Raw genomic sequence first — 57,671 nt, 5'->3', positions numbered from 1 at the left:
TGTGATGGGTGCTGATTATCATTCCACAAGAAAATTGGTGGCGCAAGCTGCTGAGAAATATGGTCCTGTCTATCTTCGTTTTACACGAGATACGATGCCATTCATTTACGATGAGAATGAAGAGTTTATTATCGGCAAAGCGAAGCGATTAAAGGAAGGCCATGATATCGCCATTATTGCAAATGGAGATACTGTCTATCTTGCCTTGGAAGCGGCGAAGCAATTAGAAAGTAAAGGTATCTCTGTGAAACTGCTGGATATGCATACGATTAAGCCATTAGACAGAGACGCAGTTGTAGAGTGTGTGAATATCGGCAAAATCATCACTGTAGAGGATCACAATATTATCAATGGATTAGGCAGCGCTGTATGTGAGGTCGTTGCAGAAGAAGGAAGAGGGAAAGTGCGCAGAATCGGTGTTCAAGACCAGTTTGGGCAATCTGCTCCATATGAAAAATTATTAGAGCTGAACGGCATAACAATAGAAAATATCGTAAACACAGCGCAAGAATTGCTTCAATAATACTATTAAAGGGAGAGAATACTATGTTTAAATTAGATAATAGAGTTGCGATTGTAACAGGAAGCGGTTCGAAAAAGGGAATTGGACGAACGATTGCTTTAACACTTGCGAAACAAGGTGCCATTGTCGTAGTTGCTGATTTAAATGAAGAAGGAATCGAAGACACAGTTAATGCCATTAAAACACAAGGTGGAGAGGCATTTGGTGTGCTGTTGAATGTTACCAGCCAAGAATCCAATGATACGATGGTTCAAAAAGTCTTAGATAAGTATGGCCGCATAGATATCTTAATTAACAATGCTGGAATCTCTCAAAAAGTAACAGTTGAAGACATGACAATTGAGGATATTACAAAAGTATTTAACGTAAATATGTTTGGATTATTCTTATGTACACAAGCAGTCCTAGACACAATGAAAAAACAAAATTTCGGCAGAATCATCAGTCTGTCTTCCGTGTCAGCAAAACGAGGCGGCGGTGTGTTCGGGGGAGCTCATTACTCTGCATCAAAAGCGGCTGTTCTAGGATTTTCGAAAAACTTAGCTCGTGAAGTGGCACAGCACGGAATCACAGTCAACTGTGTTGCTCCTGGTCTTGTAAACACAGATATTTGGAAGTCACTTCCGGAAGAACAGGCAGCTAAAGTAATTGATGGAATTCCAATGGGCAGACCTGGTGAAACAGAGGAAGTGGCTGCAGCCATTGCGTTTTTAGCAACGGAAGAGGCATCCTATATCACTGGGGAAGAAATAGATATTAACGGCGGATCACATATGGACTAATTAACCACTTTCTAAAAATAAATCATAGCCTTAGATAAAAGAAGCTTCGGCTATGATTTATTTTACTTTTATTGCGCTTACATATTTTTATTTTATATAATAACCTTATAGTATAATAGGTTATCTAATAATATTAACGCAGAGAGAAGTGGTTATTATTAATTTTAATCCAGTTTCCAGCAAAAAATTGTATATGCAAATATATCAGCAAATCTTATCAGAGATTGAGTCAGGAACTTTTAAAGTAGGAGATAAGCTGCCTGCAGAAAGAGAATTATGTGAGCAGTTTGGTGTCAGCCGTGCTCCAGTTCGTCAGGCACTGAGTGCATTGGAGTTAAATGGATTCATTTATTCCCGCCAAGGCGAAGGCGTTTATGTAAAAAGCAATCAAAACCAAGCTAACAATTCCCACGATCCTATCTCATTTGATTCTGTTTCTCCAGAAGAAATAGTAGAGGTTAGAATGAATATCGAGCCTTTAATCATTAAGTTTGCCGCACAGCGTGCTACAGATGAGGAAATTGCTGTGCTCAGGGAAACAATAAACAAGATGGAAGAGGAAACAAAGTCAGGTGTTTACGTTCCGGAAACAGACGAAGCACTTCACTATAATATTGCAAAAGCCTCTCATAATGAATTGTTCATCAATATTATGGCAGCAATCATTAATGCGATGAAGAAACAGGAAATGTGGCAGTTCATACGTGATCGTACTGTAACAAGACCAGATTATTTGGAAGTAAATTTAAATGAACATAAACAAATCATCGAGGCTATAGAAAAACGAGATGAAAAAAAAGCGACAGACATTATGACTAACCATATGCAAAACTTATATGACCGTTATTGGAAATGATGAGCTGCTTTTATTACATAATTTGTTGAGATAGCCTAAACAGGATTGCTTAGGAATGACTTTAGGCGCTCTCAACATATTATTTAATAGTAACTGCTTTATTTTTTTAGTGTACTTAGCATACAAGAAGATAAGCATACAAGAAGATAAGTATACAAATGTTAAGTAAAAAAGAAAGCGTATTCAAATATAATGCTAGACTGATAGATTCATTGTAGTGAAGTTCGAACCAATAAAAAGGCTGAGGTGAATAATATGCCATTACTTTACGTATCTGTTGGGGTAATAATATTAATCTTTTTAATTATGAAGCTGAAATTAAATACCTTCTTCTCACTGATTATTGTCTCTTTTATCGTTGCCCTGCTTTTAGGGATACCTTTAGAAGAGATTGGGCTAATTGTTGAAAATGGATTAGGCAGTACATTAGGACATATAGCGTTAATCTTTGGACTTGGTGCTATGCTAGGTAAATTAATCGCTGATGCTGGCGGAGCAAACCGGATTGCGATGACACTTATCAATAAGTTCGGAAAAAATAAAATTCATTGGGCGGTTGTTATTGCTTCCTTTATCGTCGGTATCGCCTTGTTTTATGAAGTAGCCTTTGTGTTAATCGTACCGATTATATTCACAATCGCAAAAGAAGTGAAAATCTCGATTGTTAAATTGATTTTGCATATGAGTGCGGCTTTGCTGATCACACACAGTTTTTTGCCGCCGCATCCAGGTATTACGACGGTTGCGAACGGACTTGGCGCAGATGTTGGGACTGTTCTTTTATACGGGCTGATTATTTCGATTCCTTGTGTGATTATCGCAGGAGTCATCTATCCGAATATTGCTAAAAGAATCGTGCCAAGTGCCTTTGAAAAGGTTACCCCAGACGGAGTTTTTAAGGAAGAGAAATCTTTTAAATTAGAAGAAACACCAGGCTTTGGCATCAGTGTATTTACAGCGATGCTGCCAGTAATTCTGCTGGCAATTGCTGCTGTTATTAAAATTATTGAAGAAGCACTGAATTATCATGACGGCCTTATTTTTAAGGTGCTGCAATTTCTTGGTGAGCCTTCCACTGCAATGATTATTTCGCTGTTAGTTGCGATTTATACAATGGGCATAAAAAGAAACATTGCTATGGTGGATTTAATGAAATCCTGTACGAAATCTATTAATTCGATTGGGATGATGCTGCTAATTATCGGCGGAGGCGGTGCCTTTAAACAAGTCATCATTGAAGGCGGTGTTGGCGAATATATCGCAGAACTATTCGAAGGCTCTGCATTATCACCAGTTTTATTTGCGTGGATTGTGGCTGCGATATTAAGAATAGCTCTTGGGTCTGGAACGGTTGCGGCCATCTCCACAGTTGGTTTAGTCACACCAATGCTTGCAATGCACCCAGACGTTAATTTAGCGCTCGTAACTTTGGCAATAGGCTGCGGCAGCACGATTTGTTCTCACGTTAATGATGCTGCGTTTTGGATTGTGAAGGAATATTCGGGCATGACGCTGAAAGAAACATTTGGAACATATACCGTTCTTTCCACAATTTCTTCTGTTATTGGCTTGGTTTGCACGCTGATTTTAGACTTATTTGTATAAACTATAATTAGGAGGTTTTACGATGAAAATAGCAATTGGATGTGACCATGGCGGCGATGATTTAAGACCTGTTATCGCGGAATATTTACAAGAATTAGGGCATGATGTAATAGAGTATTCACCTAAGTCAGGAGAAAGCACAGACTACCCTCAATATGGCAAAATGGTTGCAGAGGATGTTGTGGCAAATAAAGTAGATGCAGGTATTTTAATTTGTGGAACGGGTGTGGGCATATCGATTGCTGCCAATAAGGTCAAAGGCATCCGAGCAGTAGTCTGCAGTGAACCGGCAACAGCAAGGCTATCAAAACAGCATAATAATACGAATATTTTAGCGTTTGGCGGAAGAATAGTCGGCAGTGTTTTAGCAAAAGAAATTGTAAAGGCTTGGTTAGATGCAGAATTCGAGGGAGGCAGACATGCAAGAAGAATTGGCATGATTGCTGATATCGAAGAAGAATTCCTATGCTAAGAAGTATTGGAGGAAGTTACTATGAAGAAGCTCGCAGTCATTACGAGCGGCGGTGATTCACCAGGCATGAATGCTGCCCTGTTTGGAGTCGTAAAGGAAGCAGCACGCCATGAAATACAAGTTTTTGGCTGTGTAAATGGCTATATTGGCATCATAAAGGAAGAGTTTATGCTGTTAACTGAATCAGAGCTGTTTAAAGTCATTGATATTGGCGGAACCATTCTCGGTACGCAACGCTTTCCCGAGTTTGCAGACAAAGACATCCAAACAAAAGCAGTAGATATCTTAAGGAAGCATGAAATAGACGGGCTTGTTGTAATTGGCGGAGACGGCAGTTATCAAGGCGCTAAAGCCTTGTCCCAATTGGGCTTCCCTGTTGCTGCCATACCTGGCACAATAGATAATGATATTGCCCTTACGGATATCACACTTGGCTTTCACACTGCTGTAGAAAATGCCGTTGATGCCATTGATAAAATAAAAACATCAGCAGCAAGCCATAAGCATATTTTTGGTATAGAAGTAATGGGCCGTGAAGCCTCTGATATCGCCATCTGGGCCGGCCTGGCAACAGCTGCTGACGGCATCATCGGCACAAGCGAAGACTGGAACTTAGAAAAAGTGCTAGAAGGAATGAGAAGTTCTGCTGGAAAAAGCCAAATTTATATTTTGGCGGAGGGTGCGATTAGTGCAGAAAAGTTTAAAGCAGAAATCGAAAGTCATTCCGAATTTAAAATCCATCCACTAGTGCTTGGTCATATTCAACGAGGCGGAAAACCTTCTGTTACCGATCGTATCATGGGCATTAAATTCGGTGAAAAAAGTGTGGAAACATTGCTTGCAGGCAAAAGCGGCATATGCCTTGCTGTTCACGCTAATGCTATAGTTGAATTGGAATTAGGGAAGGTGCTTTCTAGTACAAATAAAGAGCCGTTTTTGCCTTATTAAATTTGTAAAGATTTTTTAGAAAGCTGCTGATGGCAGCTTTTTTTGCTATTATCATTGTATATTATCATTAACAGAAAATGAAAAACGAAATATACGAGGTACATAAATGTACGAATTTGAACAGGAATCCAGAAAAAAAGCGAAAGGTTCTAACACTTATATAGTCTTATTTGTTATATCTTTTTTTGTAAATCTTCTTTTTTTCCTAATAGAAGGAAATATCATTCGCAGCTTATTCAGTTTTGGATTTTTCCTGCTAGTACTTGTGTTTGGACTGCGAAAGAAATTATGGGCGCTGATTATTATTAAATATACAGTTTGGCTTCATTTAGTCGCTCTTGTTCTGTTAGCTGTCGGTGCTATCTTTAAATAAAAGGAAGGAAGATACAAATCAGTCTTCCTTCCTTTTCTATGTAGCATCCTTCTTCATTAATGCCGCAATATTTAAGACAATAAACAATAAGACAATGATTACACCTGCCGCATTCATTGTATGATGGCCAATTACTTTATAAGTAATGGCGGCAAGAAATAAAAATAAAGAAATAACATTTAACCACTTAGTATTCATCCAACGCTCCCTTTTACAAAAATATCCATATATTTATTTTATCATAAAAATACATATATGTGTGTTGGATACTAAATATTACTTAATTGGTGGTTTCTCGCTTTTTAAATAGGTTTGGCAGTAAAATTCCGAGCCCAATAAGCAAGGCAATCACACTAAGAGTAAGCAAGGGTCCGCCATGTTCTTCAAGTAAATCGTGAAAATTTGCTGCTGAAGTGTTTTGAGTGGTACATAAGATGGCTATAAACATATAACGGGTAGAAAATAATAGCACAGAAGACAGGATACATGCAGCACTGATGATCGTTGTTTTCATAGAGCCTCCATTTAGTGTAATAGGGTAAAAAATCAAAGCAGCCTTGTGGAGGCTGCTAAAGGTTCCTTATATGCTTGTCTTTGGATGTTTTATTTTATAAACGATGGATGCCATAATATTGGCAAGGAAGAATAGAGCATTTCCTTGATTATGGCTGTGCAGCACTAATTCACCTGCATTCATCTCGTCGTACATTTCTCCCTGTGTTTTGCCTTTTGCTTTGTACTTACGTTCTTCTTCCTTTAATGCTACGAGAAAGCGGTATTGAACTGGCAGCATTACAATGGAAAGCAGCACATAAATACCAATCACGGTGAAGAAAATAGTGGAGTACATTTCAGTTACCTCCTTTACAGTAAAATGGGAATTTTCCGTTACTTGTAAATATTATAACATTAAATGTAATTTTCCTCTTAAATACTGGTTTTCATTTCACATTCGTTAACGTACTAACATAAAAGTTCCTTACAAGACAAAAACTATGCCAAATTTCATTTTTTCAAGGGAGAATGCCATGGATTTACTGATTACGATTATTTTACTGTTATTATCCTTGCTGATATCTAATATTATCAGTCACTACATACCTTCCATTCCAACGGCGCTCACTCAAATTGCGTTTGGAATGCTGTTAGCTTTCTTTTTTGAGGATATCTCCTTTGAAATAGAAACAGAATGGTTTCTGCTGCTGTTTGTAGCACCGCTTCTTTATAATGACGGACGGTATTTTCCTAGAGAGGAGCTGTGGAATATGAGGGCGCCGATTTTCGGAAATGCGATTATCCTTGTTATCCTGACAGCAATCGGCGGCGGTTATTTCATTCATTGGATGATACCGGTCATACCTCTCGCTGCAGCATTTGCACTTGCAGCCATCCTGTCACCGACAGATCCTGTCGCTGTTAATGGAATTGCCAAACGCATTCACATTCCAGCTGGCGTGCTTCATCTTGTCAGAGGAGAATCGCTGATTAATGATGCCTCTGGCTTAGTTGCCTTTAACTATGCTGTTGCGGCAGTTGTGACAGGTTATTTCTCCTTGCATGAGGCAACTCTTGATTTTGTATATAAATTTATATTAGGAGCTTTGCTTGGAGCGGCGTTGGCGTTGCTAATCACATGGGTGCGATTTATTTTACGCAAACAAGGAATCAATGATGTTACTTTTCATTCCTTGCTGCATATCATTACTCCGTTCATCATTTTCATCGTGACAGAGGATTTGCTTCACGCATCTGGCGTAATCGCTGTCGTTGTTGGCGGGATCGTTCATTCATTAGTAAGGGAAAGGCGCGAATCTGCAAGCCCTGAAGAACAGGTGCTGACAGAGAATATTTGGTCGCTTATTCTGTTTACATTAAATGGAGTTGTGTTCTTACTGTTAGGCTTGAACATTCCATCCTCGATGAGAGAGACCGTTTCAGATCCAAGTATCGGCAATTGGCTCGTTATCGGCTATTGTCTCGCCATCGGCCTTGTTATATTAGGCATTCGTTTTGTTTGGGCATATGTGTTTGCTCATTTTGAATATCGTTATTTGAACAAGGGTGCTAAAAAACCAGATATAAAAAATGCCTTGTTCGTCTGTTTAACAGGTGTGCGCGGTGCTGTGACAATGGCAGGGATATTATCGATTCCCTACTTTTTAGACAGCGGAGATCCTTTCCCAGCAAGGTCCTTGCTCTTGTTTTTAGCAGCAGGAGTTATTCTGTTTACATTAATTGTAGCAACCGTGTTTCTTCCAGTCTTAAGTAAAGGAGAAGATATGGAGGATGCAGAAGGAGAAAAGGATTTGTCTCCATTTAAGCAGAGACTGCTAGAGAAAGCTGTCGACCAGATCAGGTCTGTAGTCAATGAGGAAAATAAGACAGCCGCTTACGAGCTAATCGGAGAATACCGGCGCCGAATTCGTGAACTGGCAAGAGACCAAGGCAAGAAGATTTCGGCAACAGATGTGGAATTGGATGTGAAAACGGAAATCCGCATCAAGGCAGTCAAAGCAGAAAGAAGATATATCCAGTCACTAATGGATAAGAACAAAATCGATGAAGAGCTTTTCTGTACATTTGAGAGGTCGCTTGAATACAGGGAAGAGGCATTAGCTGGCAGTTTGCAGTCTGGTACACTTTATCTTGTCGGAAGAATGCTGAGAAAGTGGAAAAAGGTAAGAAAGTTTTATCGTAAAGATAAGGAATTGGCGATTGCCAAGCTGGAGAAAGGCAAGGATGTTCAGCTGCAGGCCATGCAGGCAGCAATCGATTTCCTAAAGGACTATGCAGAGGAAATGGAAGAGCTCAAACAGCAGATTCATGCAGTTATCCTTGATTACAAGCTCATGATGGAAAGACTGCGAACATCATCGCGAAATTATGACGAAATACAGGAAGAGCAGAAGGAAGAGCTTCGTATAAAGGTGCTTGATGTAGAAAGAGCAGAAATTCAAAGTATGTATGAAAGTGGAGAGATTAACAGGGACCAGGTAAAGGAGCTTAGACGATTTATTAATTACGTCGAAAGTGCCGCTTTACATGAGCATGCAGAATAAAGACTAACGGCAGCCTATTTTTTACAGGCTGCTGTTTATTTTTCGGAAACAAGAAAGCGGTTTCTGTTATAATGAGAGGAAATACTGCAGGCGAAGGGAGGATTGGCATGCTGTCTGGGAGACAAAGGGGAATCTTGCTGCTGCTGAGCAGACATAAGGAACCGGTTACGGCTGAATGGATAGCGAAAGAGCTGAGTGTGAGCGACAGAACGATTCGCAAGGAATTGAAGAATATGCAGGGTGACTGCAAACAACTTGGAGTGAGCATCAGCCCTATTAAGGGAAAAGGCTACTGTCTACATATATTAGACCATGAAGTGTTCCAGCAGGAAATCAATCCGATTCTGACGGAAGCCGATTCAGGAGGCTATGATTTTTCTGACCAAAAGACAAGGGTGCATTTTCTCTTGAAACATCTTTTGCTGCAGGAGGGTTATGTAAAGCTGGAGCAGTTTGAGAGAGAAATGTATGTTTCGAAATCAACTATTCAAAAGGATCTTCGGCATGTTCGGGAAATGCTTGGTAAATATAAGCTGTCACTGCTAGTCAAGCCTCACTATGGTGTAAATGTCGCGGGGAGTGAATACAGAAAGCGATTATGCTTCGCCAACTACAGGCTGATGGAAGACTCTTCTAAAAACAATAGCAGGTTATCAGAGAAAGCCTTTGCTGACCAAATAAAAAGAATCATTATTAATAAAGTAAATGTTCATAAAATTGAAATTTCTGATGTTTCCTTAGGTAATCTGACAAATCATATTGTGATTGCTTGCAAACGGATGGAACAAGGCTTTGCGATGGGAGAGCTGGAGCATACAATCGGGGAGGCGCATCCCTTCGAGAAAAAAGTAGCGTTAGAAATTATTGGAGAGGTAGAAGCGCTAGCAGGCTTCTCGTTTCCTAGTGCGGAGCTTGAATATATAATTATCCACTTGATGGGCACGAAGCTTCTGCATGAAAATGCGCTGACAGAGTATCGCGAATTTGATGAGACACGAGAAATTGTCAGCTGTATGGTAACAAGGCTGAAAGAGGAGCTCAATTGGGATTTCACATCAGACCGGGAGTTTTTACACGCTTTGGCGCTCCATATTAGGCCTGCCATTAACCGGCTGCGCTTTGAAATGAATATTCGCAATCCGCTCGTTAATGATATTAAAGTGAAATACCCAAGTGCCTTTGAAGGAGCCATCATTGCCAGCAAATGTTTGGAAGACTGGCTGTCCGTTAAAGTGGAAGAAGATGAAATCGGCTATATTGCCCTTCATATCGGTGTTGCACTTGAGCGTATGAAAAGAAAAGCCAGGAAGCAAAAGCGTGTTATTCTTGTATGTGCTTCAGGTGTGGGAAGTGCAAAGCTGCTGTCCTACAGGCTGCAGGAGCAGTTTAGCAGAGAGCTGGAAATTGTGGAATGCATTAATTACTATAAGCTGGCAGACTATGATCTTTCTGCAATTGACCTTGTTATCAGCACGATTCCGATAGCGGAAAGGTTAGCAGCACCTGTGCAAGTTGTCAGCAACTTTCTTGAAGCAGACGATATAAAAGGAATAAAAAAGCGCCTTACCTCAACAAAGAAGGCTACTAAAGACAGTTATCTTGCTGAAGACCATGTGTTTATCGGTAAACAGCTGGAAACGAAGGAAGCTGTTATCGAATTTTTGAGCAATATCCTTTATGAACAAGGTCTTGTTTCCAAACAGTATGGAAGGCTTGTGCTCGAGCGGGAAGGAATTGCCTCCACTAGCTTTGGCAATTTGGTTGCAATCCCTCATCCGACCATGCCGGAAACAAAAGATACATTCTGGACTGTTTGCACATTAGCAAAGCCGATAAGCTGGAATGAAAATCAGATGGTTCAGGTTGTCTGCTTGTTAAATATAAGCAAGGACGCAAAGGGAGATTTAGAGGAAATGTATGAGCAGCTCATTTCCATCATTGAAGATAAAAGGGTGATACAGCAAGTAATCAAGGCAAAGTCCAAAACGGAAGTCATCGAGTTATTTCAAACAGAAACAGTAAGAAGCTAATTGTTTGTGCAATTAGCTTCTTTTTATTTCAATGTAGAGATTTCCGCTTCTAAGCGGAAAATGCAAATATGATAAATTAAGCGCTTTCATTATACAATGAGGAAGTAGAGAAATTCCTTATAAGGGGGACAAAAAAAGTGAAGACAGTCATGCTCGTGTGTGCTGCGGGAATGAGCACAAGTTTGCTTGTGACGAAGATGCGCCGGGCAGCTCACGCAAAAGGCTTGGATATCACCATCTTTGCCGTATCTGCAACAGAGATAGATGATGTCCTTGAGACCAGAAAGGTTGATGCCTTGCTGCTCGGCCCGCAAGTGAAGTTCAGAAGGGAAGAAATAGAAGCAAGGTTGCAAGGAGAGAATATTCTGCTTGATGAAATCAACATCCAGCATTATGGCATGATGGATGGAGAAAAAGTACTGCAGCAAGCACTGAGTCTTGTAGGAAGCTAGTATTTTCATAAAATTTAGAAGAAACGAGGGGAGAACATGCAGAAACTTATTGAGAACCTGGAAAGCAAGATGGGTCCACTTGCAATGAAGCTTGATGGAAACAGGTATATTACGGCAATTAAAGACGGATTTTTTGGTGTTATGTCCCTATTGATTATCGGTTCAATCTTTTTGCTGCTTGGCAATATTCCAATCGGCGGCTATGCCGAATTCATGAGTTCCCTGTTAGGGGAAGATTGGGCATCCTACTTTACTGTTCCTTATGATGTGACAATGAATGTGATGACAGTGTATGTCATCATTGCAATGGCAAGAAGTCTTTCGCGCACATATAAGCTCGATGGCATTGCCTGTATCAGCATTGTTGTCGTAGCATTCCTCATTCTAACACCGATGTTAGAGCTGAAAGACGGCGGATTAGGTATCCCTGTAACTAATCTTGGCGCAAGCGGCTTATTCCTAGGGATGATTGTTGCGATTGCAGCTGTTGAAATCGTCCGTTATATCGATAAAAAAGGCTGGAAAATCAAGATGCCTGATTCTGTTCCTGAAAATGTGGCAAGATCCTTTTCAGCACTTATTCCAGCATTGTTTGTTATTATCGTCTTCAATCTTGTCCGCATCATCTTTTCATTAACACCATTTGGGACAGTTCAAGCCTTCATTTATCATTATCTTCAAGTTCCACTCCTGTATTTAGGAGACACATTGCCGGCGACTTTAATTGTTACCGTCTTTGAAGGAGTTCTATGGAGCTTCGGTATTCACGGTTCCAATGTTGTCAGCGGTATTATGAAGCCAATCTGGCTTGCTTTAACAGCAGACAATGCAGCTGCATTCAGTGCAGGTGAAGCCATTCCGCATATTATCAACTTCCAGTTTTACGCGAACTTCATGAAGGTCGGCGGCTTTGGAGGCACACTTGGACTTGCTATTATTTTGTTATTGTTCGCTAAATCAAAGCAGTATAAAACATTAGGCAAGCTGGCGATTGGACCTGGGATTTTCGGTATTAACGAACCGCTTATTTTCGGGATTCCGATTGTTTTAAACCCAATTATGATGATTCCGTTTATTTTAAATCCGCTGATTTTGGCAACAGTTGCATACTTTGCAATGGCATCTGGAATCGTGCCGCTGACAAATGGCACGAATATCCCTTGGACGACACCGCCGATTATTGCCGGCTTTCTCGTCAGCGGCTGGAAAGGCGCATTACTTAACGTCGTGCAAATCGGTATTTCTATCCTTCTGTACTATCCATTCTTCAAATCTGTCGACAGAATAGCATTGCAGAATGAGAAGGAGCAAGAAAAAACAGAAATCTCCAATGATGGCGGAGTTAACTTCAACTAATGAAATGCCAAATAAAAGGCAGGAAAAGGACGTGATATAGAAATGGCAGAGGATGCAATGGAGCTGACAGGCTTTACAATTATCAGCAATGTGGGAATGGCAAAAAGCCTCGTCATGGAAGCTCTCTATGCAGCGAAAAAAGGAGAATATGAGCTGGCAGAACAGAAACTGAAAGAATCTCAAAACTTTTTCCTCATCAGCCACAAGACACATAGCGCATTGATTCAAAGGGAAGCAAACGGCGAAAGCCTGCCGTTTTCCCTCCTCTTCATGCACGCAGAAGACCAGCTTATGAGCGCTGAGACAACTTATGAGCTGGTCAAAGAAATGATTGATATGTATAAACGATTAGAAGTAATAGAAAAAGGCAGTGTCAACAGCTGACACTGCCTTATTTATGCGCGAAAACTCCTAATTATTGTCGCGAGCGTAATCAGGCCCTCCTCGAGCTCCTCAAAGGAAGCGTACGAATAAGACAGGCGGATATGGCTGTTGAAGTTGCCGTAAAGTGTGCCTGGATTAATAAGAATACCGTGCTGAAGGGCTTTTTTAAACAGCAGCTGCAGCGGGATGTCCTTTATTAGTGACAGCCATATATAAAAGCCGCCTGCCGGCTGTTCCCAAACAGCGAGATCAGCGAAATAGGTGGACAGAAGCTTCTGTACAAAATCCCGTCTAACCTTCAGTTCATGCCGCATTTTCTCTATATGCATGTCATATTGGCCATTTGTTAAAAGCTTTGCGACAGCAAACTGGGAGAGTGTACTCGAGCCGTAATCTGTTTGCATCTTAATGTCTGCGAGCCTTTCAATGACAGGCTCTGGGGCTGCGATAAATCCGATGCGAAGTCCTGGACCTAACACCTTCGACATGCTGCCTACATACAAAACATTGCCATGTTTATCAAGTGCCTTTAAGGGAGGCGGCGGTGGTGAGTCAAACCATAAATCACCGTAAACATCATCTTCCAAAATAGGCATTCGTTCTTTAGCACATGCCTCCAGCAGCTCCATCCGTTTCGTTTCTGCCATGCAGTAACCTGTTGGGTTATGAAAGGTAGGCGTCGTATACAGCAGTGCCGTATTATGCAGCCGTTTTGCCCGGCTAATCGCCGAGAAAGACAGCTCACCGTTAAGTGGAACCATCCGAATTCCTGCCGATGGAAACACCATAATGGAATTTAAATAAGACGGTGATTCTGTCAAAATGGCAGAATTTTGGTCGAGCAGGCCGACTGAAATCAGCTGCAATGCCTGAATGGCTCCAGAAACAATCATTATGGAATTTGGTGTCGTGCCAATCCCCTTTTTTTGCAAATAGTCACTTACAGCCTTTCTTAAGAGAAAGCTGCCTTTTCCTTCTGGATAGCTTAATGACAAAGCAGCTGTTTCTGCGAAGGCCTGCTGAATCATCGCAGTCGGCAGAAGGCTTGGAGACAGCTCACCTGTTCCAAGTCTAATGATAGTAGGGGAGAATTCTGCTTTGTTTATCTCTTGAATCATTTGAATATTAGGCAGATGAGTTCCTGATTGAACATAAGTTTTCCAGTCGGCACGTGATCCTGCTGTAAGCGAACTCCATGTATTTTGACAAACGACTGTGCCTCGTCCGACTTGTGATTCAATCCAGCCATCTGCCTTCAGCTCCTCTAACGCATACACAACCGTGCTTCTGTTGACCTGGAAATTGTCAGCTAACTCTCGTTGGGGAGGCAGCTTGTAGCCAACAGGCCAGTTCCCTGAAATAATCTGTTTTTGAATAAATTCGTAAATTTGCTGATAGAGAGGAAGAGCACCCTGCTTGCTTGGCTTCCAGTGATTATCCATACTTGTTCTCCTGTTTTTGTCTCATTATATAAAATGGTTGGGGAGATTACCAACCAATTGGTTGGAGACAAGGACGAAGTGTTGCCGTAAACTGATGGATATTAACGATTTGGAGGGAATATCATGCTAGAAGCAGCTATTCATGGAATGTTATTAGCACTAGGGCTCATCCTGCCTTTAGGTGTGCAAAATATATTTATTTTTAACCAAGGAGCAGGCCACAGGAAGTTCCGCAGCAGTTTGCCTGCCATTTTGACAGCAAGCATTTGTGACACCTTGTTGATTTTGCTTGCAGTATTAGGAGTATCGTTGTTTTTATTTCAATTCATTTGGCTGAAAAACCTCCTCTTTATAGCAGGGGCTTGCTTCCTTATCTATATGGGCTATGCAATATGGAAAAGCAAGCCGAAGACAGACGGCGGCCACACACTAACACCTGGTAAGCAAGTCGGCTTTGCCATGTCCGTTTCGCTGTTGAATCCACATGCAATTATGGATACAGTCGGAGTAATCGGCACAAGCTCGCTTATCTACAGCGGCACAGAAAAGCAGCTGTTTACTCTAGCCTGCATCGCCGTATCTTGGGTTTGGTTTTTCTGCTTGGCAATTGCCGGAAGAATGCTAGGCAAAGCAGATAAGTCAGGAAAGCTGCTTGTTCTGCTCAACAAAGCTTCCGCTCTCGTTATGTGGGCAATGGCAATTGTGATGGTCAAACAGCTTCTATAACAACCCTTCATGTTTAAAACCCCTCCTTTAGTGATAACAATAGGAATAATACATAAAGGAGGAATTTTACAGATGAAGTGGAGAATGCTAGGATTGCCAATACTAGCAGTTGCCATCATTATGGGCAGTTGTACTGCAAATAACGATAATGAAACAGACCATAATCATACAGATGAAGAACATACACATACAGGCACTGCTGAACTGCCAGAAGGATTAGAGCTTGCCGCTGAACCAAAATTCATTGACGGCAGCCAAGTGACCATCCTCGCTGATCATATGAAGGGCATGAAAGATGCTGAAGGAACGGTGCTAAGCTCCTATGATACGATTGCATATGAAGTATCCTATACTCCTGTTGGCGGAGGCGAAATGGTGCATAACCACAAATGGGTCGTGCAGGAGGAAATAAAAGACGCCGGCAACGAAAAGCTTGCCCCAGGAACAGAAGTAACCCTAGAAGCGGACCATATGGAAGGTATGAAAGGCGCAGAAGCAGTGATCGATGCAGCGGTAGAAACTACTGTTTACATGGTCGACTATACACCAGCAAACGGTGGAGAAAAAGTGACGAATCATAAGTGGCTGACAGAGGATGAACTCGAGGCTAGATAGTGAGGGAAGGAAGCTTGTTATAAGGACAGGCTTCTTTTTTTCTTAACTGTAAAAATATAGGTCAGCTAACAAATAAGCTCAGCTGTTGTTAAGCTTATCCATTTATTAGTCTATTAAACGAACATAACTAAGATAACATCCTTCTCACCAATCATTTTTATAATAAAAGAAATATTGAAATACTGCGGCAATAAGGGGTTATCGTATTTAGCATAGCTATTATAAGTAAGATTTATAGTAGTGCATTTATGCTTAAACTTAGTTCGCGTGAATTTTTTCATGATTTTTACCTCTTCTTATATGTAAAAAAGCTTACATTTGGTTCTGCCATAATATCACTAATAACTGAAAGAAGTAGAGGTGTATTCAGAATAGGGTAACTCCATTTTTTGTGTTGTTAACTAAATGCTTACTTCAAAAGCCGATCTTCCTCCAAAAATGTGCAAACAGTCTAGAAATCTTGTGTAAATTTTACATTTTCTCCAATGCTTTTCAAAAACAACTCTTATATTATTAACACATATTAAAACATGTGAGTTTTATTAACAACTATTGTCACTTTTCATAACGAATGGAAAGGAGCATTTGTCAGACTGTAAAAGGGCTCTTTATAACTTAAATTTTCATAATAATCATAATATTCAAGTTGTTGGATCACTTATTTAAAAGGAGATGATGGAACATGTCTACAAACTTGGCAAGTCAACCAATTGCAGAAGCAACACTTCCAAATGGGGGAGATGTAGATGAATCATTAAGACCGAAATCGGTTGAAGAAAGAAGTGTCGGTAAGCTTTCGTACATGTTCATGTGGATTGGTGATGGCGTTAATTTAGGGAATATGACCTTAGGTGCAAGCTTGATTGTCGCTGGAGCAGCAACGCTGAATCTTATGCAAACATTCGTAGCTGCGATTATTGCGATTGGAATTATATCTATATTTTTTACATTGAATGACCGGCTCGGTTATAAAACGGGAGTTCCTTATGTTATGCAGCTGCGGATGTCTTTTGGAATCAAGGGTTCTGCCATTACAGCTTTATTGCGTGGGGTTCCTGCCATCATCTGGTTTGGCTTCCAAAGCTGGCTTGGCGGTACAGCTTTGAATGAGATTGCGAAAATAGTGACAGGCGGTGCTTTTGATAATACGGTTATCTGCTTTGTAGTGATACAGCTAGTGCAAATTGTTCTTTCTTTATATGGATTCCACGCAATTAAATGGGTCGAGATTTTAGCATCTGTTGTTATCATGCTGGGACTTGTTTATGTGTTTTATCTTCTTATGGCATCACACCGCGAAATTATTGCAGAAAGATGGGTTCATTCTGAAGGGACATGGGGGCTGCCATTCTTTGCATTCATCATGGTGTTCCTCGGCAACTATGCAGCCATTTTCCTAAGTGCAGCAGATTACTCTCGTGAGTTGAAATCAGGTGTCAGCAGCACAAAGCGCGGCTTCTTATACTTCTCACCAATCTTCATTGCTTATGGTTTTGTTCTTACAATCGGTGCGATGCTTGCATCAGCAACAGGTATCTCAAATCCGGTCAAAGCATTTGCAGTAGTGGTTGATAATCCTTATATAACGGCAGCTGTTTCGGCATTTATTGTGATTGGTGCTATTGCTGTAAATATGGTAGCGAACATCATTCCGCCAACATATGTGATTACCATGCTGACAAAAGCGAAATACAAAGTTGCTGTCATCATTACGGGCCTGCTTGCATTTGGTTCATTCCCATGGGTGCTTGTCCAAGATGATTCAGCAGCCGGCTTGAACACATTTGTGTTAATCTACTCCGCCTTTTTAGGTCCAATTGTTGCCATCTTGCTCGTAGAATATTATCTATTGCGAAGACAAACGGTGAATGTTGCTGATTTATATGACGAAACCGGCCCGTTTGCAGGCTTCAATCCTTGTGCAATTATTGCGATGCTGCTCGGTGCAGGTGCTGCATTTATTGAAGTAGATCTCGGCTGGATTGTTGGAGTTATTGTTGGCGGATTGTCGTACTTCCTGTTGATGAAATATACCTTTAAAGATTCGGTCTTCAAGAAAGGAACAATATTCGAGCGGTAATGGTATAAACATATGAGAAAAAAGGAGAGATAGTAATGTTTGATATGCTGATTAAGAACGGAAAGGTTGTTTTTCCTGATAAAGTACAGACAACAAATATCGGAGTTAAAGACGGCAGGATTGTGGCGATTGGTGCTGAGTTAGCAGGAGCAGACTCTGTTATTGATGCAGCTGGACAGTATGTTTTTCCAGGCATGATTGATGTGCATGTTCATTTCAGTGATCCTGGCCGTGATTATTGGGAAGGCTTTTGCACAGGCTCACAAATGATGGCAGCTGGCGGTGTGACAACCTTCTTTGATATGCCACTAAACGGCATTCCTTCTACTGTAAACAAAGAAGCTCTTTACTTGAAAAGTGACAGAGGAAAGGCAGAATCTTACACAGATTTCGCCTTATGGGGCGGACTTGTTCCTGGCAATGAAGAGGATTTAGCAGAGCTTGCAGAAGAGGGCGTGATTGGCTTTAAGGCATTCCTGTCTACAACAGGCAATAAGGAATTCGAAAATGTCGATGATATCACCTTGCTGAATGGAATGAAGATTATCGCCGGCTTAGGGAAGGTGCTTGCGCTTCACTCTGAAAGCGGTCCGATTACAGATTGGCTTGCTGCCCGTAAGATAGAGGCAGGACATGTAACAGCAGATGATTATTTAGAAACACGTCCGGTTGCTGCCGAAGCAGAAGCAGTACAGCGTGCTTTGTATTATGCAGAAGTAACTGGCTGTCCCTTGCATTTTGTTCATATCAGCTCACATGAGGCAATCACAAAGATTGAAGAGGCAAAGAAAAAAGGCATGGATGTTACCGTCGAAACATGCCCGCATTATTTGCTGTTTAACCATGAAGCACTGCGTGGGTACGGTCCTGTTGCTAAATGTGCTCCGCCTTTGCGCAAACAAGACGAACAGGAAAAGCTCATCAAACTCCTGATCGACCAGAAATTTGATATGATTTCCTCCGATCACTCCCCATGTACAAGTGATTTGAAGGACTCGGCTGTATATAATATTTTTCAAGCATGGGGCGGCATTAGCGGCGGCCAGTTTTCCTTCTTGTCGATGATGGAATTAGCGTTAAAATACGAGATTCCGTTTGAACAAATCGCCAATATCACAGCCTTAAATCCAGCCGAACGATTTGGACTGAAAGCAAAAGGTAAAATTGCTGAAGGCTATGACGCTGACTTTATCCTTGTGTCTACAGATGAACCATTTACTGTGAGTGAAGATAACTTCTTTGCGAAAAATAAAATCAGCTTATATATAGGCCATACTTTTCCTTGCAGAATAAACAGCACGATTAATCGAGGCAAACTTCTATTTCATGATGGAAGGATTCAGGCAGCTGGCCCTGAAGGAGAATGGATTAAACCAGTACAACAAATAGAAATCAAATCCTAAACCAAAAGTGTTTAGGATTTTTTCTATGTTAGTTAATGGTATAATTTACCCTAAGAGATTATGTACGAGGAGGAAAACAGAGTGGATGCCAGAATACAAGCATTGGTAGATTATACGAAAGAGAAGCTTAGTTTAGGAAACTATTATCTTTACTCCTGTGACCTTGATAGAAAAGTAACAAATCAGAACAAAACAGTGTACTCATTGGAAATGGAATGGCTGCCTGAGCATATTAAAGCATATGATGAGGAGGACGAGGTTCCAGAAGGGACAGCTTCTGTCAGTATTTCAATAGATACAAAGCGGTTTAATAGTATTATATTTGTTGGTGGAAAATCGTATTTAGATAAGCCTGTTCTGCAGGTGAAGAATAAAAAAGAGATAATCCGTTGGATAGAGAGGGAATCGGGTTTAACGTATGAAGAAGATTTTATATCCTGGCAGGAAGATGAGGACAAGCTTTCTTTTATTAGGATAATCGATGGATTGGAGATTCGTCCGAAAGAGTGGATGGAAATTGAATTTGATGAAGCAGGACAACTTGTCTTTTATAGTGTATATGGAAGCTTTATAGATAAGCTGGTAATCAGAAACGAACCGTACACACTTAATCTCCATAAAGCAGAACATTTGGTTAAGAAGCAATTCCAGCAATGGGATTTTTCAGCAATGGAGCAACAGCGAATTGTGCCCGCATATGCGATTGAGGAAGTCTATATCCGTAATGACCTGACCGGAACGCTGCCCTTTGATTTGTCTGAAAATACCCAGAAAGTTAATTTTGTATTGGAATGGGCTGAACCGATATATAAACGATTTAAACGAAAGCCAGTTAAGCTTTTGGAGGAATTAACGCCAGAACAGGCTTTTGCATGTGAACCGCATCCGGAAACCTTCCCAATATCAGATAATGTTGTCCAAATATGCGTGAAAGAGGTGAAATGTTTCCTGCAGAAGATGCACCCAAATGATTCAGGCAAGTGGAGAATGACTGAAATTCACCGTCGCTATAATTATATTGGTGTGAAGCTAGTACAGAATCAACAGTCGCGGAATATTTTAAATAGAAAACTACTAATCATGCTGGATGGCAGCAGCTTTAAGGCATTTAATTATATGGACAATGAAATGATGCTAGATAGCTTTCCAGAGTATAAAAAGCCGAGGGAAATCAAAATTTCCCAAGAGGAAGCATATGAAGCAATAAAGGATTACCTCATTTTGAAGCCATACTATGTTTACGACAAAGAAAAAGAAGAATACGTCTTATGCGGATTCCTTGACTGCCACCATTATGTAGACGGAGAAACAGGCAAAGTCGGACTCTTAAATGACCTGTGAGAACATAAAAAAGGGCTGCTAGATAGCAGCCCTTTATAATTAGAATTTTGCAGCAGCAGTAGCAGCTTTAGAAACACCAGCAGCAATGATTTCTGCAGCTTGATCTGGGTTTTGGTTGTGTCCTTCAATGATAATTGTTTCAGGATTTTGTACGCCCCAGAATGCAAGGATTGTTTTTACATAACGAACTGCTAATTCAACAGAAGCAGCAGGTCCTTCAGAGTAAACGCCGCCAGCAGCGTTCAATAGCATAACTTTCTTATCGCCAACAAGGCCTTCTGGACCTTCAGCAGTGTAACGGAAAGTTTTGCCTGCTTGGCTCAAGTAGTCAAGGTATGTGTGCAATACTGCAGGCACAGTGAAGTTCCACAATGGGAAACCGAATACTACTTTATCAGCAGCAAGGAATTGATCCAAGTATTTAGTTACTAGGTCAGATGCAGCTTTTTCGCCTTCTGTTAATTCCATTCCTCTAGCAAGCTTGAACATACCGTTGATTTTGTCGTTGTCCAAGTAAGGAAGGTTTTCTTGGAAAAGATCCAATTCAGTGATTGTGTCTTCTGGATGAGTTTCTTTGTAGCTTTGCAAGAAAGCATCATATAACTGAACGCTCACTGCTTGATCAGCTGGACGTGAGTTTGCTTTTATGAATAATACGTTTGCCATTCTTAAACACCTCTATTTTAAATTTTATATATTTCTAGCAGTTATAGTTAAACGCTTATCGTTTAAACAACATGTGTTGCTTACTTTATGATAGAATATAATTATACTAGTAGCAATCGTCATTATTTTTAATATGTAGCCTAAACAACATAAGTCGAAAAATGTCGTTTAGTTCAATATATAGAACATTTTTTTACATATGGAGGTGGGGAAAATGGAAACGACCACAACAAAAAGCGACCCAAGAGTACTTAGAACGAGACAGCTTATTTTGGATGCCTTTACTGTTTTAATCCAGGAGAAGGATTTCAAAGACATAACCGTCAAGGATATCACGGAAAAAGCAACCATCAACAGAGCAACCTTTTATGCACATTTCCTCGATAAATATGAGCTGTTGGACCTGACATTACTTGATGGTTTCAGAGAAACACTGCATCAGCGTCTTTCTTGTCATGCCGTCTTCAACGAAAATTCACTGAGCAGCCTATTTTACGTGATGTGCCAATACCATCAAGAATTAAGCGGCCAATGTGCCAAAAACTATGAATCTCTCGGGGACCACTTCCAGAATAAGATGATTGAGGCAGTTTACGATGTCATCCTTCATCTTCTGGAGCATGAGACAAATCCGAAGGACGAGCATATCGCAATAGCCACCTCATTAAGCTGGGGCATTTACGGAGCGAGTTACACTTGGAATAAAGAAGGCAGAAAAAGATCTGTAGAAGAGCTTATTGAGCAGGTTGTACCGATGTGGACAAGCGGTTTAGAGCATTATTTTAAGGGATAAGTTAAAACAGAAAAAACACCGTCGATTCGGATGATATTGGCGGTGTTTTTTCTTCTATCTTAAATTAGGAATTTAGTTTTTTCCAAGTACATCTTTACATAGAAGAGAAGATATCCCGTTTTTGTTCCTTCACCATAGCTGCATACTGTTCATTTCCAAGCAGTTCAAAGATAAAAAGCGACTTCTTGTATGCCTCTTTGACAGCATCCAAGTCCTCATCCAATTCTTCTAAGCATTCTCCCCGCTGGAAATACAGCTGGCCGGCCATTGAGATATCTTCCTTTTGTTTAGTAAGAGCGATGCCGCTGTCGGCATGCTCTAAGGACCGTATATATTCTTTTTGCAGAAAGAATAATTTCGAAATATTATAATGAAGCTTAATTTGGAATTTATGCTGCTGTTTCAAAAATTCTTGATAAGAAAGGATTTTTTTATATTGCCGCAGGCTTTTCTGAAACAGGCTGTTTTCTGCATAGATGATAGCGATGCTGTTTTGAATACGGAAATCAATGAAGTCTTGCCCGAAAAGGGGATGATCATCATCGAGAAGATTCTCCAGTTCCTTGATAGCGATTCGATAATCGTATTTTTGCAGATAATAACCAGACACAATATGCACCCACGCTATCAGCTGTTCGAATTTATAGCCGAGATTTCTGTTTCCTTGCTTTCGTTCACTTTGACAAATTTCATAGGCTTCTTTATAATTTTTTTGTTTCATTAAATCTTCCAGAAGCTCTTCTGTTTCTTTAATATAATCCTCGGCATCATTTAAGAGAATTTTATATAAATATTCTAGCGTTACCTTCAAGCGAATAGAGATAATATACAGAATATCCACACTTGGATAGCCCCTGCCAGCTTCAATGCCGCTGATTGTCGCCTGTGTACAGATTCCGTCTGCAAGCTGTGTTTGTGAAAGCTTATTCAGTTTCCGCAGCCGCTTAACCTCTTCCCCAAGTGCTTTAGCGTTCAACTCTACCATCATTCTCACCATTTTATAAAAATTTTTATATTTTTTGAGGGAAATCCAGCTTTTCTGCCTCTCATTATAGCATATCCGTTGAGACAAGCTCTCATCATAAACGCACCGATTCTTCAGCCAAAGTATACTGGAAAAAAAGCGAAAGATGAGGGTGATCTTATGAAAAAACTATTTGCAGCCATTTTGTTGTTTGGTCTATTGATCTCACCATTTGGAAACATAACTCAATCCTTAGACACTTCAGTCGTTAAGGCAGCCGGACTGCCATTTGAGCATTGATAAGTTTTGCAGATATTCACCATGAGTCGCTAATCTCATTCTAAATAGGAGGTTCAACCATATGCTGTCATTGGGAAAAAAGGTCAAATATAAAGGGAGAAAATACCGAATTATACATATCTATAACTCTGGTTTCCTGGAAATAAAGGATCTTCAGCAAAACAGCTATACGGTAGAGCTTGTCAGACGGTCAGAAATTGAGCTGGTTGGTGGAACAGAATAATAGATAGTGAGCTGCTAATTTGCGGCTCTTTTTTTATGCAGTTTTGGTATCATTCGCTAAACAATGATGTTATTAATATTTCAATTATGGATTGTTTAGTTTCGTAAAAGAATTACTGGCAATTGAACCTTATGCGTATAAAGGGGACTATACAGCCGTGATTAATTGGATTTTTATGATACACCGTAATAAACTTGCATATTATGAAAAAAGGCATACTAGCTGCCAACAAATGAAAACAAAGGGAAATAAAGCCAAACAAAGTTTGGTATCATTTTTCTTTCCCCATATGCTTCTTCCGATAATTCAATGGCGAAATGTCATAAGTCTTTTTAAAAGCACTGGAAAAATAAGGACCATAGCTAAAGCCGCACTGCTCTGCAACAGACTGAATTGGATAATCTGTTTTAAGGAGCAGAATTCGGGCTTGCTCTAGGCGGTACGTATTTAAGTATTCCAGTGCCGTGACTTTATAGAATCTTTTCATATACTTTGCAATCGTATTTTCATGAATATTAAATTCCTTTGCCAGAATCGTGTTCGTAATTGGTTTGTGATAATGATCGCGTATATATTGGGCAACTTTTTCAGAGATGATGTAGCCGCTGTCCTTTGCCATGCCTTGCGATTCTAATAGATTGATAAGAGAGAAGAAGCTGATCTGAATATCCCAGAAAGACAAATCTTTATTTTCCTTCGTGGTGGCCGCTAACAGCTGGTCTATTTTTTTATAAATTTCTTCATAATCAACTAGAGTGCATTGTTTTTGCAGGTGCAGTGTGTAGCTGTGATTATGAAAATGCAATGCTGGGATGGGAATCGTTGATTCTAGCTTCACAGGTTGATTTTCTTCTGTATAGTAGCTGTTTGTATAGAAATGCAGCCAATAAAACTCTGTCTCCTCATCTGCCGGAATGGTGGAGAAATGGTGTTTGAAGGGCAGTAAGAGCAGCATCTCATTCTTATTAACTATAAATTCTTTCTTATTCTCCGTTAAATACAGCCGGCCTTTCTTCACAAGAATAATATCAAAATACTCTAATTCGCTTCTGTCCGGATGGCTTGTTCCTTTTTCATATAACGTTATATTGCCTTCAATAAAGATAGGAAAGGGCGGTACAGCGATTGAAACTATTTCCATCCAACTCACCTCTTTCTCTAAAAAAAATTTATAAATCGAGTGAAATATCTTAAAAAATGATTAGAATCCTTTATGTTCAATGATAATTTATTTTGTTATATTTTAGTGGCGATATTAAAAGTTAGCGCTTTCAACTTATTATACCTTCAAAAACACCGTTACGGGATAGGAAATTACCACAGTATTTTAAATTAAGGAGGTATTTTTTATGGAGAATAACCATTTTACATTAGAAATTTCACCGAGTGGAAATTTAACAAATTTAGTTTTAAAAGAAGATACACATCAAATGAATTGGGTCATTGACTCAAACTATCTTACGCAAACAGGATATGAAGAAAAAGATAAATTATTTGGGAGCTTTTCACTGACAGTTGACGGTATGAAGCTTACTAATGCAGATACAGCCCCAACAATTATAAGAGAAGCGGCCCAAGCTTTAGTCACATACACCTTTGAACAGATAGAAGTCATCATGAAGTACGATTTAAAGCAAGCTGAAGACAATCTCGTCTGGAATATAACGATGAAAAACCTGGAAGCGAAGGAAGTGAATATTTCCGATTTTGCCATCTGGTCTTCCTTTTCTTACGTGATGTTCCGCAAGAATGACCTTAATCAGCAAACCAATCATTCTGCGGCTGTATTTCCTTCTATCTCTGCCGATTATTCGAAGCTGGCATGTATTCGCAGAAGTAATGAAGCCCCGCATTTAGGTATGTTTCAAACAAAAGGACAAACATTATCGGTAGGAACATACTGTGCGTATAATAATCTCTTTTTTGAAAGCGTTTCCCCATCTCTTGATGGTCTGCTTTTTCATCAATTAATCTTGGCAGGCGGATATCCAGATAGTTTTGAGAATGCCGATTGGTTATACAAAAAAACTGACTTTGCTCTGTCTGGCTTAAGTGAGAAGGAATGGGAATACAAGCTGCAATCATTTGAAAGTCAGCAGGACTTCTATCAAATTGGCCAAGAGCAGCACGGCCATCCTGTTTTTAACTTTGAGCCCCTTGCGATAGCAGGTAAATATTATGATTTTTCGGTACAGCTGCCTGACAACAAGTATTTAACAGATGCCTATATCGAGTATTTGGACCGGAATGGCAACCGAAAGAAAGAAAATATTGTCGGTAAAATTAAACGCATGAAACAAACATACGCTGGGAAGCTGCTGTTCACTGTACCTGGCGAACATAAAATTACGATTGAAATAGATGACCAGTCTTTTGACAGCATTATCTTAAATGTAATGGAGCCAATCAAAACCATCATTGAAAATCGCTCCCGCTATATTAGCGATGTGTTATTTAATGGAGCAGACAGCGAAAATCCTTACAGCTATTCGCCGCTATCTAATCAAGGTGAGTCATTAGGAAAATTAAGCTTAGTATTGAAAAATAACCTGCTTGGTAAAGTGAATGCGAAAGAAGTACAGCAAGTAGAAGCAAGCTGCGTTCATTATATTCGTGAAAAATGGTTCGAAAACGGTGAGTTTACAAAGCCTGTTTACCTTTATGGCGACTTCTATCGCTGCATGGATTTCGAATATATAGCCCATGTTTTCTATCTTCTTTCCCAGTTCGATCAAGATATTTTGCAGCTGAATGAGCCAGATACCTATTTATCTTGGGCTGCCGACGTGTTCTCTTTAAGAGTAAACCCTGATCTCCACAATACGCCAAGAGGAAAAGAAGAAGCGCAAATGTTAGGGGTGTTTTTCTTATACATTGACGAATTAATGGCAGAGCTGAAAAATCGCGGACTAACAGAAAAATATGAAGAAATCAGCGCACTATGGTCTAACATAGCACAGACTGTAGCTAAAGACAGCTCGACATATAAAGCGGCCGTCACAGAGCATTTCTATGATAATGCCGGATTTGGGCCAGCTGCAGGAGCGTTGGCAAGCACAAAACATCATAACGCTGCAAAACGATATGGAGAATTAGTGCTTGCGAATATTGGCTTTTCTAATGACTTCCGGGCCCAAAGCCCTGACCGCTGGTGGGAGGCATTATCTTATATGATTCATTCCCTTTGGGGAGGAGTTACAGCAGCTGCCTGCTTGAAAGTTTACGAGGAATTACAGGATATCCGCTACTTAAAGGCGGCATACCGGGCAACAATCGGGATTCTTTACTGCTATGACACGAATGCAAAAGCAACAGATACGAAACTAACTACTGGAGAGGCTGCTTCCACTTACAGCATTGCTGGTCCTCATATAAACAGGCCAGACCTGTCTCGCAATCGCTTTGGTCAATCAACCTTCTTCCGAGATGGCGGTATATTTACCCGCTTATTTACAAAAGAAGAAGAGACAGCGGATTGGGATATGGGGGAAGAGCTGGTTGCCTATTTAGACGGATTCGGCAAGAAGACATTCTTATATGAGGAAGACGGTAAAATCGCTGTTGTGAATGGTTCTATTGAAGATACAGAGGATGGACTGTTAATCACAAGCTATGCCCCATACCCGTCTGAATATTATTTTTATGAAAAAGACTTACACTTCGTTTCAGAAAACGGCCGATTGATGCCGCAAATTTTGTTAGTAGATGGACAGTTCAAAGCGAAAGAACAATTACTGACTAGGGAGTGAGTGAGATGGAACAAAGCAGCACAGCTAAACAGTTACCAGAAAATAATATCGATGATAATAATTCAAAAATGCCCCTAAAACGCGTGTTAGCTTATGCAAGTACAGATACAGCCGGAAATTTGCTTTATTGTACGCTTACTAGTTTTATCATGTATTTTTATACCGATGTCTTCGGGATTTCTATTGCAGCAACAGGAACAATATTGCTGGTTGCCCGGATATTCGATGCATTAGATGCACCTATCTGGGGATTAATCATCGACCATACGAACACAAAACACGGAAAGAACCGCCCGTATTGGCTCTGGCTGGCCGTTCCTTTTGGTGTCATGTTCTTTTTAACATTTTTAGCTCCAGACTTATCGGGAAATGCGAAGGTAATTTACGCTTTAATCACCTATATTCTAATGGGGATTGTCTACACAGGAATTGCCACACCAATTACAGCGATTTTGCCGAACCTAACAAATAACTCCAATGAGCGTGTGCGCTTAAATTCATGGAGAAGCAATGGCGGCATGATCGGTTATTTAATTACTGCGTCCTTCACTCTGCCGCTTGTAGCCTTTTTTGGAAACGGAAACGATAAACTAGGCTTCCAAGTAACGGTTGGAATTTACGCTGTTATAGCAATTGCTTTAATGCTGTTCGCCTTCGCAGGAACAAAGGAAATCAATACAAAAACAATCAAATCCATCCCAATTCGCCAAAGCTTCAGAGCAGTTAAAGGAAATTGGCCATGGATAACATTAGTGCTTGCCTTCATCTTTTATTGGTTAGGCAACACATCAAGAACATCGACATTAATCTATTACTCCCAGTACAATTTGGATCAAAAATCTTTAGCATCCATACTAAATGGATTGGTCGTTTTCCAAATGATTTCAATCACGATTATTCCATTTATCGTGAAGAAATTTTTGAAAACGCACACACAAATCTTAGGCTTTGCTGTAGCAGCAATCGGTCAAATAATTATTGCCTTCGCAGGAGCAAGTACGTCAATGATTATCTTTGGCTGGGTTATTGCTTCACTAGGAACAGGAATCGCCGTTACCTTGCCGTTTGCTATGCTGTCTGACACAGTTGACTATGGCGAATGGAAAACAGGTATCCGTGCCAGCGGCTTCCTAACAGCAATCGGCAGCTCCTTCTGTATCAAAATCGGAGCAGGCTTAGGAAGCTTTATTCCATCCATCATTATGGATAAAGCAGGCTATGTAGCCAACGCCACTCAAACAGCTTCCTCACTTGCAGCAATTAAGTTCTGCTTCACATGGCTGCCAGCAATCTTCTTTATAGTTGGAGCAGTAATTATGCTTAATTATATGAAGTATGAGAAGAATGAGGAGAAGGTTCGGAATGAGTTGTTGTTGAAGCGGTAAATAGAATAGATTACGAGGCTTAAGTAAAACAGAGATGTTTTGCTTGAGCCTTTTTTATATGTTGGAGTTGTAAAAAGGACACTGAGAAACATGACAAAATTATCCAACTATATATTGACCTCCGATATATCGTGTGTAATACTATGTGTATAAATATATCGTCACTCTGAATATTAAGGAGACTGTATGAAACCACTAACTGAATCAACATATTTGGTAATGCTGGCTCTTTATAATGATCCCTTACATGGTTATGGGATTATTAAGATGATAGAGCGCATAAGTGAAGGGAATTTAATAATCGCACCAGGAACCCTTTATGGGATACTTAGCAATTTAGAAAAGCAAAAGCTCATTAAAGCATGGAAAGAAGAATTGGATAGTCGTAAAAAAAAGACATACACTCTTACAGAAAAAGGGAAACAGGTATTTCAAGAGGAGTTTAATAGATATCAAAAGATGGTGAGTTTTACAGAACGCATCATTGAACAGAGGGAGAAGTGAAATGAGAAAAGATAAAAATTCTAAAAAAATTAGTGCGAAATTTATTAATTTAAATGAAGAAGAAAAATGGTTGCAAGACATGTTAATGGATGGCTGGGTCCTTAAAAAGTATGATTCTGAAGAAGTGGAGAAATGTGAATATGAATTTGAACGGATGGAGAGTAATGATCAGAAAGAATTAATTTATAAAATTGACTATCGTTTATTTAATAGAAAAAGAGATTACATAGAATACAAGTCTATTTTTGAAGATGCAGGCTGGACAATTCTCTCTAAGAATGTTTTCTATTCTAAACATATTTTCTACTCTGATAGTACAAATGAGTATAAAGAGATATTTTCTGATAGTGATTCCTATAAAGGACGCGACAAACGAAAAATGAATGGATATCTCCTTAATATTGTTATGTACATTGTATTTTCTATTATCTTATTCTCTTTATACTTTCAATTTGATAAAAGTGCATTCGGAGCTGGTGGATTTTTTACGATTTTTTGTACAATTAAATGCTTAATAGATTTCGTTAAGCATAAAAAGATATATCAGTCGTTAAAACAATAATGAGGGAAGTTTAATAGTTACATACTAAATGGAAGTAAAGAAGCTCAGCCTGACATAAAATAGAGCTTCTTTATTAACCCCTAAACTTCTCCTGTTTCCTTCTACAATAATCAACAAACTCTCCCCAGCTTTCACCATTAAGGATAGTCGGTTGCTTTGTTTTAATTCTCCACATCCCGCTGCCGGGATTATTTCGTTTAGCTTCCAGTATCCCTTCGTGACAATACTTTCTGATTACTTCTGGAGGTAACTGCAAAATTTTAGCTGCATGTGTCACTTTTATATAATCTGGTAAAGGAACATCCGGTTCTAATTTTCCGTGTGAATTAATAGTGCTAGCTTTCATTTCTTCATTAAAATTAAGCTTCATTTCATTCACCCTTTTCCTACTGCTAATTTTAATTCTCTATTTCTATAAGTCTCTTAAACTCCTAAAAATTTGTCTTTATAAGGCTCATCTTATTTTTTTGCGTTTATACATAATCTATTATCTTAAACTTCCATTTTTTCTCCTGTAAGGAATTGGTGGATGATGTTGAAAAGCAATAAGCAAAACACATTCATTTTTCATGACCAACTCTCTTTTTTATCTTTATGTCATCAGGAAGCCCTTTTATATGAATTTCTATATACACTACTATATTAATACAATTTCACAGCAGGAATATTTCAAAAAAGAAACAGCTTATTTTAGAATTGAAACTGCTCTTTTCATCCGTTTCTGAAATCCAAAAAATTTACCTCCATATGAATATCGAAAGTCTCAAATCATGAGCATCCTTAAGTAAATATTATCAACCATAGAATTAGCTGAAACTCTGCAGCTGTTAAAACTATCAATTTCCAATCCAACTTTTCCACTCCTTGTCCCGCACACCGGAAAAAATAAACTGGCATATTCCAAAATGGTGGCACATAGCAATATTATTGGGCTTTCGTCGGAGAGATAAGCTCCTTTTTTAGAGATTCAAATGAAAGCGTATACTTGCTTGCGAGAGTCTTTAAAAAAGACAAGTATGGCACCAAGCACAGAAGGCCCAAGAAATAGACATATGGGAAGGGGTTCACGGATGAAGAAGCTTTTATCTGTAATTTTAGCTGCGGTTTTATTGTTTGCGCTGGCTGCCTGTTCGGGGGGCGGCGGAGGCGGTGAGGATGAGAAGGGCTTTGTTGGTGTCAGCATGCCTACGAAATCATCTGAGCGCTGGATTAGTGATGGTAAGTATATGAAGGAAGAGTTTGAGAAGAAAGGCTATAAGGTTGATCTTCAATATGCAGAGGATGTTGTGGAAAACCAGGTTTCCCAGATTGAAAACATGATTACAAAGGGTGTAAATGTGCTTGTTATTGCAGCGATTGACGGCGAGGCGCTGACAAATGTTTTAGAAAAGGCGCATAAGCAGGAAATTAAAGTAATTGCCTATGACCGTTTGATTAAAAAGAGTGAGTATGTCGATTATTATGCTACATTTGATAACTTCCAGGTTGGTGTGCTGCAAGGCAGCTATATAGAAGAGCAGCTTGGCTTGAAGGATGGCGAAGGCCCATTTAATGTGGAGCTGTTTGGCGGTTCTCCTGATGATAATAATGCGTATTTCTTCTTTGATGGGGCGATGTCTATCTTACAGCCTTATATTGATTCAGGCAAGCTTGTTGTTCAAAGCGGACAGACGAAGTTTGAGCAAGGTGCAACATTAAGATGGGATGGAGCGACAGCTCAAGCACGGATGGATAACTTGTTGAGTGCTCATTATACGAAGGAAAATGTGGATGCAGTCTTGTCTCCGTATGACGGGATCAGCATCGGTATTATCGCGTCCTTAAAAGGTGTCGGCTATGGTACAGCAGATAAGCCGCTGCCAGTCGTGACTGGACAGGATGCAGAATTGGCGTCTGTTAAGTCCATCATTGCAGGCGAGCAAACACAAACCGTCTTTAAGGATACGAGAGAGTTAGCGAAGAAAGCAGTTGAAATGTCAGAGGCTGTTTTGAATGGTGAAGAAGCGGAAGTCAATGATACAGAAACATATGATAATGGCGTTAAGGTTGTTCCTGCTTATCTATTAGAGCCAGTGTCAGTTGATAAGGAAAACTATCAAGAAATTGTTATCGACAGCGGCTATTATGATGAGTCTGAATTGAACAACTAAAACTATTGCGGCAGTTCCTCTTCATTAAAGGGGAACTGCCGCAAGTAAAAAGGGGGAGGACAGCATGGGGAATATTCTCGAAATGAGAAATATTACGAAGGAATTTCCCGGCGTCAAGGCGCTTGATGATGTGAACTTGAAGGTTGAAGCAGGCGAGATTCACGCATTATGCGGCGAAAATGGAGCGGGAAAATCAACGCTCATGAAGGTGCTGAGCGGTGTGTATCCTCATGGCACATATGCAGGAGATATTCTCTTTCAAGATGATGTCTGTATGTTTAAAGACATAAAGAGCAGTGAAAGCTTAGGGATTGTTATCATTCACCAAGAGCTTGCCCTGATACCAGAGCTGTCGATTGCAGAAAATATTTTCTTAGGAAATGAACAGGCGAAAGCTGGTGTTATCAATTGGAATGAGACCGTAGTAAAAGCAAGAGAGCTATTGAAGAAGGTCGGCCTGTCTGAAAATCCGAATACACTCATATCACAAATTGGTGTCGGCAAGCAGCAGCTTGTGGAGATTGCTAAAGCTCTGTCGAAGGATGTTAAGCTGTTGATTTTGGACGAACCTACAGCGGCGCTAAATGAAGAAGAAAGCGAAAATTTGCTGCAGCTGCTGCTTTCCTTTAAGAAAGAAGGTATGACGAGCATCATGATTTCCCATAAATTGAACGAAGTCTCAAAGGTTGCTGACAGCATTACTATCATCAGGGATGGAAGGACAATTGAGACATTGAAATGGGAGGAAGTCTCAGAGGACAGAATCATTAAAGGCATGGTCGGCAGGGAGCTGACGAACCGCTATCCAGACAGAACGCCGAAGATTGGCGAAACCATTCTTGAGGTGAAGGATTGGGAAGTGCTGCAAAGTGACAGGAAAGTCATCGACAAGATTAATATGCATATTAAAAAAGGTGAAATCGTCGGGATTGCTGGGGTAATGGGCTCTGGAAGGACCGAATTTGCAATGAGCATTTTCGGCAGGTCGTTCGGCACGAAAATCTCTGGCCAGCTTTATAAGGATGGCAAAGAAATCACTCTCAAAAATGTTCCAGAAGCTATTGAGAATGGACTGGCTTACGTGACAGAAGATCGAAAGAATTATGGACTTATTTTAATAGAAGATATTAAACAAAATATATCGCTGCCTAACTTAAAAAAGCTTTCAAAATTCACTGTTTTGAATGAGCAAGTGGAAGTGAAAGAAGCGGAAAACTATCGAAGGAAGATGAATATTAAAACACCGTCGATTCTGCAAAAGACAGGGAATTTAAGTGGCGGCAACCAGCAGAAGGTTGTGTTAAGCAAGTGGATTTATGCAGAGCCAGATATCCTCATCCTCGACGAACCGACAAGAGGGATTGATGTTGGCGCGAAATATGAGATTTATACAATCATTAACCAGCTTGCCGAAGAAGGCAAAGGCATTCTTCTTATTTCCTCGGAGATGCCAGAGCTGTTAGGAATGTGTGACAGAATTTATGTGATGAACGAAGGCAGGATAAAGGGAGAGCTAGAAGCAGCGGAAGCGACACAGGAAAGCATCATGAAATATATCACAAGCTGATATTTTCCTATAGTAGGGAAGGGGGAATTAAGGTGAATACACCGTTGGAAGATTATCGAAATAAAGGCTCTGTGTTATCACTGATTCAGAGTAATTTACGCCAATATGGAATGTTTACCGCATTAGTGCTTATTATGATATTGTTTCAAGTTTTAACAGAGGGAATTCTGCTGCGGCCGCTGAATATCACCAATCTGATTTTGCAGAACAGCTATATTCTCGTCCTTGCAATTGGGATGGTCCTTGTTATTATTACAGGCCATATCGATTTGTCAGTCGGTTCTGTTGCTGCCTTTGTTGGCGCCATTTCTGGAATATTAATTATCAACCATGATATGCCCGTCTTTTTGGCCGTTATTCTTTCCTTATTAGTAGGCGCAGTAATCGGTGCATGGCAAGGCTTCTGGGTTGCATATGTCAAGATTCCCGCCTTTATCGTCACACTTGCAGGGATGCTTCTGTTCAGAGGCTTGACGATGCTTGTCCTTAAAGGCAAGTCAGTTGCGCCATATCCACAGTCTTTCCAGGATATCAGCTCAGGCTTTATTCCTGATATTTTTGGCGGCAGCACCTTGCATATGCTCACAATCGTCGCGGGCATTGTCTTTTCAATTATTTATTTGCTGCTTGAAGTACGAAATCGCCGAACACAGCTTCGTTATGATTTTGAAGTTTCTTCAAAAGGACTGTTTATCACGAAAATAGCCGCTGTGATTGTTTTGATTAATGTGTTCACATATGTATTAGCAACATATGAAGGGATACCAATGATTCTAATTATCCTGATTGCTTTAGTTGCTATCTACAGCTTTGTGATGAAGAAAACTGTAATGGGCAGACATATTTATGCGATCGGCGGCAACGAAAAGGCTGCAAGTCTTTCTGGAATCAAAACAAAGAAAGCTACTTTCTGGGTGTTTGTGAATATGGGTGTTCTTGCTGCACTGTCTGGCTTGATTTTCGCAGCAAGGCTTAACGCTGCAACACCAAAAGCCGGGAACCTGTTCGAGCTGGATGCAATCGCAGCCTGCTTCATCGGCGGTGCGTCCGCATATGGCGGAATCGGCACAGTCGGCGGGGCCATTGTCGGCGGTCTTGTTATGGGTGTAATGAATAATGGTATGTCCATCATCGGCCTTGGGATCGACTGGCAGCAGGCCATTAAAGGACTTGTGCTGCTGATTGCGGTTGCTTTTGATATTTATAATAAGAATAAATTAGCATCGTAAATGCTTAAAACCCAAGCTCTAGTAGAGCTCGGGTTTTTGCTTTTATGAGTGATTATGCAAAGTCCTCTAACACTATTTTTCCTATTGTTTTTCCAGACTCGACTAAAGCATGTGCCTTCCTAATATTTTCAGCATGAATAGGAGACAATGTCTTCTTTAATGTTGTTTTAATAACACCTATATCAATTAGCTCACTCAAATGGTTTAAAAGCTGTTGCTGTTTCTCCATATCTTCTGTTTCATACATAGATCGTGTGAACATAAACTCCCAAACAAATGTAGCACTTTTATTTTTTAACACATTTAAATCAAGAGGCTGGGCATTTTCTACAATGGAACAAATCATTCCTTGTGGTTTAATGGCATCTGCCATGGCTAGCCAATGCTGGTCAGTATTATTCAAGCATAGAATGAAATCAACATTTTCCATGCCATGCTGTTTCAATTGTTCCTGAAAGGAATGATGATGGTTCATAACAAAGTCTGCTCCCAGTTCTTTGACCCAATCGCTTGTACTTTGACGAGAGGCGGTGGCAATGACAGTAAGACCGGCCCATTTAGCAAGCTGAATCGCGATAGAACCAACTCCGCCAGCTCCGCCGATTATTAGAATGGTCTTTTGTTTGTTGTTTTCCTTGTCACTAGCTTCAATGGCTAATCTGTCGAATAAAGCTTCCCATGCTGTAATCGAGGTAAGCGGCAATGCTGCCGATTCGGCAAAAGTTAATGTGTGCGGTTTTTTGCCGACAATCCTTTCATCCACTAAATGGAATTCGCTGTAAGTTCCTGGACGGATAAGGCTACCGGAATAATAGACTTCATCACCGACTTGGAAATCGTGACAATCTTCTCCTGTTTCAACGACCACGCCACTTGCGTCCCAGCCAAGAATCTTTGGCTGTTCTTCTGTTTTTGATTTTGGGGAGCGCACCTTTACATCAACAGGATTTATCGATACAGCCTTGACCTTAACAAGCAAATCCCTTCCTGTTGCACGAGGCTTCGGCAGCTCTACATCAAACAAACTTTCTTCATCCTCAATAGGCAAATATTTTAATAGTCCAACAGCTTTCATACTAATGACAACTCCTTTAATCTTTGTTAATTGAAATTATAGGATGATAATCAAAATAATGTAAGAAGGCACATTTATGTTGTATAGTATCATTAATGTTACTAACTGTGAGGTGAGCTTTTATGCGAAACAGAAAAAGCGGGTATGGATGTCCAGAAGGATGTCCTGTCGAATCAACTCTTGATGTGATAGGGGGAAAGTGGAAGGGAGTAATTCTTTATTACCTCCTAGAAGATAAAAAACGATTTAATGAATTGCGGCGCCTGATGCCGGGAATTACTCAGAGAATCTTATCCCTCCAGCTAAGCGAGCTTGAAAAAGATGGAATTATTCACCGTGAGGTTTTTCCAGAGGTTCCTCCAAGAGTGGAATATTCCATGACAGAGTTTGGCAGAACATTAGAGCCAATTATCACCCAAATGAAGGACTGGGGCGATAAATACAAATCAAGAATCGAAAGCGTCAAAGAATAATAAAAGCGGGCAGAAAACCCCGCCCCTATCACTCCGGCAATACTTCCTCATAAAGAATCCGCGCCGTGATATCCTGTTCATAATTCCCAAAGCTTCTGCCGTAAAGGGTCAGGCCGCCAACTGTGCCTTCATCTGTGACAGCAAACTTCAACTTGATGTCAGGATGGTCTTGCAAACCGACATCCTCAATGGTTACATCAGAAATGCGGCAGCCATCAATAAATGTACCGCTCTTATTGATGCGCAAGAGCTTTAACAGCCCATACTGATTCAAGTGGGGCGGCCACCAGCTTGGGTTGCAGGCGCCTTTCGTTCCGCCGAAATCTCCTGGTGAGTTCCAATAGCCCAGCTCGACATTATTTAAAGAAAAGAAGATATCAGAAGGCCAGTCATTATTATAGAAGGGCGCTTCTGAGCTGATTTCAAAAATGAATTGGATTTCTTTGAACTGTTGATTTTTCTTTAAATAGTTAGGAATTCGGTATTCTAGATAGCCTTTCTTCAGCCAGACGATATCGGCATGAATATGGTCAGGGTCGGCAAAGTAGCGGGGGTTGTCAAACTCGCCGATGATGCTGTCCTTTGTCGCAAGGCCGCAGGTTGGATCTGCGGCATAATCACAGTAATGACCGACCTTTATTTCATATTCGTAAAAGTTCTCCACCCCCTTGTCCTGCAGCTCGATTGTGAGGACATCTTCATTTAAATAACAGATTTTCTGGATTCCATGCTTGCCCCCTGCAGTTGTTATGTCAATCAGCCCGCTTTCCTCGAGCTTTTTTATATGCATTGTTACCGCTCCGTTCGAGAGCTGGAGCTTTTGGGCGATGTCGTTTAAATTTAAACTTTGATTTCTTTGCAAAAGGGTTAAGATTTCAAGGCGGATTTCAGAGCTTAACGCTTTGTAAATATTTAAGCCAGACCGGAGATCTTTTATATGTATCATCGATATTACCTTCTTTCTAAATAGTAAGCAGGCTTGTTATTTGCCTGCCCGTTTTTGTTCATATTGAGTAAATGTTTTTAAGCTGATCCACATCATATAAAATGCCGGCACACTTGCGCCAAAGAGAATAATGCTTCCTGGAAAGGTAATAAACAGATAGACGATGACAAGGAGTCCGCCGACCAGCTTTAATCCTGCTAGCGGCATCGCCAAGGTGAACAGCAGCGCATTTTTAATGATATGAAGTCCTTTCAGCTCGTAATGAACATAAATAGAGAAGAAATGGAGAATGCTGCAGGCATACAGTAAAGCGATAAATAACACTGGAAAATAGAGATACTGCAAGAAAGGAATGGACGTATGCTGAAGCGCCAGTAAATCAGCATATAGAACAAGTCCGCCAAAGCTGAGCAGCATACCTAGCAGATTGCTTTTCATAAATTCCTGCTTAAAAACAGACAAAAAAGTCGCAAAAATCGGCATGTCTGTTTCGCCAAGGAGCCATTTCCGTGTCACTGCAAACAAGCTGACAGTGGCAGGGAAGACACCGAATATTACTAGACCCAGCAAAGAAAATACCATCCATAATAGATGAATATATAAAAAGCGCAGAATCCAGTTGGAGATAGAATAGATAGAATCAATGAGCACAGCTCTTTTCATAGAAGACACTCCTTTTCTTTTAATAAAATATAAAATAAGCAGCTGCTTCTCTTTCATGTTTATGTGAAGGAATCTATAAAAATATAAAAAAGCGGAAAAATCCTCCTATTTTCCTTTGCATAAGGAAAGAATATGTCAATTTGTAAGGGAGTAAAGGGAATTTCCCTTAAAATATTCCAAGTGATTACCGACTATTTTCACTTTATGACAGCGTTTTCCTAGACCATCTTCTTAATTATGAAAACGCATACATTTTTAAAGGGATGGCTTAATACTATGTAAATGTGTAAAACATTTTATGTTCTTTTAAAATAAACTGTTTTCCCAACAAGCTAAGAGGAGGAAAAAGGATGAAAAAGGGTCTTTTAGGAATGCTGGCTATCATTCTAGTAAGCTCCATGTTTTTAGCAGGCTGTAATAAGGGCAGTTCGGATAAAGGCTATTCGAACAGTGGAAAGGGAACAAAGATTGAATTGTGGACCTTCAACGAGCTTCATGAACAATATTATGAGCATATGGCGGACAAGTGGAATGAAGAAAATCCTGATGATCAAATCAGCATCAAGGCCACTACATATCCATATGAGGATTTGCATAACAAGCTGCTTGTTGCCTTGCAGTCAGGCAAAGGTGCCCCGGATATTTCTGATGTGGAAATCTCTAAATTCGGCAACTTCCTGAAAGGTGAACCGCAAATCCTGCCTTTAGATGATGTAATTGACCCAGAAAGAGAAAATATCGTGCAATCACGTCTTGATATTTACGCCAAAGACGGCAAGACATATGGAATTGACTTTCATGTCGGCGCTGCCGTTATTTATTACAATAAAGAAATTTTGGATAAAGCCGGAGTCAATCCAGATGACATAAAAACATGGGCTGATTACAAGGAAGCTGGCAAAACAGTCCTTGAGAAAACTGGCATTCCGATGACGACACTTGATATTGAAGACCAATGGTCGTTCTGGCCGCAGGTTGCTCAGCTTGAAGGAAAAGACGATCTTTTGAAGGAGAATGGCGAGGTTAACCTGACAGATCCGCGCATTGTGGAGGTGCTTCAATATGAACAGAATCTTGTTAAAGAAGGAATTGCGATTCCATCTCCAGGAAATGACCATCATTCTGAGGAATATTACGGCTTCATGAATAATGGTGGAGCAGCCTCTGTGTGGATGCCGATGTGGTATATGGGCAGATTCACTGATTATATGCCTGATTTGAAAGGGAAAATCGTCATCAAGCCAATGCCTGCTTGGTCTGAAGGAGCACCGCGTTCAGCAGGGATGGGCGGTACAGGCACTGTTGTGACAAACCAGTCTAAAGATCCAGATGTAGCGAAGAAATTCCTTGCTTATGCAAAGCTGTCGAAGGAAGGCAATATCGAAATCTGGAAGCAGCTTGGCTTTGACCCGATTCGTTCTGATGTATGGGATTTGCCGGAAGTCAATGAAGAGAATAAATTCACAGAATACTTCGGTCCCAATATTTTCGGCACATTGCTGGAAGTGAAGAATGAAATTGAAGGTGTCAATATTGGCGAAAGAACACCAGACGTCTCAAATGCTGTTAAGACAACGATTTTATTCCAGTCATTAGTCGAAATGAAAGATCCGAAGCAAGCGCTGGAGGAAGCAGCAAGCCAGATTAAATAAATCATCTTCAGGAGGCTTTGCCTTTGCCTCCTGATTCTAAAGGGGGGATCTTTACATGGAAGCAAGCAGCAGACAGGGCGGGAGGAAACAGAAGAAAAGAAGTCTCCTTTATTCTCAAAATGCAGCACCTTACTTTTTCATCTTTCCTTTCATTCTGTCTTTTTTCATCTTTTTTGCGTATCCCGTTGTCACGACGATTATCATGAGCTTTCAGGAAGTGCTGCCAGGGCAGACGACCTTTATCGGCTTAGACAACTATAAGGAATTATGGAATCCAACCTTTCTGACAGCCATCCGCAACAGCACTGTTTATACAATTTTGACATTAATTATCTTAATCCCAGTGCCGCTGATTCTTGCTGTGTTCCTTAATTCGAAGCTGATGTTTGCGAAGAACTTCTTTCGGTCTGTTACGTTCATTCCAGCACTCACATCTGTCGTTGTTGCAGGGATGATCTTCCGCTTAATCTTTGGCGGACAAGAGGGTGCATTGCTGAACTCTATTTTGATTAATTTTGGGATGGAGCCGAAAGCATGGCTGAACCATGGGGGCACAAGCATGTTTGTTCTTGTTGTGCTGGCAACATGGAAATGGATGGGCATCAATATCCTTTATTTCCTGGCAGGACTGCAAAATATCCCGCGGGAGTTGTATGAGTCGGCAGAGGTGGACGGTGCTTCAACATCACGGAAATTTTGGCATATTACCTTACCGCTGTTAAAGCCAATCAGTATTTATGTGTTTACCATCAGTATTTACGGCGGTTTCTCGATGTTTGCTGAAAGCTATATGCTTTATGGAAGCAACAGGTCGCCTAATAATATCGGGCTGACAATTGTCGGCTATTTATACCAAAAAGGCATCGAGCAAAATAATCTCGGCTTCGGTTCTGCAGTCGGCATCGCTTTGCTTGTGATTACGCTGATTATTACGTTAATTCAGCTTAAATTCTTTGGAATGTTCAAAAAGGAGGAACAAGGATGAAAACGAAGAAAAAGCTGAAGCTGTCGTCCATCCTATTGATCCTGCTCTTTGTGGCAATCGGTATTTTCGCCTTATTTCCGCTGTTTGCGATTACACTCGGCTCCTTGAAGCCGTCAACAGAAATTATGAGATACGGGCTCAATTTAAAGCTGCAGGCAGACCTGTTATCATTCGATAACTATTCTTATTTGTTCAACGGGGAAACAGACTATTTCATTTGGTATAAAAACAGCATAATCATCACCATTGCATCCACACTATCCTGCCTGCTTTTAACAAGCATGGTCGGCTACGGTCTTGCTGTCTATGACTTCAAGTTTAAGAACCTTGTGTTTGGACTCGTTTTAATTGTGATGATGATTCCTGTTGAAATCATTATGCTTCCATTATATAAGCTCACGATGAGCCTTGGCTTAATGGACACATTAGTCGGCGCCTTTCTGCCGTTTGTGGTTGCACCGATTCCAATTTTCTTTTTCCGCCAGTATGCGAGTGGGCTGCCTCGTGATTTGCTTGATGCAGCAAGGGTCGATGGCTGCACCGAAATCGGCATTTACTTCCGGGTGATGATGCCGTTAATGACACCAGCCTTTTCCTCGATGGCAATCCTGCAGGCATTAGGAAGCTGGAACAACTTCCTCTGGCCGTTGATTGTTTTACGATCAAGCGAAAATTTAACATTGCCGATCGGCTTATCTACATTGCTAACACCATACGGCAATAACTATGATGTGCTGATTGCCGGGTCTGTGATGGCGATATTCCCAGTGCTGATTCTGTATATTTTCTTCCAGCGCTACTTTATTGAAGGGATGACTGCCGGCGGTGTGAAGGGTTAACTTAAAAAAATGTGAAGGGAAGAAAGATATATGTACAAAAAAGCGAAGATGATTTTAGAAAAAGATTTTAAAATAGCTGAAGTCGATAACCGAATATACGGCTCCTTTATTGAGCATCTTGGCAGAGCCGTTTATGGGGGGATATTTGAGCCAGGTCATCCTGAAGCAGATGAAAAGGGGTTCCGCAAAGACGTAACAGGATTAATAAAAGAGCTGCAAGTGCCGCTAATCCGCTATCCTGGCGGCAACTTCGTATCAGGCTACAATTGGGAGGACGGTGTCGGGCCTGTTGAAAGCAGACCAAGCCGCCTTGAGCTTGCATGGCGTACAACAGAACCGAATGTCGTCGGCACAAATGAGTTCATGGAGTGGGCGAAGCAGGTTAATGCGGAGGTGAATATGGCCGTCAATCTTGGCACAAGAGGGATAGATGCAGCCAGAAACCTTGTCGAGTACTGCAATCATGACAGCGGCTCGTACTATAGTGATTTGCGCATAAGCCACGGCTATCGAGAGCCTCATAAAATTAAAACATGGTGTCTTGGCAATGAAATGGACGGTCCATGGCAAATCGGGCATAAAACAGCGGCAGAATATGGGCGCATTGCTCAAGAAGCGGCAAAGGTCATGAAATGGGTAGACCCGAATATTGAGCTTGTCGCCTGCGGCAGCTCCAACCGAAACATGCCGACATTTGCAGAATGGGAAGCAACGGTTTTGGATCATACGTATGACCATGTTGAATATATTTCCTTACATCAGTACTATGGCAACCATGATAATGACATCAGCAACTACTTGGCTCTGTCTCTGGAAATGGATGATTTTATTTCATCTGTCATCTCGATTGCAGATTATATTAAAGCAAAAAAACGGAGCAAAAAGAAAATCCATCTGTCCTTTGATGAGTGGAATGTATGGTATCACTCTAGAGAAGCAGATAAGCTGATTGAACCGTGGACAGTCGCACCGCCGCAGCTTGAGGATATTTATAATTTTGAGGATGCGCTGCTTGTCGGCTGTATGCTGATTACGATGCTAAAGCATGCCGACAGAGTAAAGATAGCCTGCCTTGCACAGCTTGTGAATGTCATTGCGCCAATCATGACAGAAGAGAATGGGCCTGCGTGGAAGCAGACAATTTTCTATCCATATATGCATGCGTCCGTTTACGGCAGAGGTGTTGCCTTAAATCCAGTTATCTCCAGCCCTAAATATGACAGCAAGGATTTCACCGATGTGCCAACATTAGAATCAACAGCAGTATATAATGAGGAAAACGAAGAACTGACAATCTTTGCTGTCAACAGAGATCTTCAAGAAGGCTTGCTGCTTGAATGCGATCTGCGCAGCTTTGAAGGCTATAAAGTTATCGAGCATATTGTGTTAGAGAATGACGATATTAAACAAACGAATTCTGCTACAGCTGAAGCAGTGAAACCACATACTAATGGAGATGCTGCCATAAGCGGAGGACAGCTGGCTGCGATGCTGCCTAAGCTGTCATGGAACGTCATCCGCCTCGTAAAAGCATAATGGATAACAGCCATGCTAAATTTTTAGCATGGCTGTTTATGTAGAAGAAACTTAAATGTAAAAGTTAAGTAGCACAGGCCCCACCTACGCCTTATGCCATTGATAGCCACTCATGCTATCCACGCTATCTTTATCATAATGGACAAATATGAACAGAATACGGACATACTGTAAAAGGTATGTTAAAAAAATATGTCAACTATGTCTTTTTGTTCGAAAAACAATATATTCTGCCTGAAGCAGCAAAGCGATAAAGAAAATAGGGAAGGAGATAGCTACTAACCTTCTGTGCCAATCTAAATTTCGCTTCAGCAAGCCTCCAGAAAAAAGCATTTCTATTAATGAAAACAAGAATTGCATGTTCACTCAACTCCTTTTTCTTAGTTTGCAATCTTCTGAAGCTGTTATACATAGCCCATAAAAAAAAGCCCGAAACTCTGGGCTGTTATTTCAAGGCAAGAAGCGCCTGTTTACATGATTGGAAGAAACGGATATTCAAGTCATTGCCGTTCGTATAAGTAATCGTATCCTGTGCCATCTTAACCTGCACACCGCTGATAATCAGCTCTGTGCCCATTAAGCCAAGAATATCATTGATCATTTTGAGACCATTATGTACAACTTCATCATATTTCAATAAACCTTGCAAGTCGATAATGAAATAATCTTCCTTAGAATTGCCGACATATGTTGATATATCCTGAACAAGCTGTTCAAACCGATCCATTGTTAAATCGCCAATAAGCGGTAAAATAGATGTTTTTTCGTTAATGGAAATAATAGGAGTAGAAAGACTCGCTATTTGCTCTAAATATTGGTTGATAAGCTGCTCTGATTCTTTTCTGTCAGTAATATCTTTTTGAATGCCAACAAAAAAGAGCTTACTGTCGTCTCCAATGCGAATGGGAGAAAGCTCAAGCTCATTCCAGAACATTTCACCGTTTTTGCGATAGTTACGCAGCTGAACAACAATATGTTCTTCATTTCTGATCGCATCCCGCAATGCTGTTACTGATCCTTGCTTTTTATCATTTCCTTGTAAGAACCGGCAGTTTTTGCCGAGAATGTCTACTGCCGCATACCCCGTCAACCGTTCGAATCCTCTATTTACATAAATGATGGGGTTATCCAGTAAGCTTGGGTCTGTGATGACAATACCGGTTCCAACTCTTTCCACTGCTTCTCTGATAAAGCTGTCTCTAAACATGTCAGGATACTGATTTGATTGGATGTTATTCCCCTCCTCGAAAGTTAAATTCCATTTAATAATAATCATTATAACAAAATGGAAAAGACAATAACATCACAGACTCTTATAGATATGTTAAAATGACAAATGCAAGCAATATGTCACATTATTTTCCATTATTTTTAAAAATTATAAAATAGTGCTAAAAAACCTTTGCAATACTAAGAAAAAGTGTTACTATAATTGTACGTTATTAAGAACATTTTGTTAAGTAAAAATTAAAGTGTACATATTATTATTTTTTAGATAGAGAGAGAAGATTGGAGAGGTTAAAATGAAACAAGTAAAAAAAGCGATCATTCCAGCAGCAGGATTAGGAACAAGATTCCTGCCAGCAACAAAAGCAATGCCAAAGGAAATGCTGCCAATTGTTGATAAACCGACAATTCAGTATATCGTTGAAGAAGCAATCGCTTCTGGCATTGAAGACATCATCATCGTAACAGGAAAAGGCAAAAGAGCAATTGAAGATCATTTCGACTATGCTCATGAGCTGGAGCAAAATTTGCTTGAGAAGAAGAAGTTTGATCTTTTGGAGAAAGTTCAATACTCCTCCAATCTTGCTGATATCCACTATATTCGTCAAAAAGAGCCGAAAGGACTTGGCCATGCTGTTTGGTGTGCGAAAAGCTTTATCGGCAACGAGCCATTTGCTGTCCTGCTTGGTGATGATATCGTTCAAAGTGACACACCTTGCTTGAAGCAGCTGATTGACCAGTATGAAGAAACACTTTCACCTGTCATCGGCGTACAGACTGTTCCAGACAGTGAAACAGACCGTTACGGCATTGTTGACCCTATCGAGCAAGAAGGCAGACGCTATCAAGTAAAGAACTTTATTGAAAAGCCGAAGCGCGGAACAGCACCATCTAACCTGGCTATTATGGGCAGATACGTGCTGACACCAGAAATCTTCATGTTCTTAGAAAAGCAGCAAACAGGAGCTGGCGGTGAAATTCAGCTGACAGACGCTATCCAAGAGCTGAACCAAATTCAACGAGTATTTGCTTACGACTTTGCAGGCAGCCGCTATGATGTTGGTGAGAAGCTTGGCTTTGTGAAGACAACATTGGAATTTGCTCTGCAACAGGACGAAATGAAGCAAGAGCTGATTGATTATATGAAGCAATTGATGAAAAAGCATGATAATGCAGAAATCAAAATTCTTTAATTAGAGCTAAGAACAGGGCATAATGGATGTCCTGTTCTTTTTTGTTCTATAACGCTATTATTCCATAATTTTACTGTATAATAATGACAGTAGAAAGGTGGAGGGAAATGAGTAAGGATACAAAGCAAAATGAAAAGAAGGATTTCACCGATTCTAGTTGGTTTATTTTTCTAGTTGTTTTGGTGGCGGGTCTTATTAATGTTTTTATTATTAAATAAAAGACGAGGGAGTCGCATCTTCGTCTTTTTTTACAACAAAAAAAGACAGACGGAAGATTAGCCTCCGTCTGTCTTGTCGATTATTTCGCTTTTGTGACTGTTTTTTCTGTCACTTTGCTAGTGTTCCCAGCTTTGTCTTTTGCTGTTACAGCAAGCACTGTTTTTTCTTTTTGCTTTTTAATTTTAATCGAGTAGTTGCCTTTTTTATCTGCTTTCCCATTGGCAATAGCTTTTTTATTTACTGTGATAGTAACAGTTGCATTAGCTTCTGTGCTGCCTTTTACCTGTGTTGTAGCAGTTGTGACATTGTTAACCTTTGGAGCCTTTGGCGCTGTTTTATCAGCAACCGTGATCGTTTTTGCTTTGCTGACATTGCCAGCTTTATCCTTCGCTGTGATGCTCAGCTTCGTGCCGGCCTTTTGCTTTTTGATGGCGATAGAATAAGCGCCTTTACTGTCCGCTTTTCCACTCGCAACTGTCTTTTTACCGTCTTTAATAGTGATCGAAGCATTCGCTTCTGCTTTACCAGCTATTTTCGTGCTGTTATCACCGACTGTACCGCTGACTGTTGGAGCTCCTGGCGCTGTTTTATCAGCAACCGTGATTGTTTTCGCCTTGCTGACATTGCCAGCTTTATCTTTTGCTGTAATGCTCAGCTTCGTGCCAGCCTTTTGTTTTTTAATGGTGATAGCGTAAGCACCTTTGCTGTTCGCTTTCCCGCTGGCAACAGCTTTTTTGCCATCTTTAATTTCAATGGAAGCATTTGCTTCTGCTTTGCCTTCAATTTTTGTGCTCTTGTCACTGATTGTGCCAGTCACAGAAGGAGCAGCTGGCGGTGTGCTGTCGCCAACAGTGATAGTCGCAGCTTTGCTTGTCAGCTTCGCACCGTCTGTTGCTGTAATACTTAGCTTCGTGCCCATTTTTTGTTTAGCAATCTTAATAGAGAACTTACCTTTGCTGTCAGCTTTGCCTGTGCCGATTGATTTTTTACCAGCTTTAACGGTAATCGCTGCGAATTCCTCTGCTGTTCCTGTCACCTTCGTATCATTGTCACCAACTTTATTAACTTTCGGTGCATTAGGTGCTGTTGTGTCTTCAAGGACAGCTGTGCGGATCGTTGCTTTTGCTGGTGTTCCATTTACTGTCTTTTCAAATGTTACTTCCAAAATGCTGTCTGTTTTTTGCAGCGGAATTTCGATAGCGTAATTGCCATTTTTGTCTGCTGTTGCTTTTTTCACGTCCTTGCCGATTTTTACACTAACAGCAGTGCCGCTTTCAGCTGTGCCTTTAAGAGCATAGCTGCTGTTGTAAACATCAGCGACAGTTGCTTTCAGCAATGCTGTGCTGTATGCCCCGTAAACATCGAGTCTGCCCCAGCCGGAAACATAATCATAGCCTGGTGGGAGGCTGTCTCCTTCTTCGTAAATAATTTCGCCGTCCTCTGTGATCACTTCTACTATATCCTCAAACTTGTACGGGTTGTCCTGCTCTTCAAAAGCAATGTTTTTTGCTGTTTCTGTCAGGATTTTTTCGACTTGCACAGGCTTCAAGCTGCTGTCTAATGACAGAAGCAATCCTGCAGCTGCGGCAACATGCGGTGTTGCCATTGATGTACCGCTGTAGTAAGTAACATTACCGTTTGGCACAAGGCTTGGGATATTAGTGCCTGGTGCGACTAAATCAGTGCCGATACCATAGTTGGAATAATCGGAAACAATATCCATGTCATTAGTAGCGCCGACAGATGTAGCATACTTGCTTGATGCAGGATAGCCGACTTCTTCCATACCGTCATTTCCTGTCGCAGCAACGATAGTTACATTATGGTTGTACGCATACTGCATCATATATTCCAATGTTCTGCTGTAAGGTCCGCCAAGGCTCATGTTAATGACTTTAGCACCTTTATCAACAGCATATTTAATTCCTTTAGCGATTTGTTCTGTATCACCTGAGCCGCTTGCGTCCAGAACTTTTACAGGAAGAATCTTCGCATTAGCATGAACACCAGAAATCGAATAGCCGTTATCCATACCTGCTGCGATAATGCCGCTCACATGTGTTCCGTGACCGTTATCGTCAAGGGCATTATTATTGTTGCCAATATAGTTATAGCCTTCAGAAGCTAATACATTGCTGCTTAAGTCAGCAAGTGTGCTGTCCACACCTGTATCTACAACAGCAATTACCGTTTCACTGGGCTTAGCTGCTGTCAGCAAGGAATGAAGGGGACCGAACTGAATATCTGCACCGCTTGTTCCTTGTGTTTGGCCAGTGTTAGATAAAGACCATTGGTATGGATTAGAGACGTCATTTGTTGTCTTACCTAATGCTTTATATGTTTGAATTTGTTCTACATATTCAACTGCCGATGATTTTTTGACAGAGTTCACAATGCTGTTCTTTTGCTGTGTCGAATAGCTGTTGTCTTTTACTTCACTGCCAAGGTCGATTACATATAAATCATCAGCGATTTTATCTGAGTTATTTAAACCTTGGATTGTTTCACTTTGAGCTGCTTGTGCGCTTTTCTTGAAAGTTGATAGGCTTTTGCCTGATTTTAGTTTGACGATATACTTGTTGGAAGTATTCTTGTTAGAAATAGCTGTTGTAGAAGCTCCCAATTTATTAAATACAGTTGAGAGTGTTTTATCTTCTAAGTTGCTGATGTTGATTTTTGCTTCTGTCTTTTTCAGCTGTTCCTTCAATGTCTCAGGTGCAGCATCATAAGCATATTTGTACAAGCTGTTGATTGCTTTCACGTCTGCGCTTGTAAAGGTGTAAGTAGAGCTTGTGCCGTTTTTAAGCAATTCCGTGTAAATTGGCTTAAGCTGACGCAAGTTCTTTAACACATCACTGCGCATGCCTTCATCAAAAACGATTTTTGCACTTAAGAAAGGTGCCACCTTGTAGTATAAAGAAGACAGCTTTTTGCCTTCATCTGTTTGCGATAAAATCGAATCTCTGATTTCACGCAAGTCCTTCAAGATAGACAAACCATCCTTCTGCTCGCTAGTGCTCAATTCAACAGGGCATTCTTCCGCTGTTTCTGTTGAAGGCTCAAGCACTTCGCCTTTCACATTCAGTGTAAAGGAAGTATCAGCTTCGATAGGCTCTGCTTCTTCCGTTTCTTCACCTTCTGGTAATTCTTCTTCTGCTAGCTTCTCTTCTGAGACCTCTTCTTCTAAGACCTCTTCTTCATATGGATAATACTCAACCTTCACATAGTAAGAGCCAATCCATGCTAACGGAAAATGAATAACCGCTGGCGATTCGATAAAGCTGTAGCCTTGATACTGATCAAATGTGTTTTCAGCATTTGCATTTTCAAGACTAGAGTAAACGGAAACATTCATTTCCTCTGTTGAATCTAATGTGAATTCATAGTGCGAAAAGTTCTTAATGTCTTCTGCAGTCGGCGTGAATTTAAACCATTTAACATACTCTCCGTCTGCGAAGCTGTCTTCAATTAGCTTCCCGCTAACTCCAGTGTCTGCTTCATCTGCAGTCGAGGCTGCCGCTGCTGGAAGTGCTGTCCAATTGCTGACAACTAAAACAAAGGCTAGTAAAAAAGTAAAGATCGAACCAATGCGTTTTTTGCTTTTCATCACGTTCCCCCTAGGAAAATTAATAGATTACAAATCTATTAAAGCATGTTTTTGGGAGAAGTGTTAATAATATCTAGTAAAAATGGAAAAATTATTCAGTTCCTATTTGTTAAAAAAGTTTGTAGGCATTAAGTCTGGAAATAGGAGATGACAGAAATTTTCTACTATTTATGGTAAAATAAACATTATCTGTAAATAGGAGGAGAAGAAATGAACAAAAAACTGATTCTGCCAATCCTCACACTCGTGCTGGAGGCAGTTGGCACCTTCCTCGTCGCTTCGTTTTTTTCAATTCGCTTTATTGAAGTAATGTTTTTTACTGGACTTGTGTTTACACTGATTATTTTTACCTTTTCCAGCAGCGGCGGAGCATGGACAAGATTTATCGACAGCCAGACAAGTGCACAAACAGGCATTATGCTCGAAAAAGAGCCGTTTTATTTACGAATGAATCTTTCCCTTATCACATCTGCTGTGTATACAGCAATCGGACTTATTCTGTTTATCTTATTAATCGCAAAGGTGATTCCGCCTGCTTAACTTGTAATTAAAAGCCCTCAATTGGGCTTTTTTATAGTTTGCCTGTCTAAAAAACTGTTTTTCTTCTATATATAAGGTAAGAAAGGAGAGATGATGATGGCAAGAGGATTTGATTGTGCAACAAAGCTCAACACTAAATCAGCAAGTGCCTTAAAGAAAGAAGGATTTGACTATACGGCCCGCTATCTTGGGAACAGCTGGAAGACATTTGATAAAACAGAAGCAGAAGCCATCAGCAAGGCCGGCTTAAAGCTGATCAGCATCTTTCAGAAAAGCGCCGACAGAGCAGCCTATTTTACAGAGGCACAAGGCAAGGCTGATGGACTGGAGGCGGTGAAAGCGGCAAAGGCAGTCGGCCAGCCACCGGGAACAGCGATTTATTTCGCAGTTGACTTTGATGCCAGAAGCAGTGCTATGCCAAGCATTCTAGCTTATTTCAATGGAGTCAAAAAAACATTCGAAACGTATAAGCTCGGCATTTACGGGTCCTATGCCGTCATGCTTGCAGTAAAGGGCAAGGCCGATTATTACTGGCAGACATATGCCTGGTCAAATGGCAGGATTGCTGACTTCATTCATATGCACCAATATGAAAACAATATTAAAGTCGCAGGGGTGCTGATAGACAGAAATGATGTTCGCAAAGAACCAGGGCACTGGAGTTCGACAGGAAAAAGCTCCGCCACTAAAAGCTTTGAGGTGAAAACAGAAACAGCTGCCTATTTAACAGCAGCAGATGCAAAGCTTGGCAAGCACAAAAAAGGGATTGTAAAGACTGGAAGCTACTATATTTTCAATGAATCAGCAGGAATGGTTAATGTCACGAAACAACAGGGAGTGCCAGGCTCATGGATTAACCCAAAAGCAAGTGGCTCAACAGAATACCATACTGTTGCAAAAGGAGACAGTCTTTCAAAGATTGCCCAACAATATGGCATAACCCTCGCCAATCTCCAAAATCTAAACCCGCAGATTAAGAATATCCATCTTATTTATCCAAACCAAAAAATTAAAGTAAAGTAGGGCAATGCTGCTCCCTAATCATAAGGGGGCTTATTTTTTTGTGAAATTTTTTCCAAGTAAGGCGAACAGCAATACATTTTCCCTCTGTTTTTAGTATGATAGAAGTAGATAAATAACAAGGAGGCGATATGGTTGGAGAATAAGCAAGAAGAACTTCAAGTGACGATGAATGCTGCCGGAAAACATTTCTCAGAGGAGAAGTTCTGGGGAAAGCTCGCGAAGTTTGCCAAAAAGGCAGGCGCATCTGTCGTGTATGCAGTGCTGCTCTTGTATTTCACATTAAAGAAGCCAGAAGTGCCGGTTAAAGCGAAAACCACGATAATCGGGGCCTTAGGCTATTTCATTCTTCCCATTGATTTAATTCCAGATATGGCAGTCGGAATCGGATTTACAGATGACCTCGGAGCGTTAGGAATTGCACTGATTCAAGTAGCCATGTATATAGATGAAGATACAAAGCAAAAAGCAAAGCAGAAATTAGCAGACTGGTTTGGAGGCAATGTCAGCACAAAAGAGATTGACGCTAAAATCGGCGGTTAACGATAGGTGATAAGAAAGTTGTATGAACAGTGATAGTAAATTATGGGTATTTCGACTGGTGTAAAATGAACCTTTTGGCATATGAAAACAGCTTTTTTCTTTTTTACAATAAAAGGATATTAGGTAATATATCGGATAATGAGGCTTTACATGTTCGAAATCCTTTGTGAAAAAGAGAGGAGAGTTTCGTGAAAATACTAGATGCTTCCAGTTTACAAGATACAATGGAACAGAGGGCGAAGCATTATGATAAGCTTCGCGACCAGTTTACCGCACTACGAAAGGCCTTTCAGGAAATCATTGATTTAGACGACTTCGAAGGAAGAGGCGCCGAAGCAATCAAAGCCTTTTACCAAGGCCAAATTGAAGTAGTCGAAGCATGGCAGCGCCTGTTTGACAGACAAATCGCCTTTTTTGAAAGCATCGGCGGCAAGCTCAGCGACAAGGATTTAGACGGCAACACAAGAGTAGAGACAGCCTTTCTGGAAGAAGATCTTGTCCAGAAAGAACGCCAAGCAGATGAGATGATAACCGAGCAGCGCCGTGCACTCGAAAACATCTTTCGGGATATCGATGATCTCGTCTCATTAGATGCCTTTTCCCGAGATAAATTCGATGATTTAATGATGGACGCAAGCAAAAAGCGCACAAAAACAATCGAAGCAGTCGAAGATACAGATCAAGAGCTCAAAGAAGAATATCTGACCTCAGAAGGGGAAGAAGCCTATGCCATTCAGCTGTTCAGTGCCTTGCTTGGCGCAACAAAACAAGGCAGCAGCATCTCCCCCGTCCATTTCGACGCAGACGCCTATCACTCAAGCGACATCTACAAGCTGAAAGGAGAGGCAGAAGCCGCCACCTTAAGCTACATTACATACAAAAAAGAAGAACAACAAGCAAGAGAAATCGCCGAACAGCCCACTTCCGAAAAAGTATGGGGCGGCATCAAAAGCTTTGTCGGCGAATTCACCGGCTATTATGATTACAAGCGCGCAGTCGAAGGCGTGGATCCCGTCACAGGCGAAAAGATGTCAACCGCACAGCGCTTAGCAGCAGGCGGCATGGCATTAGCCGGCTTTATCCCAGTCGTCGGCTGGGCAGGCAGAGCCGTCAAAGGCGGCAAAGGCATCTATTCGGCAACAAAAGGAATCAGCGCCGCCGAAAATGCCATGAGCACCTACAAAAACGTAAAAGCCTTCAGCACCCTAGAAAAAACCGAAATGGGCATCTACGGCCTCCTTTCCGCCAATGGCCTGTCCGAATACGTAACCGGCAAAGACATGTTCGGAAACGAACTCACAGACCAGCAGCGTCAAGCAAGCCTAACCCAAAGCATCTTCGCAGGCCTACCATTTGTGCCAGGTATGGCGAAAGAAGCCAACCGACTTGGCCAACAAGCCTTGAACTCCACCGTGCAGATTGGCAAGCAAGGAGCGGATGTTTCAAGAGCGTTTATGGATGATCTTGGACGTAGTCTTAATACTTCTCCTAATGCAGCGTTTGCGGGTGGGGTTGGTAATATGAGTTCCTACTTGAAAGCTGAGAGCAGGGCTGATGTTGGGAAGGTTAGTGGGGATAAGGAAGAGTATTTGAGTATGTTGAGTGGGCGTGGTGTTGAGGATGCTGGTAAGGGTACGGGTGATGTTACACCTAAAAAGAAATCTGTACCAGACTGGCTTAAAGAGCGTTGGGAAGCAGGTAATAATTTTAATAAGGAAAATCGTCCTCGTTACCCTTATAATGAGGTAGAGTTGGAAGCAAAAGAAGTAGGGGGCAAAAAGTACGTAGTTGACTCATATGCACCCAACAAGGAAATAGTATCGAGAAAATTCACTCAACTTAGTGAAGTGCAAGAAAAGACAGCTAAGAGTTACTTAAATGAAATTACAAAAAAATATTCTTCGGGTTCTAAAATATCAAATGGTACTTTTAATCCTAACGCTCTCAAAGGAGGGCGACTTAAAGGTGAATTAATATTAGAAATACCTGTTCAAAATAAACCAATTCCGCAAGCAATTCTTGATGAGGCAACAGAAAACAGGATTATTATTAGGGATATTAAGGGGAAGGTGTATAATTGACTATGAAAATTTATTATTGTGACGAATGGTCGGACATCAAAAAGAAGCCTTGGAACATACTTGATGACCGTACTGCATACACATACCATCAAAAACAAGAACCATATACGGCGGTATTATTAGAGGATGAGAAACCTAAGTATATTGTAAATATTACAAATGAATGGGTTTCGGTGGGGTTTTATGATGACCTGATTCGTAAATATTTAAATTATGATTTTGAAGTTATGAGTGATGGTAAGATTTTTTTAAGAACAGCCATGTATTGGGAATATGATGATGAAACTGACACGGAAGTAAGTAGCTTGATTTTGGGCTTCCGAGAAGATGGCTATATAGCAATGGAAAAGAGAGATTTAAAGACCGGTTCAATCGAGGAGCGCGAAACTAGCGATACCCTTGAAAGAAACTGGGATGTATTTCCTGAATTTGGTCATTACAATCATTTGTGCAAAGAGGAAAGGTAACGTGTTTAGAGCACTCTAGTGCCTAAACTAGTTATACGAAAGGGTTTTACGTATAAGCACATAAAGCAAGTGAACTAAAATACAAATAAAATATTTGAGTTGGACAAAAAGAGCAATGATACGTTTGAAAATAGAGACTCCATGAAGGTTCTGCCATCATGGAGTTTTATTTTATATAGGAATAATAAGAAAAGTACGAGAATTGGGTGATTTGACATTTTACATGGTGTGGGGACTTATGATACTGCAAAACCCACAAACTAAAGAAAGACAATGACAAAGCTCGTAATGCTAAAGTTGGTAACGACACAGATACATAAATCTAGTGAATAAAAAGAAAGTGAGGATTTTAGAGTGAGACAAAAAGAAAATGATTTAATTGAAAATCGAAAGCTCATGATGGTTGTACCATCAAGGCATTCTGTTTTAATACTTGGTTTGTGTAAATAATACGATAATTAGGCGAGATGACATTCTACAAGGTAGGAGGACTTATGACAGGGCATTGACAATAAACAAACGATAGTACATAAGCTTGTTGCGATATACTATATGGAAATTAAGAGGTATGTATTTATTTTTTATATTACAAGGTTTTGGTTGTGTTTTTACAAGAGACGGTCGTATAATACTCGCTATTCGTTTAATAAGCGTTACGAAAATTACAATTTATGTAACGGGAGGGTGAAAAGTTGAACGTTATTGGGTATATACGAGTCTCCACTCAAGGGCAAGCAAGAGATGGATATAGTTTGAAATATCAAGAAGATGAAATTAAAGCATATTGTAAAGAGCATGGATTGAAGTTGATACATATTTTTAGAGACGAAGGAATTAGTGGCGCAAAACTAAATGAAGAAGCATTAGAAATAGACAGGGTGGGCTTACAGGAGATGTTGGCACACCTTTCGTCTGTCCAAGTTGATTATGTGGTAGTACTGAACACAAGCCGATTATGGAGGTCGGATATAGTAAAGGTGTTGATACAACGAGAGTTAAAGAAATATGGATGTGACATTAAAAGCATTGAACAGCCATTTTACAGTATCCATAAGAAAGACCCGAATGACTTTCTGGTGAATGGCTTAATGGAGTTATTAGACCAATATCAACGGCTTGAAATTGCCCTAAAACTAACGAAAGATAGAAACAAGAAAGCGAAGGAAGGAGGATATGCAGGAGGACGGGCGACATTTGGCTATATGAGACAAAAGGGTGAAAAAGAACTGAAGATACATAACGGTCATGCAGAAGTAGTAAAAAGATTATTTCAACTTAAACAAAAATATAAGAATTGGTCACTGTCTAGGTTGGCAGAAGCATTGAATGAAGAAGGCTATCAAACAACTCAAGGGAAAGCATTTACGAAAGTACAAGTGAAAAGAATTTTAGACCGAGAAAGTTTTTATCAAGGGATTTATACATAAGGACAAATACAAGCAAACGGGAAACATGAAGCAATAATTTAATAGGTTACTTAAAAAAGGGATTCATTTTCTAATAAGTTCTTATGAAGCGACGAAAATGGATAGGCTTTCGTACCAATGCGCACCGGATGGTGAACGCTCGAACTAAGGTTGCCAGCATTTTCATTCAATAATTGACAACTGAATAGGAGGATGAACGATGCATGAAAAGCAGAAACATATTTATGTGGGTGTAGACTTGCATAAACAGCATCATGTGGCAGTGATCATTAATTGTTGGCATGAGAAGCTTGATGAAATAAAGGTTGAAAATAAACCGTCCGCTTTCTCAACATTTTTACTAGATATTGATAAACTGACAGAAGAAGGGTTGACACCTGTATTTGGATTAGAAGATGTGGGCGGTTACGGTCGAGCACTGGCACAATATCTAACGGACCATGGACAAGTTGTAAAAGAGGTTAACCCAGCACTTTCATATGCTGAACGAAAAAGCCATGTGACCGTACAAAAAAGTGATAGCTGGGATGCGGAATGTGTGGCACGAATATTGTTTAACAAACTCAATCAGTTGCCAGACGCTAAACCACATGATTTATTTTGGTCGATACAACAATTGGTGACAAGAAGAAAAGCATTGGTGAAAGCTCAAGGTGCTTTAAAGAACCAATTGCACATTCAATTGAGCCACCATTATCCAAGCTATAAAAAGTTTTTCTCGGAAGTTGATGGAAAAACAGCATTGGCATTTTGGGAACGATATCCGTCACCATCTTGTTTAGAGAGTATAACCTTACAAGAATTGACCACTTTTTTATTAGAAGCCAGTAACAATACATGTTCCGTGAAAAAGGCTAATGACATATTAAAGCTAGTAAAAGAAGATGGACACACTGTGAAAGAACACCAAGAAACACGAGACTTTCTAGTAAGAAGCATCGTTCGAGACATTTCGTTTAAAAAGAAGGAAATGAAATATGTGGAAGGAGAATTAAAACAGTTAATGAGTTTACTAGACTTTCAACTAGACTCCATGCCAGGCATTGACCTTGTGACAGCCTCTGCATTAATTGCAGAGATAGGTGATGTAAGACGTTTTCCTAATGCCAACAAATTAGCACGATTTGCGGGGATTGCGCCTGTTTACTTTGGGTCTGGTGGGAAAGGCAAGGAACAAAAAAGCAAACAGGGAAATCGGGCGCTACACGCTTTATTTTACAACCTCGCAGTCCAGCAAGTGCAAGTAGCAAAAGGAAGCAAACTACCAAGGAACCCTGTGTTTCATGCTTACTACCAACGAAAGCTTAAAGAAGGCAAAACAAAGGGACAAGCATTGGTTTGCATTATGAGAAGGCTTGTGAACATTGTTTACGGCATGATGAAACATAAAACAGCCTACAAATTGCCGATAGTGCAAGAAAAAGAAGTAGTTTAATAGTGTGGTAAAATGGCTGATTTTTTTATTATTATTAGCCTTTATGATTACAACATAGGGTACGGATGAAATTGATAAGGTATTAACGAAAAATGGAGCATTTAGGGATGCAAAGAGAAGGGCGGGAATACCTAACTCTACTCAGCACAAGAAACCTGTCGATGTTTATGTTGGAACAACTGAAAATAGAAGAGTATATGAATTTGAAGTAGATGGCAAGAAAAAATATATTATAGAGCACCGAGAGGATAAATTCGGGAGAGGTCCTCACTTTCATGGTGCTGACGATTTAAGGGGAAGCCCATTGGAAAAAGGAAGATATAATCAGTATCCTGGACATTCTCCGGAAGATTTTGTTGGTTATAAAAAGAAGGGTCGACGATGAGAAAGGTGATTAATTTGAGTGACGAAAGAACAACAAAAATGGAGCTGTTAAAAAGACAAAGTAGAAGAAAGAATTTGGTAAAAGAAATAAACTTCATGAATCTTACAGAGGAACCTTTTTTAGATATTGAAGATAATGATTTATTTTGTAAGAATGTGTTTTCGCTACTTAACACAAGGGAAAATAAGATTCAATTGCAAGGAGATAGCTATAAAGAACATATTCAAAAATCAATACAATTGTTAAATGATACTATTGATAATATCGAAGTAATACCAAAACAAGGAAGACTATTGTTTTTTAGAGAAAATGAAATAGAAGCAGTGTTGGTTAATGTTAATGAAGTATTTAGTCACTTAAATGAAATTATTGAGTTAACAAAGTTTTCAGTTGGATATGGAGATTTTATTCTAGTTGCAGAAGATTTTAATTTTGGTTTGTGTATTGAACGAACGGAATATTTTTATGAGTTAAGTGTTTGGGGACTATCATAAGGAAAAAATTAGGAACCTTGATTGGCTAAAAGCCTTTCTAGGTTTTTTACTTTAATTAATGGTCTTAGTAAGGCTAAAATAGATTATAACCCTTATTCCGAGTAGTATTTACTAAATAAGAAAATTTTTAAACTATGATTATTAAAATACTTAACTATAAAGCACTTGATTTCTCTTTTAGGAAATCAGTTTTTTTTAAAAGATAAGAAAGTATAAAAATTTGGGTCTACCACAGTCATTTAAGCTGTGGTATTTTCATTTTATGGAGACCAATATATTGAGAAGAATATTTTTTGATAAACACCAACATTGGGAAGCTTTCAAA

The 57,671-nt window shown here is 40.2% G+C and carries 55 protein-coding genes (1 of these 55 running past the window's edge); 41 read left to right on the top strand and 14 right to left on the bottom strand.

From position 1 onward, the window contains the following. From M3600_RS14895 to M3600_RS14865, 7 genes are all read left to right on the top strand, one after another. Positions 1 to 523 carry the 3' portion of a transketolase family protein gene (locus M3600_RS14895; RefSeq protein WP_233315862.1) on the top strand. It extends 422 nt beyond the left edge of the window, so 523 of the gene's 945 nt are visible here — the last part of the coding sequence; its start codon lies beyond the left edge, outside the window; it ends in the stop codon at positions 521 to 523. 23 nt (positions 524 to 546) lie between these two features. Further along, positions 547 to 1,305, top strand: coding sequence for an SDR family NAD(P)-dependent oxidoreductase (locus M3600_RS14890; protein WP_233315861.1), 759 nt, complete (start codon positions 547 to 549; stop codon positions 1,303 to 1,305). A 193-nt stretch (positions 1,306 to 1,498) separates the two neighbouring features. Further along, on the top strand, positions 1,499 to 2,161 hold the full coding sequence (locus M3600_RS14885) for a FadR/GntR family transcriptional regulator (RefSeq protein ID WP_233316148.1): 663 nt from the start codon (positions 1,499 to 1,501) through the stop codon (positions 2,159 to 2,161). Positions 2,162 to 2,416: 255 nt separating this feature from the next. After that, the gene (locus M3600_RS14880) at positions 2,417 to 3,766 is read left to right on the top strand and encodes a gluconate:H+ symporter (RefSeq protein ID WP_251646571.1); all 1,350 of its coding nucleotides are present in this window, start codon (positions 2,417 to 2,419) and stop codon (positions 3,764 to 3,766) included. A 22-nt stretch (positions 3,767 to 3,788) separates the two neighbouring features. Next, positions 3,789 to 4,238, top strand: a complete 450-nt coding sequence (gene rpiB / locus M3600_RS14875) for a ribose 5-phosphate isomerase B (protein ID WP_233315859.1) — start codon at positions 3,789 to 3,791, stop codon at positions 4,236 to 4,238. A gap of 21 nt (positions 4,239 to 4,259) precedes the next feature. Further along, on the top strand, positions 4,260 to 5,186 hold the full coding sequence (locus tag M3600_RS14870) for an ATP-dependent 6-phosphofructokinase (protein ID WP_233315858.1): 927 nt from the start codon (positions 4,260 to 4,262) through the stop codon (positions 5,184 to 5,186). A gap of 106 nt (positions 5,187 to 5,292) precedes the next feature. After that, entirely contained in the window at positions 5,293 to 5,559 is a 267-nt protein-coding gene (locus M3600_RS14865; RefSeq protein WP_237942033.1) for a hypothetical protein, read from the top strand. A 36-nt stretch (positions 5,560 to 5,595) separates the two neighbouring features. Here M3600_RS14865 and M3600_RS14860 read toward each other — a convergent pair whose 3' ends face one another. The 3 genes from M3600_RS14860 to M3600_RS14850 all read right to left on the bottom strand — a co-directional run bounded on the left by M3600_RS14860 (position 5,596) and on the right by M3600_RS14850 (position 6,409). After that, positions 5,596 to 5,757, bottom strand: a complete 162-nt coding sequence (locus M3600_RS14860; protein ID WP_233315856.1) for a hypothetical protein — start codon at positions 5,755 to 5,757, stop codon at positions 5,596 to 5,598. A gap of 82 nt (positions 5,758 to 5,839) precedes the next feature. After that, the gene (locus M3600_RS14855) at positions 5,840 to 6,073 is read right to left on the bottom strand and encodes a hypothetical protein (protein WP_237942032.1); all 234 of its coding nucleotides are present in this window, start codon (positions 6,071 to 6,073) and stop codon (positions 5,840 to 5,842) included. A gap of 66 nt (positions 6,074 to 6,139) precedes the next feature. Further along, entirely contained in the window at positions 6,140 to 6,409 is a 270-nt protein-coding gene (locus tag M3600_RS14850) for a DUF3949 domain-containing protein (protein WP_233315854.1), read from the bottom strand. Positions 6,410 to 6,587: 178 nt separating this feature from the next. Between M3600_RS14850 and M3600_RS14845 the strand changes: the two genes are divergently transcribed. From M3600_RS14845 to M3600_RS14825, 5 genes are all read left to right on the top strand, one after another. Then, positions 6,588 to 8,618, top strand: a complete 2,031-nt coding sequence (locus M3600_RS14845; RefSeq protein ID WP_233315853.1) for a Na+/H+ antiporter — start codon at positions 6,588 to 6,590, stop codon at positions 8,616 to 8,618. A gap of 107 nt (positions 8,619 to 8,725) precedes the next feature. Continuing rightward, complete coding sequence (locus M3600_RS14840; RefSeq protein ID WP_248574458.1) at positions 8,726 to 10,648, top strand: BglG family transcription antiterminator; 1,923 nt, start codon at positions 8,726 to 8,728, stop codon at positions 10,646 to 10,648. A gap of 137 nt (positions 10,649 to 10,785) precedes the next feature. Next, complete coding sequence (locus M3600_RS14835; RefSeq protein ID WP_285109765.1) at positions 10,786 to 11,100, top strand: PTS sugar transporter subunit IIB; 315 nt, start codon at positions 10,786 to 10,788, stop codon at positions 11,098 to 11,100. A gap of 36 nt (positions 11,101 to 11,136) precedes the next feature. Further along, positions 11,137 to 12,456, top strand: coding sequence for a PTS sugar transporter subunit IIC (locus tag M3600_RS14830; RefSeq protein WP_233315851.1), 1,320 nt, complete (start codon positions 11,137 to 11,139; stop codon positions 12,454 to 12,456). 42 nt (positions 12,457 to 12,498) lie between these two features. Further along, positions 12,499 to 12,840 carry a PTS sugar transporter subunit IIA gene (locus M3600_RS14825; protein ID WP_237942029.1) on the top strand — a complete coding sequence of 114 codons (342 nt, stop codon included), beginning with the start codon at positions 12,499 to 12,501 and terminating at the stop codon, positions 12,838 to 12,840. Between the two features lie 11 nt (positions 12,841 to 12,851). Here M3600_RS14825 and M3600_RS14820 read toward each other — a convergent pair whose 3' ends face one another. After that, a complete protein-coding gene (locus M3600_RS14820; RefSeq protein ID WP_251646569.1) occupies positions 12,852 to 14,282 on the bottom strand; it encodes an aminotransferase-like domain-containing protein in 1,431 nt (476 codons plus the stop codon). Positions 14,283 to 14,405: 123 nt separating this feature from the next. On the opposite strand from M3600_RS14820, the gene M3600_RS14815 reads away from it, so the two are divergent. The 5 genes from M3600_RS14815 (at position 14,406) to M3600_RS14795 (ending at position 20,447) form a co-directional block, all read left to right on the top strand. Then, the gene (locus M3600_RS14815) at positions 14,406 to 15,008 is read left to right on the top strand and encodes a LysE/ArgO family amino acid transporter (protein WP_237942027.1); all 603 of its coding nucleotides are present in this window, start codon (positions 14,406 to 14,408) and stop codon (positions 15,006 to 15,008) included. Between the two features lie 72 nt (positions 15,009 to 15,080). Then, the gene (locus tag M3600_RS14810) at positions 15,081 to 15,623 is read left to right on the top strand and encodes a YdhK family protein (RefSeq protein ID WP_233315847.1); all 543 of its coding nucleotides are present in this window, start codon (positions 15,081 to 15,083) and stop codon (positions 15,621 to 15,623) included. A gap of 682 nt (positions 15,624 to 16,305) precedes the next feature. Continuing rightward, complete coding sequence (locus M3600_RS14805) at positions 16,306 to 17,703, top strand: NCS1 family transporter (protein WP_233315846.1); 1,398 nt, start codon at positions 16,306 to 16,308, stop codon at positions 17,701 to 17,703. 29 nt (positions 17,704 to 17,732) lie between these two features. After that, positions 17,733 to 19,106 carry an allantoinase AllB gene (gene allB, locus M3600_RS14800; protein WP_251646634.1) on the top strand — a complete coding sequence of 458 codons (1,374 nt, stop codon included), beginning with the start codon at positions 17,733 to 17,735 and terminating at the stop codon, positions 19,104 to 19,106. 81 nt (positions 19,107 to 19,187) lie between these two features. Further along, on the top strand, positions 19,188 to 20,447 hold the full coding sequence (locus M3600_RS14795; RefSeq protein ID WP_251646567.1) for a hypothetical protein: 1,260 nt from the start codon (positions 19,188 to 19,190) through the stop codon (positions 20,445 to 20,447). Between the two features lie 39 nt (positions 20,448 to 20,486). On the opposite strand, the gene M3600_RS14790 is transcribed toward M3600_RS14795, so the two are convergent. Then, entirely contained in the window at positions 20,487 to 21,113 is a 627-nt protein-coding gene (locus tag M3600_RS14790; protein ID WP_233315844.1) for an FMN-dependent NADH-azoreductase, read from the bottom strand. Positions 21,114 to 21,327: 214 nt separating this feature from the next. Between M3600_RS14790 and M3600_RS14785 the strand changes: the two genes are divergently transcribed. Beyond that, positions 21,328 to 21,906, top strand: coding sequence for a TetR/AcrR family transcriptional regulator (locus tag M3600_RS14785; protein WP_233315843.1), 579 nt, complete (start codon positions 21,328 to 21,330; stop codon positions 21,904 to 21,906). 94 nt (positions 21,907 to 22,000) lie between these two features. On the opposite strand, the gene M3600_RS14780 is transcribed toward M3600_RS14785, so the two are convergent. Then, the gene (locus M3600_RS14780) at positions 22,001 to 22,894 is read right to left on the bottom strand and encodes a helix-turn-helix domain-containing protein (protein WP_251646565.1); all 894 of its coding nucleotides are present in this window, start codon (positions 22,892 to 22,894) and stop codon (positions 22,001 to 22,003) included. Between the two features lie 337 nt (positions 22,895 to 23,231). On the opposite strand from M3600_RS14780, the gene M3600_RS14775 reads away from it, so the two are divergent. Further along, entirely contained in the window at positions 23,232 to 23,393 is a 162-nt protein-coding gene (locus M3600_RS14775) for a hypothetical protein (RefSeq protein WP_233315841.1), read from the top strand. Positions 23,394 to 23,664: 271 nt separating this feature from the next. On the opposite strand, the gene M3600_RS14770 is transcribed toward M3600_RS14775, so the two are convergent. Continuing rightward, positions 23,665 to 24,534: an AraC family transcriptional regulator gene (locus tag M3600_RS14770; RefSeq protein ID WP_251646563.1), complete on the bottom strand. Its 870-nt coding sequence runs from the start codon at positions 24,532 to 24,534 to the stop codon at positions 23,665 to 23,667. A 208-nt stretch (positions 24,535 to 24,742) separates the two neighbouring features. Between M3600_RS14770 and M3600_RS14765 the strand changes: the two genes are divergently transcribed. From M3600_RS14765 to M3600_RS14750, 4 genes are all read left to right on the top strand, one after another. Beyond that, positions 24,743 to 27,142, top strand: a complete 2,400-nt coding sequence (locus M3600_RS14765) for a hypothetical protein (protein WP_251646561.1) — start codon at positions 24,743 to 24,745, stop codon at positions 27,140 to 27,142. Positions 27,143 to 27,147: 5 nt separating this feature from the next. Beyond that, positions 27,148 to 28,527 carry a glycoside-pentoside-hexuronide (GPH):cation symporter gene (locus tag M3600_RS14760; RefSeq protein ID WP_233315838.1) on the top strand — a complete coding sequence of 460 codons (1,380 nt, stop codon included), beginning with the start codon at positions 27,148 to 27,150 and terminating at the stop codon, positions 28,525 to 28,527. A 186-nt stretch (positions 28,528 to 28,713) separates the two neighbouring features. After that, positions 28,714 to 29,031, top strand: a complete 318-nt coding sequence (locus tag M3600_RS14755) for a PadR family transcriptional regulator (RefSeq protein WP_251646559.1) — start codon at positions 28,714 to 28,716, stop codon at positions 29,029 to 29,031. Position 29,032: 1 nt separating this feature from the next. Continuing rightward, entirely contained in the window at positions 29,033 to 29,593 is a 561-nt protein-coding gene (locus M3600_RS14750; RefSeq protein WP_251646557.1) for a DUF2812 domain-containing protein, read from the top strand. A 73-nt stretch (positions 29,594 to 29,666) separates the two neighbouring features. Here the strand turns inward: M3600_RS14750 and M3600_RS14745 are convergent, their stop codons facing one another. Then, on the bottom strand, positions 29,667 to 29,963 hold the full coding sequence (locus M3600_RS14745) for a hypothetical protein (RefSeq protein ID WP_237942020.1): 297 nt from the start codon (positions 29,961 to 29,963) through the stop codon (positions 29,667 to 29,669). 700 nt (positions 29,964 to 30,663) lie between these two features. On the opposite strand from M3600_RS14745, the gene chvE reads away from it, so the two are divergent. The 3 genes from chvE to mmsB all read left to right on the top strand — a co-directional run bounded on the left by chvE (position 30,664) and on the right by mmsB (position 34,539). Continuing rightward, complete coding sequence (gene chvE / locus M3600_RS14740) at positions 30,664 to 31,743, top strand: multiple monosaccharide ABC transporter substrate-binding protein (protein ID WP_233315834.1); 1,080 nt, start codon at positions 30,664 to 30,666, stop codon at positions 31,741 to 31,743. 64 nt (positions 31,744 to 31,807) lie between these two features. Then, positions 31,808 to 33,310: a multiple monosaccharide ABC transporter ATP-binding protein gene (gene mmsA / locus M3600_RS14735; RefSeq protein WP_237942019.1), complete on the top strand. Its 1,503-nt coding sequence runs from the start codon at positions 31,808 to 31,810 to the stop codon at positions 33,308 to 33,310. Positions 33,311 to 33,420: 110 nt separating this feature from the next. Beyond that, positions 33,421 to 34,539, top strand: coding sequence for a multiple monosaccharide ABC transporter permease (mmsB, locus tag M3600_RS14730; protein ID WP_233316145.1), 1,119 nt, complete (start codon positions 33,421 to 33,423; stop codon positions 34,537 to 34,539). 52 nt (positions 34,540 to 34,591) lie between these two features. Here mmsB and M3600_RS14725 read toward each other — a convergent pair whose 3' ends face one another. Beyond that, positions 34,592 to 35,614 carry a zinc-binding alcohol dehydrogenase family protein gene (locus M3600_RS14725; protein WP_251646556.1) on the bottom strand — a complete coding sequence of 341 codons (1,023 nt, stop codon included), beginning with the start codon at positions 35,612 to 35,614 and terminating at the stop codon, positions 34,592 to 34,594. Positions 35,615 to 35,736: 122 nt separating this feature from the next. Here M3600_RS14725 and M3600_RS14720 point away from each other — a divergent pair, with 122 nt between their 5' ends. After that, the gene (locus M3600_RS14720; protein ID WP_233315831.1) at positions 35,737 to 36,087 is read left to right on the top strand and encodes a winged helix-turn-helix transcriptional regulator; all 351 of its coding nucleotides are present in this window, start codon (positions 35,737 to 35,739) and stop codon (positions 36,085 to 36,087) included. Positions 36,088 to 36,115: 28 nt separating this feature from the next. Here M3600_RS14720 and M3600_RS14715 read toward each other — a convergent pair whose 3' ends face one another. Beyond that, a complete protein-coding gene (locus M3600_RS14715) occupies positions 36,116 to 37,033 on the bottom strand; it encodes an ArsR/SmtB family transcription factor (protein WP_237942018.1) in 918 nt (305 codons plus the stop codon). A 36-nt stretch (positions 37,034 to 37,069) separates the two neighbouring features. Then, complete coding sequence (locus M3600_RS14710; protein ID WP_237942017.1) at positions 37,070 to 37,696, bottom strand: YesL family protein; 627 nt, start codon at positions 37,694 to 37,696, stop codon at positions 37,070 to 37,072. Between the two features lie 350 nt (positions 37,697 to 38,046). On the opposite strand from M3600_RS14710, the gene M3600_RS14705 reads away from it, so the two are divergent. Genes M3600_RS14705 through arfA form a run of 4 tightly spaced genes read left to right on the top strand, consistent with a single transcriptional unit; the run spans position 38,047 to position 42,708 of the window. After that, a complete protein-coding gene (locus M3600_RS14705; protein WP_251646555.1) occupies positions 38,047 to 39,348 on the top strand; it encodes an ABC transporter substrate-binding protein in 1,302 nt (433 codons plus the stop codon). A gap of 55 nt (positions 39,349 to 39,403) precedes the next feature. After that, positions 39,404 to 40,333 carry a carbohydrate ABC transporter permease gene (locus M3600_RS14700; RefSeq protein WP_233315827.1) on the top strand — a complete coding sequence of 310 codons (930 nt, stop codon included), beginning with the start codon at positions 39,404 to 39,406 and terminating at the stop codon, positions 40,331 to 40,333. Beyond that, on the top strand, positions 40,330 to 41,172 hold the full coding sequence (locus M3600_RS14695; protein ID WP_233315826.1) for a carbohydrate ABC transporter permease: 843 nt from the start codon (positions 40,330 to 40,332) through the stop codon (positions 41,170 to 41,172). Before M3600_RS14700 ends, M3600_RS14695 begins: the two co-directional genes overlap by 4 nt. Before the next feature lie 30 nt (positions 41,173 to 41,202). Next, complete coding sequence (gene arfA, locus M3600_RS14690) at positions 41,203 to 42,708, top strand: arabinosylfuranosidase ArfA (protein WP_233315825.1); 1,506 nt, start codon at positions 41,203 to 41,205, stop codon at positions 42,706 to 42,708. A gap of 195 nt (positions 42,709 to 42,903) precedes the next feature. Here the strand turns inward: arfA and M3600_RS14685 are convergent, their stop codons facing one another. Together M3600_RS14685 and ytvA are read right to left on the bottom strand one after the other, a co-directional pair. Beyond that, complete coding sequence (locus tag M3600_RS14685) at positions 42,904 to 43,068, bottom strand: hypothetical protein (RefSeq protein ID WP_233315824.1); 165 nt, start codon at positions 43,066 to 43,068, stop codon at positions 42,904 to 42,906. A gap of 85 nt (positions 43,069 to 43,153) precedes the next feature. Continuing rightward, a complete protein-coding gene (gene ytvA, locus M3600_RS14680) occupies positions 43,154 to 43,915 on the bottom strand; it encodes a YtvA family blue-light photoreceptor (RefSeq protein ID WP_248574456.1) in 762 nt (253 codons plus the stop codon). 316 nt (positions 43,916 to 44,231) lie between these two features. On the opposite strand from ytvA, the gene galU reads away from it, so the two are divergent. Beyond that, positions 44,232 to 45,128: a UTP--glucose-1-phosphate uridylyltransferase GalU gene (gene galU / locus M3600_RS14675; RefSeq protein WP_233315822.1), complete on the top strand. Its 897-nt coding sequence runs from the start codon at positions 44,232 to 44,234 to the stop codon at positions 45,126 to 45,128. Between the two features lie 298 nt (positions 45,129 to 45,426). On the opposite strand, the gene M3600_RS14670 is transcribed toward galU, so the two are convergent. Next, complete coding sequence (locus tag M3600_RS14670) at positions 45,427 to 48,954, bottom strand: Ig-like domain-containing protein (RefSeq protein ID WP_251646554.1); 3,528 nt, start codon at positions 48,952 to 48,954, stop codon at positions 45,427 to 45,429. A gap of 210 nt (positions 48,955 to 49,164) precedes the next feature. Between M3600_RS14670 and M3600_RS14665 the strand changes: the two genes are divergently transcribed. From M3600_RS14665 to M3600_RS14625, 9 genes are all read left to right on the top strand, one after another. Continuing rightward, on the top strand, positions 49,165 to 49,494 hold the full coding sequence (locus M3600_RS14665; protein WP_251646553.1) for a hypothetical protein: 330 nt from the start codon (positions 49,165 to 49,167) through the stop codon (positions 49,492 to 49,494). 90 nt (positions 49,495 to 49,584) lie between these two features. Next, positions 49,585 to 50,517 carry a glycoside hydrolase domain-containing protein gene (locus M3600_RS14660; protein WP_251646552.1) on the top strand — a complete coding sequence of 311 codons (933 nt, stop codon included), beginning with the start codon at positions 49,585 to 49,587 and terminating at the stop codon, positions 50,515 to 50,517. A 165-nt stretch (positions 50,518 to 50,682) separates the two neighbouring features. Next, entirely contained in the window at positions 50,683 to 51,057 is a 375-nt protein-coding gene (locus tag M3600_RS14655; protein WP_251646632.1) for a YkvA family protein, read from the top strand. A gap of 188 nt (positions 51,058 to 51,245) precedes the next feature. Beyond that, positions 51,246 to 53,138: a ribonuclease YeeF family protein gene (locus M3600_RS14650; protein WP_251646551.1), complete on the top strand. Its 1,893-nt coding sequence runs from the start codon at positions 51,246 to 51,248 to the stop codon at positions 53,136 to 53,138. A 2-nt stretch (positions 53,139 to 53,140) separates the two neighbouring features. Further along, positions 53,141 to 53,605, top strand: a complete 465-nt coding sequence (locus M3600_RS14645; RefSeq protein ID WP_251646630.1) for a hypothetical protein — start codon at positions 53,141 to 53,143, stop codon at positions 53,603 to 53,605. 692 nt (positions 53,606 to 54,297) lie between these two features. Next, entirely contained in the window at positions 54,298 to 55,032 is a 735-nt protein-coding gene (locus M3600_RS14640; RefSeq protein WP_251646550.1) for a recombinase family protein, read from the top strand. A 199-nt stretch (positions 55,033 to 55,231) separates the two neighbouring features. After that, positions 55,232 to 56,467, top strand: coding sequence for an IS110 family RNA-guided transposase (locus M3600_RS14635; RefSeq protein WP_251646548.1), 1,236 nt, complete (start codon positions 55,232 to 55,234; stop codon positions 56,465 to 56,467). Positions 56,468 to 56,537: 70 nt separating this feature from the next. Continuing rightward, on the top strand, positions 56,538 to 56,852 hold the full coding sequence (locus M3600_RS29200; RefSeq protein ID WP_311315924.1) for an HNH/endonuclease VII fold putative polymorphic toxin: 315 nt from the start codon (positions 56,538 to 56,540) through the stop codon (positions 56,850 to 56,852). Beyond that, on the top strand, positions 56,849 to 57,346 hold the full coding sequence (locus tag M3600_RS14625) for a YxiF family protein (RefSeq protein WP_251646546.1): 498 nt from the start codon (positions 56,849 to 56,851) through the stop codon (positions 57,344 to 57,346). Before M3600_RS29200 ends, M3600_RS14625 begins: the two co-directional genes overlap by 4 nt. The last annotated feature ends 325 nt before the right edge of the window (positions 57,347 to 57,671 follow it).

This window comes from Niallia sp. MER 6, from assembly GCF_023714395.1.
Classification (GTDB): Bacteria; Bacillota; Bacilli; order Bacillales; family Cytobacillaceae; genus Niallia.
This window is presented reverse-complemented; position numbering and strand designations above follow the sequence as displayed.

What these genes read in the sequence shown, in the direction of transcription:
- M3600_RS14890 (WP_233315861.1), top strand. Translation starts at nt 547, where the DNA reads ATGTTTAAATTAGATAATAGAGTTGCGATTGTAACAGGAAGCGGTTCG.
- M3600_RS14885 (WP_233316148.1), top strand. Translation starts at nt 1,499, where the DNA reads ATGCAAATATATCAGCAAATCTTATCAGAGATTGAGTCAGGAACTTTT.
- M3600_RS14880 (WP_251646571.1), top strand. Translation starts at nt 2,417, where the DNA reads ATGCCATTACTTTACGTATCTGTTGGGGTAATAATATTAATCTTTTTA.
- rpiB (WP_233315859.1), top strand. Translation starts at nt 3,789, where the DNA reads ATGAAAATAGCAATTGGATGTGACCATGGCGGCGATGATTTAAGACCT.
- M3600_RS14870 (WP_233315858.1), top strand. Translation starts at nt 4,260, where the DNA reads ATGAAGAAGCTCGCAGTCATTACGAGCGGCGGTGATTCACCAGGCATG.
- M3600_RS14865 (WP_237942033.1), top strand. Translation starts at nt 5,293, where the DNA reads ATGTACGAATTTGAACAGGAATCCAGAAAAAAAGCGAAAGGTTCTAAC.
- M3600_RS14860 (WP_233315856.1), bottom strand. Translation starts at nt 5,757, where the DNA reads ATGAATACTAAGTGGTTAAATGTTATTTCTTTATTTTTATTTCTTGCC.
- M3600_RS14855 (WP_237942032.1), bottom strand. Translation starts at nt 6,073, where the DNA reads ATGAAAACAACGATCATCAGTGCTGCATGTATCCTGTCTTCTGTGCTA.
- M3600_RS14850 (WP_233315854.1), bottom strand. Translation starts at nt 6,409, where the DNA reads ATGTACTCCACTATTTTCTTCACCGTGATTGGTATTTATGTGCTGCTT.
- M3600_RS14845 (WP_233315853.1), top strand. Translation starts at nt 6,588, where the DNA reads ATGGATTTACTGATTACGATTATTTTACTGTTATTATCCTTGCTGATA.
- M3600_RS14840 (WP_248574458.1), top strand. Translation starts at nt 8,726, where the DNA reads ATGCTGTCTGGGAGACAAAGGGGAATCTTGCTGCTGCTGAGCAGACAT.
- M3600_RS14830 (WP_233315851.1), top strand. Translation starts at nt 11,137, where the DNA reads ATGCAGAAACTTATTGAGAACCTGGAAAGCAAGATGGGTCCACTTGCA.
- M3600_RS14825 (WP_237942029.1), top strand. Translation starts at nt 12,499, where the DNA reads ATGGCAGAGGATGCAATGGAGCTGACAGGCTTTACAATTATCAGCAAT.
- M3600_RS14820 (WP_251646569.1), bottom strand. Translation starts at nt 14,282, where the DNA reads ATGGATAATCACTGGAAGCCAAGCAAGCAGGGTGCTCTTCCTCTCTAT.
- M3600_RS14815 (WP_237942027.1), top strand. Translation starts at nt 14,406, where the DNA reads ATGCTAGAAGCAGCTATTCATGGAATGTTATTAGCACTAGGGCTCATC.
- M3600_RS14810 (WP_233315847.1), top strand. Translation starts at nt 15,081, where the DNA reads ATGAAGTGGAGAATGCTAGGATTGCCAATACTAGCAGTTGCCATCATT.
- M3600_RS14805 (WP_233315846.1), top strand. Translation starts at nt 16,306, where the DNA reads ATGTCTACAAACTTGGCAAGTCAACCAATTGCAGAAGCAACACTTCCA.
- M3600_RS14790 (WP_233315844.1), bottom strand. Translation starts at nt 21,113, where the DNA reads ATGGCAAACGTATTATTCATAAAAGCAAACTCACGTCCAGCTGATCAA.
- M3600_RS14785 (WP_233315843.1), top strand. Translation starts at nt 21,328, where the DNA reads ATGGAAACGACCACAACAAAAAGCGACCCAAGAGTACTTAGAACGAGA.
- M3600_RS14780 (WP_251646565.1), bottom strand. Translation starts at nt 22,894, where the DNA reads ATGATGGTAGAGTTGAACGCTAAAGCACTTGGGGAAGAGGTTAAGCGG.
- M3600_RS14775 (WP_233315841.1), top strand. Translation starts at nt 23,232, where the DNA reads ATGCTGTCATTGGGAAAAAAGGTCAAATATAAAGGGAGAAAATACCGA.
- M3600_RS14770 (WP_251646563.1), bottom strand. Translation starts at nt 24,534, where the DNA reads ATGGAAATAGTTTCAATCGCTGTACCGCCCTTTCCTATCTTTATTGAA.
- M3600_RS14765 (WP_251646561.1), top strand. Translation starts at nt 24,743, where the DNA reads ATGGAGAATAACCATTTTACATTAGAAATTTCACCGAGTGGAAATTTA.
- M3600_RS14760 (WP_233315838.1), top strand. Translation starts at nt 27,148, where the DNA reads ATGGAACAAAGCAGCACAGCTAAACAGTTACCAGAAAATAATATCGAT.
- M3600_RS14755 (WP_251646559.1), top strand. Translation starts at nt 28,714, where the DNA reads ATGAAACCACTAACTGAATCAACATATTTGGTAATGCTGGCTCTTTAT.
- M3600_RS14750 (WP_251646557.1), top strand. Translation starts at nt 29,033, where the DNA reads ATGAGAAAAGATAAAAATTCTAAAAAAATTAGTGCGAAATTTATTAAT.
- M3600_RS14745 (WP_237942020.1), bottom strand. Translation starts at nt 29,963, where the DNA reads ATGAAGCTTAATTTTAATGAAGAAATGAAAGCTAGCACTATTAATTCA.
- chvE (WP_233315834.1), top strand. Translation starts at nt 30,664, where the DNA reads ATGAAGAAGCTTTTATCTGTAATTTTAGCTGCGGTTTTATTGTTTGCG.
- mmsA (WP_237942019.1), top strand. Translation starts at nt 31,808, where the DNA reads ATGGGGAATATTCTCGAAATGAGAAATATTACGAAGGAATTTCCCGGC.
- mmsB (WP_233316145.1), top strand. Translation starts at nt 33,421, where the DNA reads ATGTTTACCGCATTAGTGCTTATTATGATATTGTTTCAAGTTTTAACA.
- M3600_RS14725 (WP_251646556.1), bottom strand. Translation starts at nt 35,614, where the DNA reads ATGAAAGCTGTTGGACTATTAAAATATTTGCCTATTGAGGATGAAGAA.
- M3600_RS14720 (WP_233315831.1), top strand. Translation starts at nt 35,737, where the DNA reads ATGCGAAACAGAAAAAGCGGGTATGGATGTCCAGAAGGATGTCCTGTC.
- M3600_RS14715 (WP_237942018.1), bottom strand. Translation starts at nt 37,033, where the DNA reads ATGATACATATAAAAGATCTCCGGTCTGGCTTAAATATTTACAAAGCG.
- M3600_RS14710 (WP_237942017.1), bottom strand. Translation starts at nt 37,696, where the DNA reads ATGAAAAGAGCTGTGCTCATTGATTCTATCTATTCTATCTCCAACTGG.
- M3600_RS14705 (WP_251646555.1), top strand. Translation starts at nt 38,047, where the DNA reads ATGAAAAAGGGTCTTTTAGGAATGCTGGCTATCATTCTAGTAAGCTCC.
- M3600_RS14700 (WP_233315827.1), top strand. Translation starts at nt 39,404, where the DNA reads ATGGAAGCAAGCAGCAGACAGGGCGGGAGGAAACAGAAGAAAAGAAGT.
- M3600_RS14695 (WP_233315826.1), top strand. Translation starts at nt 40,330, where the DNA reads ATGAAAACGAAGAAAAAGCTGAAGCTGTCGTCCATCCTATTGATCCTG.
- arfA (WP_233315825.1), top strand. Translation starts at nt 41,203, where the DNA reads ATGTACAAAAAAGCGAAGATGATTTTAGAAAAAGATTTTAAAATAGCT.
- M3600_RS14685 (WP_233315824.1), bottom strand. Translation starts at nt 43,068, where the DNA reads ATGCAATTCTTGTTTTCATTAATAGAAATGCTTTTTTCTGGAGGCTTG.
- ytvA (WP_248574456.1), bottom strand. Translation starts at nt 43,915, where the DNA reads ATGTTTAGAGACAGCTTTATCAGAGAAGCAGTGGAAAGAGTTGGAACC.
- galU (WP_233315822.1), top strand. Translation starts at nt 44,232, where the DNA reads ATGAAACAAGTAAAAAAAGCGATCATTCCAGCAGCAGGATTAGGAACA.
- M3600_RS14670 (WP_251646554.1), bottom strand. Translation starts at nt 48,954, where the DNA reads ATGAAAAGCAAAAAACGCATTGGTTCGATCTTTACTTTTTTACTAGCC.
- M3600_RS14665 (WP_251646553.1), top strand. Translation starts at nt 49,165, where the DNA reads ATGAACAAAAAACTGATTCTGCCAATCCTCACACTCGTGCTGGAGGCA.
- M3600_RS14660 (WP_251646552.1), top strand. Translation starts at nt 49,585, where the DNA reads ATGATGATGGCAAGAGGATTTGATTGTGCAACAAAGCTCAACACTAAA.
- M3600_RS14655 (WP_251646632.1), top strand. Translation starts at nt 50,683, where the DNA reads ATGAATGCTGCCGGAAAACATTTCTCAGAGGAGAAGTTCTGGGGAAAG.
- M3600_RS14645 (WP_251646630.1), top strand. Translation starts at nt 53,141, where the DNA reads ATGAAAATTTATTATTGTGACGAATGGTCGGACATCAAAAAGAAGCCT.
- M3600_RS14635 (WP_251646548.1), top strand. Translation starts at nt 55,232, where the DNA reads ATGCATGAAAAGCAGAAACATATTTATGTGGGTGTAGACTTGCATAAA.
- M3600_RS14625 (WP_251646546.1), top strand. Translation starts at nt 56,849, where the DNA reads ATGAGAAAGGTGATTAATTTGAGTGACGAAAGAACAACAAAAATGGAG.